Origin of the sequence: Bradyrhizobium sp. CCBAU 051011 (assembly GCF_009930815.1) — a bacterium.
GTDB lineage: Bacteria > Pseudomonadota > Alphaproteobacteria > Rhizobiales > Xanthobacteraceae > Bradyrhizobium.
On sequence record NZ_CP022222.1, the window covers coordinates 7,489,237 to 7,544,514 of the forward strand.

58 protein-coding genes and 2 pseudogenes (2 of these 60 cut by a window edge) are annotated in these 55,278 nt (G+C 62.9%); 26 read left to right on the top strand and 34 right to left on the bottom strand.

Translation table 11 applies throughout. The features are described 5' to 3' along the window. The 3 genes from ACH79_RS35385 to ACH79_RS35395 form a co-directional block, all read left to right on the top strand. Window positions 1-321, top strand: partial view of a tripartite tricarboxylate transporter substrate binding protein gene (locus ACH79_RS35385; protein ID WP_161855070.1) — the 3' portion only. The gene continues 651 nt to the left of window position 1, outside the view; 321 of the gene's 972 nt are visible here — the last part of the coding sequence; its start codon lies beyond the left edge, outside the window; the stop codon is at window positions 319-321. Between the two features lie 221 nt (window positions 322-542). Next, window positions 543-995, top strand: a complete 453-nt coding sequence (locus ACH79_RS35390) for an SgcJ/EcaC family oxidoreductase (RefSeq protein WP_161855071.1) — start codon at window positions 543-545, stop codon at window positions 993-995. 171 nt (window positions 996-1,166) lie between these two features. Next, window positions 1,167-1,688: an AAA family ATPase gene (locus ACH79_RS35395; RefSeq protein WP_161856727.1), complete on the top strand. Its 522-nt coding sequence runs from the start codon at window positions 1,167-1,169 to the stop codon at window positions 1,686-1,688. 130 nt (window positions 1,689-1,818) lie between these two features. Here the strand turns inward: ACH79_RS35395 and ACH79_RS35400 are convergent, their stop codons facing one another. Continuing rightward, window positions 1,819-2,220 (bottom strand): helix-turn-helix domain-containing protein, encoded by a 402-nt coding sequence (locus tag ACH79_RS35400; RefSeq protein ID WP_161855072.1) that lies wholly within the window; start codon window positions 2,218-2,220, stop codon window positions 1,819-1,821. A 100-nt stretch (window positions 2,221-2,320) separates the two neighbouring features. On the opposite strand from ACH79_RS35400, the gene ACH79_RS35405 reads away from it, so the two are divergent. Beyond that, window positions 2,321-2,929: an FMN-dependent NADH-azoreductase gene (locus tag ACH79_RS35405; RefSeq protein WP_161855073.1), complete on the top strand. Its 609-nt coding sequence runs from the start codon at window positions 2,321-2,323 to the stop codon at window positions 2,927-2,929. 61 nt (window positions 2,930-2,990) lie between these two features. Here ACH79_RS35405 and ACH79_RS43355 read toward each other — a convergent pair whose 3' ends face one another. Continuing rightward, window positions 2,991-3,131 (bottom strand): hypothetical protein, encoded by a 141-nt coding sequence (locus ACH79_RS43355; RefSeq protein WP_202639102.1) that lies wholly within the window; start codon window positions 3,129-3,131, stop codon window positions 2,991-2,993. Between the two features lie 139 nt (window positions 3,132-3,270). Further along, window positions 3,271-4,044 (bottom strand): SDR family oxidoreductase, encoded by a 774-nt coding sequence (locus ACH79_RS35410; RefSeq protein ID WP_161855074.1) that lies wholly within the window; start codon window positions 4,042-4,044, stop codon window positions 3,271-3,273. 169 nt (window positions 4,045-4,213) lie between these two features. On the opposite strand from ACH79_RS35410, the gene ACH79_RS35415 reads away from it, so the two are divergent. After that, window positions 4,214-4,690: a helix-turn-helix domain-containing protein gene (locus tag ACH79_RS35415; protein WP_161855075.1), complete on the top strand. Its 477-nt coding sequence runs from the start codon at window positions 4,214-4,216 to the stop codon at window positions 4,688-4,690. 25 nt (window positions 4,691-4,715) lie between these two features. Here the strand turns inward: ACH79_RS35415 and ACH79_RS43360 are convergent, their stop codons facing one another. Beyond that, a complete protein-coding gene (locus ACH79_RS43360) occupies window positions 4,716-4,964 on the bottom strand; it encodes a hypothetical protein (protein WP_057856780.1) in 249 nt (82 codons plus the stop codon). 230 nt (window positions 4,965-5,194) lie between these two features. On the opposite strand from ACH79_RS43360, the gene topA reads away from it, so the two are divergent. The 6 genes from topA to rpmG all read left to right on the top strand — a co-directional run bounded on the left by topA (window position 5,195) and on the right by rpmG (window position 13,339). Next, the gene (topA, locus tag ACH79_RS35420) at window positions 5,195-7,957 is read left to right on the top strand and encodes a type I DNA topoisomerase (protein ID WP_161855076.1); all 2,763 of its coding nucleotides are present in this window, start codon (window positions 5,195-5,197) and stop codon (window positions 7,955-7,957) included. Next, a complete protein-coding gene (gene rnr, locus ACH79_RS35425; RefSeq protein WP_161855077.1) occupies window positions 7,958-10,300 on the top strand; it encodes a ribonuclease R in 2,343 nt (780 codons plus the stop codon). Beyond that, on the top strand, window positions 10,288-10,722 hold the full coding sequence (locus tag ACH79_RS35430; RefSeq protein WP_161855078.1) for a DUF983 domain-containing protein: 435 nt from the start codon (window positions 10,288-10,290) through the stop codon (window positions 10,720-10,722). The genes rnr and ACH79_RS35430 overlap by 13 nt, the downstream gene beginning before the upstream one ends. Before the next feature lie 40 nt (window positions 10,723-10,762). Next, window positions 10,763-11,500, top strand: coding sequence for an NUDIX domain-containing protein (locus ACH79_RS35435; RefSeq protein WP_161855079.1), 738 nt, complete (start codon window positions 10,763-10,765; stop codon window positions 11,498-11,500). A 221-nt stretch (window positions 11,501-11,721) separates the two neighbouring features. After that, window positions 11,722-13,047 (top strand): LLM class flavin-dependent oxidoreductase, encoded by a 1,326-nt coding sequence (locus ACH79_RS35440; RefSeq protein ID WP_161855080.1) that lies wholly within the window; start codon window positions 11,722-11,724, stop codon window positions 13,045-13,047. Window positions 13,048-13,171: 124 nt separating this feature from the next. Further along, window positions 13,172-13,339, top strand: coding sequence for a 50S ribosomal protein L33 (rpmG, locus tag ACH79_RS35445; RefSeq protein ID WP_027537094.1), 168 nt, complete (start codon window positions 13,172-13,174; stop codon window positions 13,337-13,339). A 69-nt stretch (window positions 13,340-13,408) separates the two neighbouring features. Here the strand turns inward: rpmG and ACH79_RS35450 are convergent, their stop codons facing one another. Then, window positions 13,409-14,641 carry an MFS transporter gene (locus tag ACH79_RS35450; RefSeq protein ID WP_161855081.1) on the bottom strand — a complete coding sequence of 411 codons (1,233 nt, stop codon included), beginning with the start codon at window positions 14,639-14,641 and terminating at the stop codon, window positions 13,409-13,411. A gap of 133 nt (window positions 14,642-14,774) precedes the next feature. On the opposite strand from ACH79_RS35450, the gene ACH79_RS35455 reads away from it, so the two are divergent. Then, the gene (locus ACH79_RS35455; RefSeq protein ID WP_161855082.1) at window positions 14,775-15,392 is read left to right on the top strand and encodes a TetR/AcrR family transcriptional regulator; all 618 of its coding nucleotides are present in this window, start codon (window positions 14,775-14,777) and stop codon (window positions 15,390-15,392) included. 136 nt (window positions 15,393-15,528) lie between these two features. Then, window positions 15,529-16,755 carry a serine hydrolase gene (locus tag ACH79_RS35460; protein WP_246738254.1) on the top strand — a complete coding sequence of 409 codons (1,227 nt, stop codon included), beginning with the start codon at window positions 15,529-15,531 and terminating at the stop codon, window positions 16,753-16,755. Between the two features lie 193 nt (window positions 16,756-16,948). Here ACH79_RS35460 and ACH79_RS35465 read toward each other — a convergent pair whose 3' ends face one another. Both ACH79_RS35465 and ACH79_RS35470 read right to left on the bottom strand, forming a co-directional pair. Further along, complete coding sequence (locus tag ACH79_RS35465; RefSeq protein WP_161855083.1) at window positions 16,949-18,322, bottom strand: PleD family two-component system response regulator; 1,374 nt, start codon at window positions 18,320-18,322, stop codon at window positions 16,949-16,951. Between the two features lie 12 nt (window positions 18,323-18,334). Next, on the bottom strand, window positions 18,335-18,700 hold the full coding sequence (locus tag ACH79_RS35470; protein ID WP_027538546.1) for a response regulator: 366 nt from the start codon (window positions 18,698-18,700) through the stop codon (window positions 18,335-18,337). Window positions 18,701-18,930: 230 nt separating this feature from the next. On the opposite strand from ACH79_RS35470, the gene ACH79_RS35475 reads away from it, so the two are divergent. Both ACH79_RS35475 and ACH79_RS35480 read left to right on the top strand, forming a co-directional pair. Continuing rightward, window positions 18,931-19,230 (top strand): DUF3572 domain-containing protein, encoded by a 300-nt coding sequence (locus ACH79_RS35475; RefSeq protein WP_161855084.1) that lies wholly within the window; start codon window positions 18,931-18,933, stop codon window positions 19,228-19,230. Next, on the top strand, window positions 19,227-20,531 hold the full coding sequence (locus tag ACH79_RS35480) for a DNA polymerase IV (RefSeq protein ID WP_161855085.1): 1,305 nt from the start codon (window positions 19,227-19,229) through the stop codon (window positions 20,529-20,531). The genes ACH79_RS35475 and ACH79_RS35480 overlap by 4 nt, the downstream gene beginning before the upstream one ends. Window positions 20,532-20,701: 170 nt before the next feature. Here ACH79_RS35480 and ACH79_RS35485 read toward each other — a convergent pair whose 3' ends face one another. Then, entirely contained in the window at window positions 20,702-21,103 is a 402-nt protein-coding gene (locus ACH79_RS35485) for a RidA family protein (RefSeq protein ID WP_161855086.1), read from the bottom strand. A gap of 196 nt (window positions 21,104-21,299) precedes the next feature. Here ACH79_RS35485 and ACH79_RS35490 point away from each other — a divergent pair, with 196 nt between their 5' ends. Further along, window positions 21,300-21,650: a hypothetical protein gene (locus tag ACH79_RS35490; RefSeq protein ID WP_161855087.1), complete on the top strand. Its 351-nt coding sequence runs from the start codon at window positions 21,300-21,302 to the stop codon at window positions 21,648-21,650. A 10-nt stretch (window positions 21,651-21,660) separates the two neighbouring features. Here the strand turns inward: ACH79_RS35490 and ACH79_RS35495 are convergent, their stop codons facing one another. The 7 genes from ACH79_RS35495 to ACH79_RS35525 all read right to left on the bottom strand — a co-directional run bounded on the left by ACH79_RS35495 (window position 21,661) and on the right by ACH79_RS35525 (window position 28,837). Next, the gene (locus ACH79_RS35495; RefSeq protein ID WP_161855088.1) at window positions 21,661-21,954 is read right to left on the bottom strand and encodes a GYD domain-containing protein; all 294 of its coding nucleotides are present in this window, start codon (window positions 21,952-21,954) and stop codon (window positions 21,661-21,663) included. Between the two features lie 118 nt (window positions 21,955-22,072). Continuing rightward, window positions 22,073-22,837 carry a slipin family protein gene (locus ACH79_RS35500; protein ID WP_161855089.1) on the bottom strand — a complete coding sequence of 255 codons (765 nt, stop codon included), beginning with the start codon at window positions 22,835-22,837 and terminating at the stop codon, window positions 22,073-22,075. Continuing rightward, a complete protein-coding gene (locus tag ACH79_RS35505; RefSeq protein WP_161855090.1) occupies window positions 22,837-24,240 on the bottom strand; it encodes a nodulation protein NfeD in 1,404 nt (467 codons plus the stop codon). Before ACH79_RS35505 ends, ACH79_RS35500 begins: the two co-directional genes overlap by 1 nt. 85 nt (window positions 24,241-24,325) lie before the next feature. Beyond that, window positions 24,326-25,426 carry a dihydrolipoamide acetyltransferase family protein gene (locus tag ACH79_RS35510; protein WP_161855091.1) on the bottom strand — a complete coding sequence of 367 codons (1,101 nt, stop codon included), beginning with the start codon at window positions 25,424-25,426 and terminating at the stop codon, window positions 24,326-24,328. Window positions 25,427-25,445: 19 nt separating this feature from the next. After that, complete coding sequence (locus ACH79_RS35515; RefSeq protein ID WP_161855092.1) at window positions 25,446-26,426, bottom strand: alpha-ketoacid dehydrogenase subunit beta; 981 nt, start codon at window positions 26,424-26,426, stop codon at window positions 25,446-25,448. Then, a complete protein-coding gene (pdhA, locus tag ACH79_RS35520) occupies window positions 26,419-27,504 on the bottom strand; it encodes a pyruvate dehydrogenase (acetyl-transferring) E1 component subunit alpha (RefSeq protein ID WP_161856729.1) in 1,086 nt (361 codons plus the stop codon). The genes ACH79_RS35515 and pdhA overlap by 8 nt, the downstream gene beginning before the upstream one ends. Before the next feature lie 472 nt (window positions 27,505-27,976). After that, on the bottom strand, window positions 27,977-28,837 hold the full coding sequence (locus tag ACH79_RS35525; protein ID WP_161855093.1) for a cell envelope integrity EipB family protein: 861 nt from the start codon (window positions 28,835-28,837) through the stop codon (window positions 27,977-27,979). A gap of 250 nt (window positions 28,838-29,087) precedes the next feature. On the opposite strand from ACH79_RS35525, the gene ACH79_RS35530 reads away from it, so the two are divergent. The 4 genes from ACH79_RS35530 to ACH79_RS35545 all read left to right on the top strand — a co-directional run bounded on the left by ACH79_RS35530 (window position 29,088) and on the right by ACH79_RS35545 (window position 32,144). Continuing rightward, window positions 29,088-29,555, top strand: a complete 468-nt coding sequence (locus ACH79_RS35530; protein ID WP_057845844.1) for a RidA family protein — start codon at window positions 29,088-29,090, stop codon at window positions 29,553-29,555. Window positions 29,556-29,569: 14 nt separating this feature from the next. Beyond that, window positions 29,570-30,322 (top strand): glycerophosphodiester phosphodiesterase, encoded by a 753-nt coding sequence (locus tag ACH79_RS35535; protein ID WP_161855094.1) that lies wholly within the window; start codon window positions 29,570-29,572, stop codon window positions 30,320-30,322. Window positions 30,323-30,425: 103 nt separating this feature from the next. Beyond that, a complete protein-coding gene (locus tag ACH79_RS35540) occupies window positions 30,426-31,664 on the top strand; it encodes a GNAT family N-acetyltransferase (protein ID WP_161855095.1) in 1,239 nt (412 codons plus the stop codon). A gap of 51 nt (window positions 31,665-31,715) precedes the next feature. After that, entirely contained in the window at window positions 31,716-32,144 is a 429-nt protein-coding gene (locus ACH79_RS35545; RefSeq protein ID WP_161855096.1) for an HIT domain-containing protein, read from the top strand. A 13-nt stretch (window positions 32,145-32,157) separates the two neighbouring features. Here ACH79_RS35545 and ACH79_RS35550 read toward each other — a convergent pair whose 3' ends face one another. The 7 genes from ACH79_RS35550 to ACH79_RS35580 form a co-directional block, all read right to left on the bottom strand. Then, the gene (locus ACH79_RS35550) at window positions 32,158-32,568 is read right to left on the bottom strand and encodes a hypothetical protein (protein ID WP_161855097.1); all 411 of its coding nucleotides are present in this window, start codon (window positions 32,566-32,568) and stop codon (window positions 32,158-32,160) included. Beyond that, window positions 32,568-33,059, bottom strand: a complete 492-nt coding sequence (tsaA, locus tag ACH79_RS35555) for a tRNA (N6-threonylcarbamoyladenosine(37)-N6)-methyltransferase TrmO (RefSeq protein ID WP_161855098.1) — start codon at window positions 33,057-33,059, stop codon at window positions 32,568-32,570. The genes ACH79_RS35550 and tsaA overlap by 1 nt, the downstream gene beginning before the upstream one ends. A gap of 3 nt (window positions 33,060-33,062) precedes the next feature. Then, window positions 33,063-34,034, bottom strand: a complete 972-nt coding sequence (locus ACH79_RS35560) for a tripartite tricarboxylate transporter substrate binding protein (protein ID WP_161855099.1) — start codon at window positions 34,032-34,034, stop codon at window positions 33,063-33,065. Window positions 34,035-34,093: 59 nt separating this feature from the next. Beyond that, a complete protein-coding gene (locus tag ACH79_RS35565; protein ID WP_161855100.1) occupies window positions 34,094-34,438 on the bottom strand; it encodes an AzlD domain-containing protein in 345 nt (114 codons plus the stop codon). After that, on the bottom strand, window positions 34,435-35,178 hold the full coding sequence (locus tag ACH79_RS35570) for an AzlC family ABC transporter permease (protein ID WP_202639103.1): 744 nt from the start codon (window positions 35,176-35,178) through the stop codon (window positions 34,435-34,437). The genes ACH79_RS35565 and ACH79_RS35570 overlap by 4 nt, the downstream gene beginning before the upstream one ends. Window positions 35,179-35,341: 163 nt before the next feature. Continuing rightward, window positions 35,342-35,947 carry a hypothetical protein gene (locus ACH79_RS35575; RefSeq protein ID WP_161855102.1) on the bottom strand — a complete coding sequence of 202 codons (606 nt, stop codon included), beginning with the start codon at window positions 35,945-35,947 and terminating at the stop codon, window positions 35,342-35,344. A 54-nt stretch (window positions 35,948-36,001) separates the two neighbouring features. Further along, a complete protein-coding gene (locus ACH79_RS35580) occupies window positions 36,002-36,967 on the bottom strand; it encodes a transglycosylase SLT domain-containing protein (protein WP_161855103.1) in 966 nt (321 codons plus the stop codon). 235 nt (window positions 36,968-37,202) lie between these two features. Here ACH79_RS35580 and ACH79_RS35585 point away from each other — a divergent pair, with 235 nt between their 5' ends. Together ACH79_RS35585 and ACH79_RS45260 are read left to right on the top strand one after the other, a co-directional pair. Next, window positions 37,203-37,559 (top strand): PilZ domain-containing protein, encoded by a 357-nt coding sequence (locus ACH79_RS35585; protein WP_065752886.1) that lies wholly within the window; start codon window positions 37,203-37,205, stop codon window positions 37,557-37,559. Between the two features lie 131 nt (window positions 37,560-37,690). After that, window positions 37,691-37,777, top strand: coding sequence for a hypothetical protein (locus ACH79_RS45260; protein ID WP_371419485.1), 87 nt, complete (start codon window positions 37,691-37,693; stop codon window positions 37,775-37,777). A gap of 129 nt (window positions 37,778-37,906) precedes the next feature. Here ACH79_RS45260 and clpA read toward each other — a convergent pair whose 3' ends face one another. Further along, window positions 37,907-40,309, bottom strand: a complete 2,403-nt coding sequence (gene clpA / locus ACH79_RS35595) for an ATP-dependent Clp protease ATP-binding subunit ClpA (RefSeq protein ID WP_161855104.1) — start codon at window positions 40,307-40,309, stop codon at window positions 37,907-37,909. A 244-nt stretch (window positions 40,310-40,553) separates the two neighbouring features. Then, window positions 40,554-40,886, bottom strand: coding sequence for an ATP-dependent Clp protease adapter ClpS (gene clpS, locus ACH79_RS35600; protein ID WP_057856747.1), 333 nt, complete (start codon window positions 40,884-40,886; stop codon window positions 40,554-40,556). A gap of 445 nt (window positions 40,887-41,331) precedes the next feature. Between clpS and ACH79_RS35605 the strand changes: the two genes are divergently transcribed. Further along, window positions 41,332-42,693, top strand: a complete 1,362-nt coding sequence (locus ACH79_RS35605) for a pilus assembly protein (protein ID WP_161855105.1) — start codon at window positions 41,332-41,334, stop codon at window positions 42,691-42,693. Window positions 42,694-42,774: 81 nt separating this feature from the next. Here the strand turns inward: ACH79_RS35605 and ACH79_RS35610 are convergent, their stop codons facing one another. Next, window positions 42,775-43,113 carry a phasin family protein gene (locus ACH79_RS35610; RefSeq protein WP_161856730.1) on the bottom strand — a complete coding sequence of 113 codons (339 nt, stop codon included), beginning with the start codon at window positions 43,111-43,113 and terminating at the stop codon, window positions 42,775-42,777. 400 nt (window positions 43,114-43,513) lie between these two features. On the opposite strand from ACH79_RS35610, the gene ACH79_RS35615 reads away from it, so the two are divergent. Further along, a complete protein-coding gene (locus ACH79_RS35615) occupies window positions 43,514-45,358 on the top strand; it encodes a serine hydrolase (protein WP_161855106.1) in 1,845 nt (614 codons plus the stop codon). 258 nt (window positions 45,359-45,616) lie between these two features. Here ACH79_RS35615 and ACH79_RS35620 read toward each other — a convergent pair whose 3' ends face one another. The 4 genes and pseudogenes from ACH79_RS35620 to ACH79_RS35635 form a co-directional block, all read right to left on the bottom strand. Continuing rightward, window positions 45,617-46,342 carry a DnaJ domain-containing protein gene (locus tag ACH79_RS35620; RefSeq protein ID WP_161855107.1) on the bottom strand — a complete coding sequence of 242 codons (726 nt, stop codon included), beginning with the start codon at window positions 46,340-46,342 and terminating at the stop codon, window positions 45,617-45,619. Window positions 46,343-46,408: 66 nt separating this feature from the next. Next, complete coding sequence (locus tag ACH79_RS35625) at window positions 46,409-47,170, bottom strand: VWA domain-containing protein (protein ID WP_161855108.1); 762 nt, start codon at window positions 47,168-47,170, stop codon at window positions 46,409-46,411. 104 nt (window positions 47,171-47,274) lie between these two features. After that, the gene (locus ACH79_RS35630; protein ID WP_161855109.1) at window positions 47,275-48,174 is read right to left on the bottom strand and encodes an alpha/beta fold hydrolase; all 900 of its coding nucleotides are present in this window, start codon (window positions 48,172-48,174) and stop codon (window positions 47,275-47,277) included. 315 nt (window positions 48,175-48,489) lie between these two features. Next, window positions 48,490-49,274: pseudogene (locus tag ACH79_RS35635) on the bottom strand (helix-turn-helix transcriptional regulator). A gap of 105 nt (window positions 49,275-49,379) precedes the next feature. On the opposite strand from ACH79_RS35635, the pseudogene ACH79_RS35640 reads away from it, so the two are divergent. Beyond that, window positions 49,380-50,455 (top strand): annotated as a pseudogene (locus ACH79_RS35640) (alcohol dehydrogenase catalytic domain-containing protein). A 22-nt stretch (window positions 50,456-50,477) separates the two neighbouring features. Here the strand turns inward: ACH79_RS35640 and ACH79_RS35645 are convergent. Next, entirely contained in the window at window positions 50,478-51,413 is a 936-nt protein-coding gene (locus ACH79_RS35645; RefSeq protein WP_161855110.1) for a division plane positioning ATPase MipZ, read from the bottom strand. Between the two features lie 322 nt (window positions 51,414-51,735). Here ACH79_RS35645 and panC point away from each other — a divergent pair, with 322 nt between their 5' ends. Then, the gene (gene panC / locus ACH79_RS35650; protein WP_161855111.1) at window positions 51,736-52,587 is read left to right on the top strand and encodes a pantoate--beta-alanine ligase; all 852 of its coding nucleotides are present in this window, start codon (window positions 51,736-51,738) and stop codon (window positions 52,585-52,587) included. 19 nt (window positions 52,588-52,606) lie between these two features. Here panC and ACH79_RS35655 read toward each other — a convergent pair whose 3' ends face one another. The 4 genes from ACH79_RS35655 to ACH79_RS35670 form a co-directional block, all read right to left on the bottom strand. Next, on the bottom strand, window positions 52,607-53,047 hold the full coding sequence (locus ACH79_RS35655; RefSeq protein ID WP_057856784.1) for a DUF1489 family protein: 441 nt from the start codon (window positions 53,045-53,047) through the stop codon (window positions 52,607-52,609). Between the two features lie 56 nt (window positions 53,048-53,103). Beyond that, on the bottom strand, window positions 53,104-54,087 hold the full coding sequence (locus ACH79_RS35660; protein ID WP_161855112.1) for a hypothetical protein: 984 nt from the start codon (window positions 54,085-54,087) through the stop codon (window positions 53,104-53,106). Between the two features lie 151 nt (window positions 54,088-54,238). After that, complete coding sequence (locus tag ACH79_RS35665; RefSeq protein WP_108517906.1) at window positions 54,239-54,442, bottom strand: hypothetical protein; 204 nt, start codon at window positions 54,440-54,442, stop codon at window positions 54,239-54,241. Window positions 54,443-54,724: 282 nt separating this feature from the next. Further along, window positions 54,725-55,278, bottom strand: partial view of a glutathione S-transferase family protein gene (locus ACH79_RS35670; RefSeq protein WP_161855113.1) — the 3' portion only. 103 nt of this gene lie beyond the right edge of the window; only the last 554 of its 657 coding nucleotides appear in the window; the start codon falls outside the window, past its right edge; its stop codon occupies window positions 54,725-54,727.

The window sequence follows — 55,278 nt, forward strand, 5'->3', positions numbered from 1 at the left end:
AAGCTCATAGCACTAGCAGTCACTGCCCCAACGAGGTCAGAAGCCTTGCCTGATGTCCCAATAGTCGCTGATTCTGTGGCTGGCTACGAGGCAGGATCGTGGTTCGGCATTGGCGCACCGAAAGGAACACCGGCTAATGTCATTGAGAAGCTAAACATGGAGGTCCAGGCCGCGTTCGGCAATGCAAGCATCAAAGCCCATCTCTCGGGGCTTGGCGCGTTCGTGATTCCGGGTTCACCGGATCAGTTCGGAAAATTCATCCGCGAGGAAACCGAGAAGTACGCAGGCGTCATCCGTACGGCGAAGATTGCGGTCAAGTAGCCCTCAGACATGATCTCAAGGTCCGCTTCTGGACCCTAAGCCGACCAACTTCGTCACTTCCGGCTGGTCTGGTATTGAGGGCAGTCCGGACATCGCATCAGCGATCCTTCGACCGCCGCTTGTGACCCAACTCGGAAGTCGCCGGGCGTGAAGTCTTGCTTACGACGCGGCGTAATGACACAATCGGAAGCCAACCGTTCTGATGACATCAGGAGGAAGCCATGCTCGGATTCGGACGAGTCTTGTTGGTGGCGCTGTTGGCGATGGCTCCAGCTCAGGTGTTCGCAGGTCCCGAGGAGGAGGCGGATGCTTTGTTTGCCCGATGGAAAGCTGCTTACGACGCCAACGACAACGTCGCCGTCGCTAAGCTGTATGCGACCGACGCGATCCTACATGGCACCAGGAGCAGAGATCTAACATTGGGGCGTGAGGCAATTACGCAATACTTTACTGTGGTAATCGGCACCGGCAACAAGGTCGAATTCGTGGAGAAGCAGCTGAAGGTGATCAATCCCACAACCATACTGGCAGTCGGCTTCAACGATTTCATGCGTAACCGCGAGGGCAAACTCGTGCCAGAGCCAGCACGTTTCATGATGGTTCTTGTCAAAGAGAGCAACGATTGGGTCATAGCCCATCATCACTCGTCATTGCGTCCACCGCCCAAGCAGTGAAGTTCCGCTCTTGGCCCGAAAGCGATGTCCGGTCTGGCTCTGCAATCGTAGGCTTACCGAGGCAAACCGGAAGTAGCCGAACAATCGACCGAATCGCGCCTTATGACCCTTTCCGGAAGTCCCGCAACTAAATATTCTTTCGCCGTGTATTCCTATGAAGCGCTTCGCACCATGCGCAGGGTCATCGTCATTGGTTGCCAAGGCAGCGGCAAAACACGCCTCGCCCTGAACCTGGGGCAAAAGCTGGGGCTGCCGGTGGTGCATCTTGATGTGCTCTACTGGCTGCCCGGTTGGAAGGCATCGGACAAAGCGAGCTTTCGGGCGCGCGTCGCCGATGCAATCGCGAGCGAGGGCTGGGTCGTCGACGGCAGTTTCTCGGGGCTGGCCTTCGATCTTACGCTGGCGCGGGCCGATACCTTGGTTGTTATCGAGCGCCCGCGTTGGCTCTGCCAGTGGCGTATCGCCTGGCGTTCAGCCTTTGCTCGCGACGGGATACGACCGGACTTGCCCAAGGGATGCCCAGAACAGTTCGACTGGAATTTGATGCGAGAGGCGTGGCGCTACAACGCCGACCGCAAGCCAGTTATCGAGGCTGAGCGCCTGAAGTATGGTGCAGAAGTGCCGGTCGTTCGCCTAAGCCGCGACCGGGAGATCAAGGATTTTGCTGCCTCGCCAGCACATTCATCGCGCTAAGAACATTGGCGCAATGTCTCTTCTTGGCACTTCAGCGACCTCCAGCGATGTCCGCTTTTGTGCTGCTGTTGAGCGATGAGCCGACATCAGGCACGACGAAGACTACGCCCCTGATTTATGAGTACACGCCCTAATCTTTTTCGTTGCGCGCATCGAAACTAACCCGCGCGCCCTCGATCTCCGGCAGGTGCTCGAACGCCCATTTGCCGAGCGCCTGCACCGGCTGCGCCAGCCCACGGCCCAGATCGGTCAGTTCGTAGTCGACCCGCGGCGGGATGGTCGGAAAGATCGTGCGCGTCACGAGGCCGTCGCGCTCCAGTCCGCGCAAGGTGAGCGTCAGCATCCGCTGCGAGATGCCGCCGATCTTGCGCTTGAGCTCATTGAAACGCATCGGCCCGTCGATCAGCATCATGATCACGAGCACACTCCATTTGTCGCCGACGCGGGCCAACACGGAAGCCACCGCGCGGCAACTGCCCTCGGCATGCGGGCCCGGAGGCATGGCAGGCACAATCTTGTGCTCGGGTCTCATGGATGTGCTCGGGTGAGAAAAATGTGCGTTCTTGCGGGGTTTTGCCACGGTCACTCATATAGCGCCAGTTACAAACCTATACCAAAGGGTGACCCCTACCATGAAACTTCTGCATCTCGACTCCAGTGTTCTCGGCCCCCACTCCGTCAGCCGCCAGGTGTCCGCCGCCGTGGTCGACCGCCTGCGCCAGTCCACCCCGGGCCTCGAAGTCAGCTATCGCGATCTGACGCTGACGCCGCTGGCGCATCTGTCCGGTTTGCACCTCGCCGCCAGTCAGGGAGCGCCCCCGGACGCCTCATTGCGCGACGACATCGCCGCCGGCCAGGCGGTGCTGGACGAGTTTCTGGCCGCCGACATCGTCGTGATCGGCGCGCCCATGTATAACTTCACCGTCCCGAGCCAGCTCAAGGCCTGGATCGACCGCATCCTGGTCGCGGGCAAGACCTTCAAATACGGCGCGCAAGGCGTCGAAGGTCTGGCCGGCAACAAGCGCGTCGTCATCGCGATCTCGCGCGGCGGCTATTACGGCGCGGACACACCGGTCGCGCCTGGCGAACACGTCGAAACCTATTTGCGCTGGGTATTCGGCTTCATCGGAATCCGGAATCCGGAATTCATTTCAGCCGATGGCATTCAGGTCGGTCCCGAGCACCGCGAAAAAGCTGTCGCCGGCGCGCTGAAAGCCGCAGGCGATCTGCACGCCGCTTAGGGTGAAGGACTGGCTGCCGTCTCATCCGACGGCAGCCGCCCTGCATGGTTGGGGAAACAATTTAGAAAATGCCGTTCATGCGGCAGAGAACGATCACGAGGGAGATCAAAAGACCGACGCCGGAAAACAGCGCAACTGAAACGAATTGCCCGCTGTCCGACTTCTGCGACGCGGATGAAGAGACGCCAGCCTTTTTCGGCATGACTGCTTCCAGTTCTCTTGCGTCAAAAAACTCCCATGCTTCGAATGTCCGGCAATGACGACTAACGTTCAATGCGCCCTTCCGGCTCAGCGCCAATCCGTCGCAGGTCGGCGGACTGACCGAGGCCACGGAAGCAGGCTTACCCCCGATAGATCGGCGCACCGCTCGGCGAGGCCGTGGCGCCGCCGTCAACGAACAGTTCCTGGCCCTGCACATGGGCGGAATCGTCCGAAGCGAGGAACAACACCGTCTTCGAGATATGGTCGGGTTCGCCGATGCGGCCGAGTGGCGTCGACAGCGCGATGCGCTTTTCAAAGGCCTTTTCGGCTTCCGGCGTGGCGATTGCCGCGCCCCAGATCGGGGTGCGAATCGCGCCCGGGGCCACCACGTTGACGCGGATGCCGCGCGGCGACAATTCCGACGCCATGATCCGCGCCATCGCCCGCACGCCGGCCTTGGCCGCGCCATAGGCCGAATAGCCGGGAATGCCGAGCACGGAGATCACCGAGCCGTTGAGGATGATCGAGCCGTTGTCGTTGAGATGCGGCAGCGCCGACTGCACGGTGAAGAACACGCCGGTGAGGTTGGTGCTGATGACCTTCTGGAACGCTTCGATATCGGTGGCGCCCAGCGGCGTGCCGCCGGCGATGCCGGCATTGGCGAAGAGGATGTCGTACTTGCCGAACTTTTCAGCCCCCTTCCCGATCGCAGCTTCGGTGGCGGCAATGTCAGTCGCGTCGGCGGCGATCGCGAGCGCGTTCGGCCCCAATTCCCTGGCGGCGGCATCGAGCGTCGCCTGATTTCGTCCGGTGATGACGACCCGGGCGCCTTCGGCCACGAACAATCTTGCGGTCGCAAGACCGATGCCGCTGTTGCCCCCTGTGATCAACGCCGTCTTGTTCGCAAGCCTCATGGCTCTTCTCCGATGGTTGCATCATTAAACCAGATTGCTTACGTAGGGCACGTGGTTTAATATTGCAACCACACAAGGCCGTGATCGGCACGCAGAGCGTTTTCAAGCGAAGTGGCACCGGTTCGCGTGAAGAGAACGCGTCAAACTAGGACTCAACGGGAGCCCCGCCATGGTGAAACGCACCAGCTTTGAGCACGACGACTGCCCGATCGCGCGCTCGCTGGATGCGATCGGCGACTGGTGGTCGATACTCATCATTCGCGAGGCGCTGTTCGGTATCAGCCGCTTCGGCGAATTCCAGAAGAGGCTCGGCCTCGCCAAGAACATCCTCACAGTGCGGCTGCGCGCGCTGGTCGATCAGGGTATTCTCAAGATCGCCCCCGCCTCCGACGGCAGCGTCTATCAGGAATATCTGCTGACGCCGAAGGGCCGCGGCGTGTTTCCGATCCTGGTCGCCTTGCGGCAATGGAGCGAGGAATTCGACGAGCGGCCCGAGGAGATCGCCACCATCCTCGTCGATAAGGAAAAGGGTAGGCCGGTCCGCAAGCTCGAACTCTATTCGCAGGATGGGCGGCTATTGGGTGCCGGAGACACCGCCCTGAAGGCGCGTCCGGCGGGAAAGATTGGCAAGCGGGTTAGAGCGTAGCTGCCGATCCATCATCACTCCAAGTTCACGACAGCTTGTGCTTGCTCCGGGTCCGCAGCCGCTCTTCCGCCTCGAGCTGCGCCATGCCGAGCAGATGACTGAGCACCTCGAGCCGATGGCGCTCCGCGAGCTTGACCAGTTCGGCAACGGTCTCCGCAATGAAGGCTACGGCCTCGTCAGGGCCGCCCTCTTCACCTCGTTCTGGTACTTCGGTTGGCGAGTCCGGTTTCTTGCCCGAAGCTTTCCGCTTCCGGCCGCCAGCAGCTTTGCTCAAAAAACTTGCATCCCAATGACACAAAGTATTGCGCAGAAATAACCCCTTTGATGGCGCAACTCTAGGGCGCATTTCGCAACTCCTCAGATATAAGTGGACATCAAAAGGTTCCCTGACGGCATTTGCTGATTTGACAGGGGCCGCCTCACCACCCATGTTCGGGTCCAATCGGTGGGCCGCGAGTCTCGCGGAACCCGCCTTTATCTTTTCCCGTAAGCCATTGGAATGACATGAATATCGTCATTGTGGAGTCGCCGGCGAAAGCCAAGACGATCAATAAGTATTTGGGCGCCTCCTACGAGGTTCTGGCCTCGTTCGGCCATGTCCGTGACCTCCCCGCCAAGAACGGTTCCGTCGACCCGGAAGCCAACTTTCAGATGATCTGGGAGGTGGACCCCAAGGCGGCGAGCCGACTCAACGACATCGCGAAAGCGCTGAAGGGTGCCGACCGCCTGATTCTCGCAACCGACCCTGATCGCGAGGGTGAAGCGATCTCCTGGCACGTGCTGGAGGTCATGAAAGAGAAGCGCGCGCTGAAAGATCAGAAGATCGAGCGCGTGGTGTTCAACGCCATTACCAAGCAGGCCGTGACTGACGCCATGAAGGCGCCGCGCCAGATCGACGGCGCGCTGGTCGACGCCTATATGGCGCGCCGCGCGCTGGACTATCTGGTCGGCTTCACGCTCTCGCCGGTGCTGTGGCGCAAGCTGCCGGGCGCGCGCTCGGCCGGCCGCGTGCAGTCGGTGGCGTTGCGATTGGTCTGCGACCGCGAACTCGAGATCGAAAAATTCGTCCCCCGCGAATACTGGTCGCTGGTCGCGACGCTGACCACGCCGCGCGGCGATAGCTTCGAAGCGCGCCTTGTCGGCGCCGACGGCAAGAAGATCCAACGGCTCGACATCGGCTCCGGCGCCGAAGCCGAAGACCTCAAGAAGGCGATCGAAGCCGCAAACTTCACGGTTTCGACGGTTGAGGCAAAGCCGGCCCGCCGCAATCCGCAAGCGCCCTTCACCACCTCGACGCTGCAGCAGGAAGCGAGCCGCAAGCTCGGCTTTGCGCCGGCGCACACCATGCGGATCGCGCAGCGGCTGTATGAAGGCATCGACATCGGCGGCGAGACCACCGGTCTCATCACCTATATGCGAACCGACGGCGTGCAGATCGACGGCTCCGCGATCACGCAGGCCCGCAAGGTGATCGGCGAGGATTACGGCAAGGCCTATGTGCCGGATGCGCCGCGCCAGTACCAGACCAAGGCCAAGAACGCGCAGGAAGCGCACGAAGCGATCCGCCCGACCGATCTGGCGCGCCGTCCCGCCGAGATGCGCCGCCGCCTCGATCCCGATCAGGCCAAGCTTTATGAGCTGATCTGGATCCGCACCATTGCGAGCCAGATGGAATCGGCCGAACTCGAACGCACCACCGTCGATATCGCGGCGAAAGCCGGCTCCCGCGTGCTGGAGCTGCGCGCTTCCGGCCAGGTCATCAAGTTCGACGGCTTCCTCGCGCTCTACCAGGAAGGCCGCGACGACGAGGAAGACGAGGATTCCCGCCGCCTCCCCGCCATGAGCGAAGGCGAGCCGTTGAAGCGGCAGGATCTTGCCGTCACGCAACACTTCACCGAGCCGCCGCCGCGCTTCTCCGAAGCGTCGCTGGTCAAGCGGATGGAAGAGCTCGGCATCGGCCGTCCCTCGACCTACGCCTCGATCCTGCAGGTGCTGAAAGATCGCGGCTACGTCAAGCTGGAGAAGAAGCGGCTGCACGGCGAGGACAAGGGCCGCGTCGTGGTCGCGTTTCTTGAAAACTTCTTCTCGCGCTACGTGGAGTATGACTTCACCGCGGCGCTGGAAGAACAGCTCGACCGCATCTCCAACAACGAGATTTCCTGGCAGCAGGTGTTGCAGGATTTCTGGGCCGGCTTCATCGGCGCGGTCAACGACATCAAGGATCTGCGCGTCGCCGAGGTGCTGGACGTGCTCGACGACATGCTGGGGCCGCACATCTATCCGCCACGCGCGGATGGCGGCGATGTCAGGCAGTGCCCGACCTGCGGCACCGGCAAGCTCAACCTGAAGGCCGGCAAGTTCGGCGCTTTTGTCGGCTGCTCGAACTATCCGGAATGCCGCTACACCCGCCCGCTGGCCGCCGATAGCGAAGCCAGCGCCGACCGCGTTCTGGGCAAGGATCCCGAAACTGACCTCGACGTGACGGTGAAGGCCGGACGTTTCGGCCCCTACATCCAGCTCGGCGAGCAGAAGGATTACGAAGAGGGCGAAAAGCCCAAGCGCGCCGGCATCCCGAAGAACATGTCGCCGAGCGACATGGAGCTCGAACTGGCTCTAAAACTGCTGTCGCTTCCGCGCGAAGTTGGAAAACATCCGGAAACCGGCGAGCCGATCACCGCAGGCATCGGCCGCTTCGGGCCGTTCGTGCGGCACGAAAAGACCTATGCCAGTCTCGAGGCCGGCGATGAGGTGTTCGACATCGGCCTCAATCGCGCGGTGACGCTGATCGCGGAAAAGATCGCAAAAGGCCCGAGCGGCCGCCGCTTCGGCGCCGATCCCGGCAAGCCGCTGGGCGAGCATCCGAGCCTGGGCGGCGTCGCCGTGAAGAACGGCCGCTACGGCGCCTATGTCACCGCCGGCGGCGTCAACGCCACGATCCCGAGCGACAAGACGCCCGACACGATCACGCTCGCCGAAGCCATTGCGCTGATCGACGAGCGCGCGGCCAAGGGCGGCGGCAAGCCGAAGCGCGGTACCAAGAAGGCCGCGCCGAAGAAGGCAGCCAAGACTGCTACCAAGGCTGCCGATCCCGACGCGCCAAAGCCTGCGAAGAAAGCGGCAGCGAAGAAAGCTGCGGCAAAGCCGAAATCGGAAGCCGTCAGCAAGGCGCGCGCACCAGTCGCATCCGCTGCCAAGACATCGGCGGCCAAGCCCGCCACTGCACCCAAAACGCCCGCGAAGAAAAGCGCGGGCAAGGCCCGGGGATAAGTGAAACGAAAACACGACCATGGCTTTCCGAGCCGGGACGCCATCGTTGCCTTTATTCGCGCCCATCCGGGCAAGATCGGCACGCGGGAAATTGCCCGCGAGTTCGGCCTGAAGAATGCCGATCGCGCCGAGCTGAAACGCATCCTGCGCGAGCTCGCCGACGACGGCACGATTGCGAAGCGCGGCCGGAAAATCCACGAGACGGCTCTCCTGCCCCCAACCGTGATCGCCGACATCACCGGCCGCGACACCGACGGCGAATTGCTCGCCGTTCCCACCGAATGGGATACCGAGGAAAACGGTCCCGCGCCGAAGATCCGCATCCACGTCCCGCGCCGCCTGCAACCGGGCACCGCTGCCGGTGTCGGCGACCGCGCCCTGTTGCGGATCGAAAAGGCTGATGATGGCGAAATCGCCCCCTATCGCGGCCGAATCATCAAGATCATCGATCAAGCCCGCACGCGCCTGCTCGGCATCTTCCGCAAGCTGCCTGGTGGCGGCGGCCTGCTCGTTCCCGTCGACAAGAAACAGGCCGGACGTGAATTGAACATCGCGCCAGCGGATACCGGCGGCGCCGAGGACGGCGACCTCGTCAGCGTCGATCTGGTTCGCTCGCGCGGCTATGGCCTTGCTTCCGGCAAGGTGAAGGAGCGGCTAGGCTCGCTGTCGAGCGAGAAGGCGATCAGCCTGATCGCGATCCATGCCCACGAGATTCCGCAAGCGTTCTCGCCGAGCGCGGCGCGCGAAGCCGAGGATGCGCAGCCTGCGACACTGAAGGGCCGCGAGGATTGGCGCGAGCTTCCGCTTGTCACCATCGATCCGCCCGACGCCAAAGACCACGACGACGCAGTGCATGCCGCGCCCGATCCCGATCCGAACAACAAGGGCGGCTACATCGTCCATGTCGCGATTGCCGACGTCGCCTTCTATGTGCGGCCGGGCTCGGCGCTGGATCGTGATGGGCTGACGCGCGGCAACTCGGTCTATTTCCCCGACCGCGTTGTGCCGATGCTACCCGAGCGCATCTCCAACAATCTCTGCTCGCTGGTGCCGGGCGAGCCGCGCGGCGCGCTTGCGGTGCGGCTGGTGATCGGCCCCGACGGCCGCAAGCGCTCGCACAGCTTTCATCGCGTGCTGATGCGTTCGGCCGCCAAGCTGCATTACGCGCAGGCGCAGGCCGCCATCGATGGCCGCCCCGACGATACCACCGGCCCGCTGCTGGAACCGATCCTGAAGCCGCTCTACGCAGCCTACGCGCTGGTGAAACTCGCGCGCGACGAGCGCGATCCGCTGGATCTCGATCTGCCCGAGCGAAAAATCCTGCTCAAGCCCGACGGCACCGTCGATCGCGTCATCGTGCCCGAGCGTCTCGACGCGCACCGGCTGATCGAGGAATTCATGATCCTCGCCAATGTCGCCGCCGCCGAAATGCTTGAAAAGAAGGCGTTGCCGCTTATCTATCGGGTGCACGACGAGCCGACCCAGGAGAAGGTTCATAACCTTCAGGAGTTCCTGAAGACACTCGACCTCCCGTTCGCGAAGACCGGTGCGTTGCGCCCTGCCCTGTTCAATCGCGTGCTGGGACAGGTCCGCGGCGAAGACTACGAACCGCTCGTCAACGAGGTGGTGCTGCGCTCGCAGGCGCAGGCGGAATATTCGGCGGAGAATTACGGCCATTTCGGCCTCAACCTGCGCCGTTACGCCCATTTCACTTCGCCGATCAGGCGATATGCGGATCTGATCGTGCATCGCGCGCTGATCCGCGCGCTTGGTCTCGGCGAAGGCGCGTTGCCGGAGAGCGAGACGCTGGAGACACTGAGCGAAGTCGCGGCGCAGATTTCGCTGACCGAACGCCGCGCGATGAAGGCGGAACGCGAGACCGCAGACCGGCTGATCGCGCATTTCCTCGCCGACCGCATCGGCGCAACGTTTCAGGGTCGTATTTCCGGCGTCACCCGCGCCGGCTTGTTCGTGAAGTTATCTGATACCGGCGCCGACGGGCTGATCCCGATCCGCACGCTCGGCACGGAGTATTTCAATTATGACGAGACGCGCCACGCGCTCGTCGGCTCACGCAGCGGTGCCATGCATCGGTTGGGTGACGTTGTCGACGTGCGTCTGGTAGAAGCTGCACCAGTGGCCGGCGCGTTGCGGTTCGAGCTGTTGTCGGAAGGCCAGGTCATTCCGCGCGGCAGAAAACGCGAGGGCTCTAAAGCACAGGCAAAGCCGTCGAAATCGCATCCGGGCCGCAGCCCGCGCGACAAGGTTCGAAAGCTCCACAAGGGCAAGTCCGGGAAATTCAAGCCCGGCAAATCGAAGAAAGGCAAGTCATGGAAACGGTGAGTCCCACGACATGGACCCGGGATCCCGCACACGCCGAAAAGCGCGATCTCTGGACCGCGATGAAGCGCGGTTTCCGTTGCCGTTGTCCGCGCTGCGGCGAAGGCAAGATGTTTCGCGCCTTCCTGAAGACTGCCAACAATTGCTCGGTATGCGGGCTCGACTTCTCGCCGCACCGGGCTGACGATCTGCCGGCCTATCTCGTAATCGTCATCGTCGGCCACATCGTGGTACCGGCGGCGCTGTGGATCGAAACCAATTACTCACCCGCGGTGTGGCTGCAACTGGCAATCTATTTGCCGATCACTTTCATTTCGTCGCTGCTGCTGTTGCAGCCGGTCAAGGGCGCGGTGGTCGGTTTCCAATGGGCGCTGCGCATGCACGGCTTTGACGAGAATGCGCCCAGCGACATTCCCCCGGTCTAGCTAAACCGGGGCCAACAAGAAGCATCACGATGGGGATGGAATGAGCGACGCTGCGACTACCGTACAGGAAGGAAAAGAAGCCGATCACCATCCTTACTTCCGGCCCAAGGATGCAGCGACCCTGATCCTGATCGACCGCTCCGGCGAGAAGCCCAAGGTGCTGGTCGGCAAGCGCCACGACAAGGTGGTGTTCATGCCGGGCAAGTATGTTTTCCCCGGTGGCCGTGTCGACAAGTCGGACAACCGGGTGCCGGTCGCCGCTCCGATTTCCGCGGAGCTTGAAGCCAATCTTCTCAAGGGCAGCCCGAAGATCGCGCCTTCCCGGGCGCGCGCGCTCGCGGTTGCCGCGATCCGCGAAGCCTGCGAGGAAACCGGCCTCTGTCTGGGATGCAAGGTCGACAAGCCCGTGAAGCTGGACGGCGCCTGGAAGCCGTTCGCGGAAGCCGGCCTGCTGCCCGATCCGTCAGGACTGTTCCTGATCGCGCGCGCGATCACCCCGCCCGGCCGCGTCCGCCGCTTCGATACGCGCTTCTTCACGGCGGATGCGTCAGCCATCGCGCACCGGGTCGAGGGCGTGATCCACGCCGATGCCGAATTGGTGGAGCTGGTCTGGGTCGAGATCGGCTCGCAGCCGCTCGCCGACGCGCATGCCATGACCAAGAACGTGCTCGCCGAACTCGACCGCCGCCTTGCCACCGGCCCCTTGCGCCACGACGCGCCGGTGCCGTTCTTCCATTTCTACGGCGGCAAGATGCAAAAGGATGTGCTGGGGGTGTAGCCCCCGCTCTCTCCGCGTCATTGCGAGCGAAGCGAAGCAATCCATCTTTCTCCGCGCTGAGGCATGGATTGCTTCGCTTCGCTCGCAATGACGGTTTTTGCGCCGTTGAATTGTTCTCCCCCAGTCCCTTAAATTGCAAAATTCTTCTCGGCGCCGCCTGCTGGCGCCGCTCTCGCCCATGCCTATCTCTTCCCCAACAATAACAGCGACGGAACGGGGCAATGGCACAGCGGCAACTCAAGCTCGGCGCTTTCATGCGGCCGGTCTCCATCCATACCGGCGCGTGGCGCTATCCAGGCGCATGGCCCGACGCCAACTTCAATTTTCCGCGCATCAAGCAACTGATCCAGAAACTGGAAGCCGGCAAATTCGACGCCTTCTTCATGGCCGATCATCTCGCCGTGCTGAACATGCCGATCAATGCGCTCAAGCGCAGCCACACGGTCACCTCGTTCGAGCCGTTCACGCTGCTGTCGGCGCTGGCCGGCGCCACCGAACATATCGGCCTGATCGCGACGGGATCGACGACGTTCGACGAGCCCTATCATGTTGCCCGCCGCTTCGCCTCGCTCGATCACATCTCGGGCGGACGCGCGGGGTGGAATATCGTCACCACCTCCAATCCGGACGCGGCGCTGAATTTCGGGCTCGACGACCACATGGAGCACGCCGAACGCTACAAGCGGGCGCGCGAGTTCTATGACGTGGTTACCGGTCTCTGGGATTCCTTTGCCGACGACGCCTTCGTGCGCGACGTCGAGAGCGGGCTCTATTTCGATCCCGAAAAGATGCACGTGCTCAATCACAAGGGAAAATATCTCTCCGTGCGTGGGCCGCTCAACATCGCCCGGCCCGTGCAGGGCTGGCCGCTGATCGTGCAGGCCGGCGCGTCCGAAGACGGCAAGCAGCTCGCAGCGGAAACGGCCGAAGCCGTGTTCACCGGCGGCGGCAGCCTCGCCGACGGGCAAAAGCTTTACGCCGACATCAAGGGCCGCATGGAGAAGATCGGCCGCGACCCCGAGCACCTGAAGATCCTGCCCGGCGCCTTCGTCGTCGGCGGCGACAGCGTCGAGGAAGCCAAGGAGAAGAGAGCAAAGCTCGACAGCATGGTGCATTACGACAGCGCCATCGCCTCGCTCTCGGTGCAGCTCGGGACGGATGCGTCCGGATTCGATCCCGACGGGCAGTTGCCGGAAATCCCCGAGACCAATGCCAGCAAGAGCGGCCGCCAACGCCTCGTCGATGCCGCCGCGCGCGACAAGCTCACCGTGCGCCAGCTCGCCCAGCGGGTCGGCGGCTATGGCGGGCTGTCGTTCGTCGGCACGCCCAAGACCATCGCCGACCAGATGGAAGACTGGCTGGTGAGCCGCGGCAGCGACGGCTTCAACATCATGTTCCCGTTCCTTCCGGCAGGGCTCGACGATTTCGTCGACAAGGTGGTGCCGGAACTGCAGCGGCGCGGGATTTTCCGGAAAGAGTATGAGGGCAAGACGTTGCGGGAGAATTTGGGGCTCCCAAGGCCGAAAAACCGGTTCTTTGAGGGTTAATCCCGCCGAATCCGGCCGGTTTTTGCCCCGAAAACCTTGACTTTGGGCGATCAGAAGCTAGGTTGCGCGCAAATGCAGGCCGGTTTGGCCGGCGCCAGATTTCCAGACATTTGAGGTCTCAACCATGGCCAAAGCGGTCACCATCAAGGTCAAGCTCGTTTCCACGGCGGATACCGGCTTCTACTACGTCGCCAAGAAGAATTCGCGCACCATGACCGACAAGCTGGTCAAGAAGAAGTACGACCCGGTCGCGCGCAAGCACGTCGAGTTCAAGGAATCGAAGATCAAGTAACGTCGCAGCCTATCGCTGACGGTTTGAACGGGGCCCTTCGGCCCCGTTTTTGATTCCGCCCTATGACGGTTAAGCCGTCTGCATCTGCGGCGGCCCGCTCGGCCGGATCAGCGCGAACGCGACCTGGATGATGCCGCCGGCCAGCCCCAGCGCGACGCCGATCCGCCACGCCATGGTGTAGGAGCCGAGCGCGTCGTAGAGCACCCCGCCGCCAAAGGCGCCGAGGAAGCTGCCGACCTGGTGGCTCATGAAGGCGAGCCCCTGGATCATCGCCTGCCACTTCAGGCCGAACATTTCCGCCACTGCGCCCGCGACCAGCGGGCCAACGCCCATCCACAGAAAGCCCATGATGGCGCCGAACAGCAGCGTGGTCGCCTGCGTCGGCGCCAGCGTGAAGTACCAGGCGAGCGCGATGGAGCGGAAGATGTAGATGCCGCCGAGCAGCGCCAGCTTGTTCCAGCGCTGGCCGGCCCAGCCGAAGAAGATGCTGCCGAGCACGTTGAAGCCGCCGATCATGCCGAGCGTCTGCGCGCTCAGCATCGGGTCCATGCCGCAGATCGCCAGATAAGACGGCAGATGCGTGGTAAGAAAGACGAGCTGCATGCCGCAGACGAAGTAGGCGCCGGTCATCACCACGAACGAAGCGTTGGAGAATGCCATCTTCGTCGCCATGGCAGCCGAAGCGTCGTCGATCTCGTCATCGGCGGGCTTGGGCAGCGGGACCTTGTCCACCCGCCCCGCGTACCACGCGGCCGGAATCATCAGCAGCGACAGCACGACGAAGCCGACAAGGCCAATCCGCCAGCCATAGCCCTCGTTGAGAATCTGTCCGATCGGCGCCGACAACAGCGCGCCGAGCGATCCTGCACCCGAGACCAGGCCAAGCACCGTCGAGCGCACCGACGCCGGCACCGCGCGGGCTGCGACCGACATCGCGATCGCCGCCGCAGTGCAGGCCAGCGAGATGCCGATCAGCACGCCGCCGCCGATCATGACGCTGAGAATGCCGTTGGCGCCCGCCATCAGCGCGAGGCCCGCGACATAGAGCAGCGCACCGACAATCATAATGGGCCGAAAGCCGTAGCGCACCGTCAGCGCCCCGGCGAGCGGCTGCAGGAAACCCCAGGCGAGGTTTTGCACCGCGAGAGCCAGCGTGAAATCGGACACCGAAATCCGGATGTCCTGCGTCAGCGGCTGCATGAACAGGCCGAGCGATTGCCGCAGGCCCATGCTGAGCGTGAGCATGACGGATGCGCCGATCAGGATGGGCAGTGTGGGGCGCAGAATCTGCAGCAGGGCCATTGTTTTTATTCTCCCTAAGGGGTGCGATTCGAACGCCGCGTTCTGCAATCGATATCTGAAATAGGTACACAGACCTGTGTAACTAGGCTATAAGGGGGCTTCACTGTCAAGCTAACGGCTATCGCGCATTCGCATGGCACCCCTGCCTGCCAAACTTGATATGAAGGACCGGATTCTCGAAACCGCAGATAGGCTGTTCTATCTGCAGGGAATTCGCGCGGTTGGCGTTGACACCATCGCCGCCGAAATCGGCATCAGCAAGCGCACGCTCTACAATCATTTTCCGTCCAAGGATGCGCTGATCTCGGCCTATCTGGCACGGCGCTTCGTGGCGCCGCGCGCTTCCGACAAGTCGCCGGTCGAACAGATTCTCGGCACCTTCGATTCGCTGGAACGGCGCTTTTCGGCCAAGGATTTTCGCGGCTGTCCGTTCGTCAATGCGGTGGCCGAACTCGGCGAAGACCGGTCGGTTCGAAAGGTGGCGGTCGCGTTCAAGGAAAGCCGCCGCCTCTGGTTTCGCGACTTGCTGCTGCAACTCGGCGTCCCGGATGCAGAAGCCCTGGCGACGCAACTCGCACTGCTCGTCGACGGCTCGATCGCGCAAGATCTCGTCCGCAACGACCCCGCGATGGCACGCGCGGCGAAGGAAGCGGCGACGGTGTTGCTACGGAATGCGGGCGTGAAGGTGGGCAAAACCAGTACAGCGGCAAAACAGGCATCGAAGAAGCCCCGGACCTCCTCACCAGCTTGAGGCGACTACCTCCACATCGTCGTCCGTGCCTAGTGCGCAATTGCGCACGGGCGCAGTACCCATGCGCCGTGGCTTTGCAATAGGCCGATGTGGTAGTTACCTTGGCCACAAGCAAGCGGCGATAGAGGGAGCGAAAATGGAAGACCTGAAAGTGACCGCCAAGGGGTACGACTTCAAACCGGCACGCACGGCCATGCAACGCTATATCGACAACAACCTGCTGTCGGGCATTTCCTGGGCGGTCATGAGCGGGCGCGACCTCATCGATGTGAATTGCGTCGGCTGGGCCGACAAGGAGGCGCAGACGCCGCTGCGCACCGACCACATCTTCCGCGTCTTCTCCAACACCAAGCTGATCACCTCCTGCGCCGTTCTGTTGCTGTTCGAGGAAGGCAAACTTGGGCTCGACGACGCAATCGAGAAATTTATTCCGCAGCTCGGAAATCGCAGGGTGTTGCGACCCGGCGCCGCCTCGCTTGACGATACCGAGCCCGCGAGGAGCTCGATCACCATCCGTCAGTTGCTCAGCCACAGCTCCGGCCTGAGCTACGGCTTTTTCGATCCCGGCACCGCTATCTACAAGGCGCTGAACGAGCGCGGCGTTCACAATCCTATGACGACGCTGGCCGACATGGTGGACGTGCTGGCCGGCCTGCCGCTGATCTATCAGCCGGGCACCTCGTGGGAATATTCGCTTGCCACCGACGTGCTGGGGCGGCTGGTCGAAGTCATCAGCGGCCAGAGTTTTGACAAGTTCATCAAGCTGCGGATTCTCGATCCGCTCGGCATGGTCGATACCGGCTTCGTCGTGCCGGAAAAGGATCAGGGCCGGCTGGTCGCCTATTACGCCGGTGCAGACCTGATGGAGCCGATGAAGCCGGGGTTGACCCGAACCGACAACTCGCCTTTCCCAGGCGCTTATCTGCGCCCGATCGCGCGGCTCAGCGGCGGTGGCGGCCTGGTTTCGACGCTGCATGACATGGTGGCGCTGATCCGAAGTCTGCTGCCCGGCGGGCCGACGCTGCTCAAGCCGGAAACGATTGCGCAGATGATGACCAACCAGTTGCCCGAGAGCCAGTGGATCCGCTTTGCCACGATGGGAGAGCAGCCCGGCAAGGCCTATACCCTGGCCGGCGGCTTGATCGTGAAGCCGACGCCGTTCGATCATTCCGACGCGGCGGGTGAGCTCTATTGGGGCGGCGTCGCCGGCACCCAATGGTGGATCTCGCCGAGGTATAACATCGCGGGCGTCATGATGGCGCAGCGCCAGATGGCGTTCGTGCATCCGTTCTCGTTCGAGTTCAAGCGGCTGGCGTATGAGGCGGTGAAGCAAGGCGCCGAAGGAATGCGCGTCTCCGCGTAAGCATCCGCACAAAGGCTTAAGCATCCGCACAAAGGCTGTCGTCACCCGCGAAAGCGGGTGACCCAGTATTCCAGAGACGTTGAAGATTGAGTCGAGAGGCCGCGGCGTACTGGATGCCCCGCCCCAGTGCGCAATTGCGCACAAGGCGGGGCACGACGATCTAGCAAGATCAACGCAATTGCGCGACGACAACTTACGCCGCCGTCGAAACCACCCTGTTCCGGCCGTCGTTCTTCGCCCGATACAGCGCCATGTCGGCGCGCTTGAGCACGTCGGCGACCGGTTCGTCCTTGTGGTCCAGCGTGGCGAGGCCGATCGAGATGGTGACGTCGATCCGCTTGGTGCCCTTGTTGACGGCAAAGGTTTCGCCGGCGATCGAGCGGCGCAGGCGCTCGGCAACCATGCCGGCGACATTGAGGTCGGTTTCCGGCATCACGATCACGAACTCCTCGCCGCCGTAGCGGCAGGCGAGATCGATGCCGCGGATCGACTTGCGGATACGCACCGCGAATTCCCGCAGCACGTCGTCGCCGGCATCGTGGCCGTAGGTGTCGTTGATCGATTTGAAGTAGTCGATGTCGAGGATCATCAGCGCTAGCGGCTTGCCGCGGCTCGAGGCCTGCTCGACGAGCGTCGAGAGATGGCTTTCCATGTAGCGGCGGTTGTTCAGGCCGGTCAGTGCGTCGGTGATCGCCATCTCAATCGAGTTCTGCACGTTGTCGCGCAGATGGTCGGTGTAACGCCGCTTGCGGATCTGGGTGCGCGCCCGCGCCAGCAGTTCGTTCTTGTCGACGGGACGGAGCAGATAGTCGTTGACGCCGATTTCGAGCCCGCGCAACAGCCGCGCATTGTTGTCGGCGTCGGAGATGGCGAGGATCGGCAACTGGCGGGTGCGCTCCAGCGAGCGCGCCTGGCTGCACAGCCGCAGGCCGTCGTAATTTTCCAGGCTGAGCGAAACGATCAGCAAATCGTAATTGCCCTCGGCGGCATGAAACAGCGCCTCCGCCGGGTTGATCTCGACGTCAACCGTGTGCTCGGCGGAAAGGATCGGTGCCAGCCGCTCGTAGGATGACGGCCGGTCGTCGACCAGCAGGATCCGCCCACCAACGCCCTTGTCGGCGATCGCGCTGCGCTCGGGCGCCTCCATGCCGATCTCAAGCGAGGTGATGGCGCGCATGCGCAGCTCATCGGTCATCATCTTCAGCCGCGTCAGCGAGCGAACGCGCGCGATCAAAACGACGTCGGACACCGGCTTGGTGAGAAAATCGTCGGCGCCGGCTTCCAGCCCGCGCACGCGATCAGACGGGCTGTCCAGCGCTGTGACGATCACGACGGGAATGAAGTGTGTGGCCGGATTGGACTTCAGGCGGCGGCAGACTTCGAACCCGTCCATGTCAGGCATCATGACGTCGAGCAGGATGATGTCGCATTCCGAGCGGGAGCAGATGTCGAGTGCCTCGGCGCCGTTCGAGGCGGTCAGCACGTCGAAATATTCGGCCGACAGGCGGGCTTCCAGGAGCTTGACGTTCGCCGGAACGTCATCGACGACAAGAATACGTGCAGACATCGAAACTCACTCCTACCCGATAAAACGCCGCACGGTTTCGATAAACTTGCCGACGGAAATAGGTTTGGACAGATACGCCTCGCAGCCGCCCTCGCGGATGCGCTCTTCGTCGCCTTTCATCGCAAAGGCGGTAACGGCAACCACCGGAATCGCGCGCAGCTCCGGATCGTCCTTGATCCAGCGCGTCACTTCGAGGCCGGATACTTGCGGAAGCTGGATGTCCATCAGGATCAGATCAGGACGCAGCTTGCGAACGAGATCGAGTGCCTCGAAACCGTTGCTGGTACCGGAAGTCTGATAGCCATGCGCTTCCAACAGATCGCGAAAGAGCTTCATGTTGAGCTCGTTGTCCTCCACGATCAGGACGGTTTTTGCCATCCCGTCCCTCCCTCATCCCAGGAAACACGTCCGGCTTTTCGACACGCCCCGCACCGCAGCCGCCCCTTGTCGAAAAGTGAATTCAAACTAGCGCCAGATTTCGCTCTAAGCCGTTAAATCGATGCGCCAAGTTTTACGAAGCGGTTTGCAAATGTTGAACGCACTCCGCAGACTCGGGCATGATGGTTCCAAAGTAGAGCCTATAAGTTAACGGAAAGGCAAATCGTCTGTTGAAAAAGCCTGTTCACAACCCCCGCGAAGTGGCTGAAATCGTTGCAGTTCAGGCGCTGAGTTTCATTGCCGGCGATCCCGAGCGGCTGGGCCTGTTCCTGGCCGAAACCGGTATCGGTCCGGAGACGCTGCGCACCGCCGCGGCCGACCCGCAATTTCTAGCATCGGTTTTGGATTTTGTGATGCGGGATGACGCCACCGTGCAGGCATTTGCGAGCGCCTCGCAACTGCATCCGACCAACATCGCCGCCGCCCGTCAGGTGCTGGGGGACCCGCACTGGGAGCGCGACGTGCCGTGAGCGCACCAGCGGCCTCGTTTGACGGTCCGCGCGCCTTTTGCCGGGACTGCCTCGGCGACCTCGATATCAAGGTGAGGCGGTGCGGCGAATGCGGTTCCCCGCGCCTCGTTCGCCACCATGCCCTGCCCTCGCTGACGCTGGCCCATATCGATTGCGACGCGTTCTATGCAACCGTCGAGAAGCGCGACAATCCGGAGCTTGCCGACAGGCCCGTGATCATCGGCGGCGGCAAGCGCGGCGTGGTGTCGGCCGCCTGCTACGTCTCGCGAACCTACGGCGTGCGCTCGGCCATGCCGATGTTCAAGGCGCTTGAGCTTTGCCCGCAGGCGGCCGTGATTCCGCCTGACATGGCGAAATATGTCCGCGTTGGCCGCGAGGTGCGCCACGCCATGCAGACGCTGACGCCGCTGGTGGAACCGCTGTCGATCGACGAGGCGTTTCTGGACCTTGCCGGCACCCAGCGCGTCCATGGCATGATTCCGGCAAAAGTGCTGGCGCGCTTTGCCCGCGACGTCGAGCGCGACATCGGCATCACGGTGTCCGTCGGCCTGTCCTGCAACAAGTTTTTGGCCAAGATCGCCTCCGATCTCGACAAGCCCCGCGGCTTTGCCGCCCTCGACCAGGTCGAGGCCCGCGAGATGCTGGCGGACAAGCCGGTCGGCTTCATATATGGCGTCGGCCCGGCAACCCAGGAAAAGCTGCTGCAGCGGGGTTTTCGCACCATCGCAGACCTGCAGCGTGCCGACGAGGTCGAGCTGATGAAGCAGTTCGGCGGCGAAGGCCGCCGGCTGTGGCGGCTGGCGCGCGGCATCGACGATCGCAGCGTGGTGCCCGACCGCGGCGCCAAGACGATATCGAGCGAAACCACGTTCGAGAACGACATCCGCGATTTCGCCACGCTGGAACGGCTGTTGTGGCGGCTGTCGGAGAAAGTGTCGTCGCGGCTGAAGAACAGCAATCTGGCCGGCTGCACTATCACGCTGAAGCTGAAAACCGCCGATTTCCGCCAGCGGACCCGCTCGCAATCGATCCAGGCGCCGACCCAGCTCGCCGCGAAGATTTTTGCGGTGTCACGCGAGATGCTGGCGAGGGAGATCGACGGCACCGCCTTCCGCCTGATGGGCACCGGCGTCAGCGCGCTGCGCGAGGGATCGCGCGGCGACGACAGCGACATGCTCGACCGCCGCTCCGCCCATGCCGAGCGCGCGATGGATGATTTGCGCAAGAAGTTCGGCAATGCCGCGGTGATCCGGGGCATCGCCTACAAGGGGCCGGTGAAGGAAGAGGATGAGGAGGAGTAACCGCTCTCACCCCGTCATTGCCTGCGACAAACGCGAAGCGTTTGCGCAAGGGAGCAAAGCGATGAAGCAATCCATCTGGCCGTTATGCCGCGCCATGGATTGCTTCGCGGAGCCTGTCATCGGGCGCGCATTCGCGCGACCCGTTGGCTCGCAATGACGAAGGAGAGACCTCAATCGACGACGGCCACGGCCTCAATCTCGATCAGCCATTCCGGGGCCGCGAGCGCCGTGACACCGACGAGCGTGCTCGCCGGCGGCTCCATGCCTTCAAAGAAGGCCGAGCGCGCCTTGCCGATGATCGGACGGAGCTCCGGCTTGTAGCCCACGACGAAGGTGGTGATCTTCACGATATCGGAATAACCCGCCCCGGCTGATTTCAGCGCCAGCCCGATATTGTGCATCACCTGTGTCGTCTGCGCGGCGAGATCGCCCTCGCCGACCACCCGCCCCTCCTCGTCGGTGGACACCTGTCCCGCGATATAGATCGTACGCGCGCCTGACGCGACGACGACGTGGGAGTAAGCCGGGTTGTGGTGAAGACCGCTTGGCCGAAGTTGTTCGAGCTTGCTCATTGTCTGCGCCTCCCTGACGTGCCTGATTGGGCCGAAGCGTATCCGGGTCCGACGCTCTCGACCATCCCTCAAGGAAAATACTCAACCATGCGGTCTTGAACCGGCAAGGAATGATCAGATTTCTATCAAGTCTCCAATTTGCAGGGGGCCCATGGGTCCGGATGCGTTTCACGATCCGACGCAAAAGGAGCGAAAGATGGCGTTTTTGAAACGGGAGTTGCATCGGCAGGTCAAAGGCCCCGAAGTCACGGAACTGGATTTCTGGAACCTGGTCTTCGACACCGACACCAAGCGCTTGTACATCGAGCACGAGTGGACCTACCTGGATTCGCGGATCCGTGGGGCTGCGGATTATCGAACCGACGTCATGGATATCGCGGCGTATCTGACGCAAGGCGGTCAAACGGCCGGCCACCGTGAACTCTGGCGGTTGCTGCGAGGCATCTTCAAGGAACAGTTCGAGCCGGAGGAGTACGAGCACGAGGTACCGTTCTCGGGACAGGCCCCGGTTCGGGACATCGAGCAGCAGGCGCCAAATCGTCCTTGACGAGTGGCTGTCAGAGCATCTTCTCGACAACCTTCGTCATGTCCGCCGCGGAGAAGGCTCGCAACGATTCGGTGCGAACATTGCCCAGGGCGCCAAGACTCAAGCTGAGCGACATGGCGGAAAATTCGTCCGGCGCATCGAGGATTGTCACAACATCATACCGCCCCTGCGTCCAGAACAGCTCCTTTACGGTCACTCCGAAGGTCTCGGCCGTCTTCCTGAAAGCCTCGGCCCGCTTCGGCGACTCCTTGGCATTGCGGATTCCCTGGTCGGTGAAGTTGCCAAGCACAACATAAGTTACCATCGTGGCTCTCCCTGGTTGTCGGATGCAGCCGAACCTTCCAGCTGAATGTTCGGCGGCATCGTCCGCGCTTCCCATCCTTCGGTCGCGGCATGCGGATGTTTGCCGGCAACGACCACAGTCACGTCGCTTCCCTCCGCCCTCCTGTCATATGGCCGAGCAAGTCCATCGGCAGCGGAAACACCACGGTCGAGGATCGCTCGCCGGCAATGTCGTGCAGCGCCGCGAAATAGCGTAACTGCATCGCCTGCGGCTCCCGCGCCAGCGTTCGGCCGGCCTCGACGAGCTTCTCGGCGGCTTGTTGCTCGCCCATTGCATTGATCACTTTGGCGCGCCGCAGCCGTTCCGCCTCGGCCTGCTTGGCAATCGCGCGCACCATGGTTTCATTGAGATCGATATCCTTGATCTCGACGGTGGTGACCTTGATGCCCCAGACATCGGTCTGCTGGTCGAGAATTTCCTGGACGTCGGCATTAAGCCGGTCCCGTTCGGCAAGCATCTCGTCCAGCTCGTGTTTGCCGAGCACCGAGCGCAGCGTGGTCTGCGCGAGCTGGCTGGTCGCGGACATGTAATCGCCGACCTTGATGATGGCGCGCTCGGGATCGATGATGCGGAAGTAGAGAACGGCATTGACCTTGACCGAAACGTTGTCGCGCGAAATCACATCCTGGGGCGGTACGACCTGCACCATTACCCGGAGATCGACCTTCACCATCTGCTGCACGACCGGAATCAGGATGATGAATCCCGGACCCTTCACTCCGGTGAAGCGGCCGAGCGTGAACACGACGCCTCGCTCGTATTCTCGCAGGATGCGAATGGCCGAGGACAGAAACAGCACCACGAGCACTGCGAGCGTCGCATAAGTCAAATAATCAAGCATCATCACGTACCTCCTTCGCGGGCGGTCAGCACCGGCCGGCGCCGTACCACGAGCGTCAAATCCACGACGTTGGCCACCTCGACCACCTCACCGGGCTTGAAGGCTTCAGTGCCGCGCGCCTGCCAGCGTTCACCCTGGGTAAAGACGTGGCCCTCGCGCTCGGACCAGTCGAGGATTTCGGCTGATAGCCCGCGCATGGCTTGCGCGCCGAGACGTACGGGGCCTTTTCGGGCTCGTTGAAGCGAGCCGAGGACAACCAGAATCAGGCCGATGAAGATCGCCGCCGCGATGCCGATCACCGGCCATGACAGCCGGAATCCGGGCTCCTCGATCTCGAACAACATCACCGCTCCGAGCACGAATGCGATGATGCCGCCGAGACCGATCACGACGGTCGGGTTGAAGACTTCGATGACCAGGAGCGTGATCCCCAGCAGGATCAGGCCAAGGCCCGCATAGTTGATGGGCAGCATATTGAGCGCATAGAGGCCGAGCAGCAGACAGATCGTGCCGATCACCCCGGGCGCGACCGCGCCGGGCGAGGAAAGCTCGAAAATCAGGCCGTAGATGCCGACCAGCATCAGAATGAAGGCGATGTTGGGATCGGTGATCACCCTCAGAAATCGCAAGATCCATCCAGGGTCGAGCGCTTCACGCGCGGCTTCGCTGGTCGCCAGATGCCGCGTATCGCCGCCCGCAATCTCGACCGCACGACCATTGATTTGCCTGAGCAGTTCGGCCTGGTCGCGTGCGACGAGATCGATGACCTTTGCCTGCAAGGCGGCATTCGCGGAAAGGCTTTCGGCCTCCCGCACCGCCTTTTCCGCCCAATCGGCATTGCGGCCGCGCAACTCGGCAAGACTGCGGATCAAGGCGACGGCGTCGTTGGTCGCCTTCGCCGTCATGGCATCCTTTGTCTTCGGCTTCTGGTCGCTGCCGTTCTTCTTGTCCTTGTCGCCCTTGTCAGGGGTAGCGTCCGGCAGGCCCGGCAGCGGGCCGCCAATCTGCACCGGCGTCGCCGCTCCGAGATTGGTGCCCGGCGCCATGGCCGCGATATGCGTGGCGTAGAGGATATAGGTTCCGGCGCTGGCCGCATGAGCTCCGGAGGGCGCAACGTAACCGACGACGGGCACGCGCGACGCCAGCACGTCTGCGATGATCTCGCGCATGCTGGTCGAGAGACCGCCCGGCGTATTCATGCGGAGAATGACAACCTCGGCACGTCGTTCGGTTGCCTTGGTCAGCGCGTCCTTCACGTAACGGGCCGTCGCCGGCCCGATCGCTCCGTCGACCGAGACGGTCAGCGCAAGCTTGCCGCTGTTCTCCCCCGCCGGGGCGGCAAGGGGAGAGACCAAAAGGGCAGCGGCTGCAGCGGCCGCCACAAGAGTCGCCTGTACGTTCTGCACAGCAAGGACTCCCTTATCGAAACGATATGGGGGTCTCCTCGTCGCATCTCAATATACCCATACGGGGCCCCGCGCACGGCAGTCTTCACGAGATCTGCTCAAGATCCGCTTTGAGTGCCACCAGGAAGCGAGCGGCTTCACCGCCCGTCACCACGCGATGGTCAAAGGTGAGCGACAATGGCAGTACGCGCCTCACCGCCGGCTGGCCCCGATACGCGACCACCCCCTGGGTAATCCGGCCGGCGCCGATGATCGCCACTTGTGGCGGTACGACGATCAGGCTGGCGAAACGGCCTCCGATCATTCCGAAATTCGACAGCGTAATCGTCGCTCCGCGCAGTTCTCCCGGAGGTATCGCGCGTGCGACGGCGTCAGCCCGCATCCGGTCAAGCCCGGTTCGCAGGTCCGACACGTCTCGTGCCGCAACATTGCGCAACACGGGAACGATAAGCCCGCCCCCGGTATCGACGGCGATGCCGAGATCGATGCGGTCGATCAGACGCCGTTCACCCGCGCCGGAATTGTACCAGCAATTGAGCGCAGGCTCGGCCTTGCAGGCGACAGCGATCGCTCGCACCAGTCGGATTGTCACGTCCTCACCGGTTGGCCAATCGTCGATATCGGCCTCATCGGTGACACCCGCGGGGACGATTTCGGCATGAGCCGCCGTCATGCGCTGAGCCATCGCGCGCCGCAAGCCGCGCAGGAGTTCGGCAGGTCCGCTTTGGGACAAACTCTTGGCCGCCCTTTCCACGTCCGCACGGGTGATGGTGCCGTCAGGTCCTGTGGCTTCGACGAGATCGAGATCGACGTCGAGCTTGCGGGCAAGCGCACGTACCGCCGGAAAAACCTGTGCCTTCTCTCCGGCCGTTCGTCTGGAAACTGTTGCTGCTGCAGCCGGTGACTCACTGGGGCCGAGTTCGCCGACAATGGTGCCGCTGTCCTGCTCGGGACCTTCAGCAAACTCGACGAGCGGCGCGCCGACCTTCACCACGTCGCCCTTGGCGCCGAACAAATGCAGGATGCGTCCGCTCGATGGCGATGGCACCTCGACGACGGCCTTGTCTGTCTCGACGGATACCAGCGGCTGATCGGTGACGACATGATCGCCTTCGTTGACATACCAGTTCACGATCTCCGCCTCTTCGAGACCCTCTCCCAGATCCGGCAATACGAACTGGCGCATGGGACAAGTCCGCTAGCAATCAACTGAACTGACATACTTGGCGCGCGGCCGTGACGATACGATCGACCGATGGCATCATATGCTGCTCGAGCCGCGCCATCGGAATGATCGCGTCGTAGCCGGTGACGCGGGCCACGGGCGCGAGCAGCGAAGTCAGGCCGCGCTCGGCGATCAGTGCGGCGATCTCGGCTCCGAATCCGCCGGTGCGCGTCGCCTCGTGCACGATGACGCAACGCCCGGTTTTTGCGACCGAGCCGAGCACCGTCGCTTCATCGTAGGGTTTGAGCGTGGCGAGATCGATCACTTCGGCGGCGACACCCTCGGCAGCCAGCGCGTCGGCCGCCGCCATGGTTTCCTTCAGCATCGCGCCCCAGCTGATCAGCGTGACGTCGCGGCCCTGGCGCAGGACAAAGGCGACATCCAGCGGCAAGGCTTCGCCGTTGTCTTCCACCTCGCCTTTCGCCGCGCGGTAGATGCGCGTCGGCTCGAGAAACACCACCGGATCGGGATCGCGGATCGCGGCAAGCAGCAGCCCGTACGCGCGTTCCGGCGACGAGGGAATGACAACGCGCAAGCCGGGGATATGGGCGAGCATCGCCTCGGTGCTTTCGGAATGATGCTCGGGCGCGCGAATGCCGGCGCCATGCGGCGTGCGCAGAACCATTGGACAGGTGAGCCGTCCCTGCGTGCGGTTGCGGATTCGGGAGGCGTGGTTCACCAGTTGATCGATGCAGGGATACAGAAATCCCATGAACTGGATTTCGCCTACGGGTTTCAAGCCCTGCGCCGCCATGCCGACGCAGAGTCCGCTGATCAGGAGTTCGGCAAGCGGCGTATCGAGGACGCGCTCGGGGCCGAAACGGGTTTGCAGCCCGACGGTCGCGCGGAAGACGCCGCCATTGATGCCGACATCTTCGCCAAGCACGACGACGTCAGGATCATCCTCCATCGCGCGGGCGAGCGCCAGATTGACGGCTTCGACCAACGTCATTTCAGGCATCGCCCTCTCCCGCGAGTTTGCGGCGCTGCGCGGCATAGACCCGGGGCAGATCGGCATAGAGATGCTCGAACATGGATTCAGGCCGGCGTGGCTCCGTTGCCAGGTAGCGCTCGACCGCTGCCTCGACGTGGTCATGGCACTCCGCGGCAAGCCGTTCTTCCTGCGCCTTGCTCCACATCTTTTGACCGACGAGGTAGCTCCTCAGGCGCGCAATCGGCTCTTCCTTCCAGCGCGCCTGAACTTCCTCGGCCGAACGATAGCGTAACGCGTCATCGGAGGTCGTATGATCGCCGAGCCGGTAGGTGACCGCTTCGATGAAGCGCGGGCCCTGGCCGTCACGGGCGGCGGCGATGGCGTCTTCGGCCGCGGCGCGCATCGCCACGACATCGCTGCCGTCCACCTGTTCGCCGATGAAGCCGGCGGCGATGGCTTTCTGCGCCAATGTTTCGCAACCGGTCTGCAGCCGTAACGGGACGGAAATAGCCCATTGATTGTTGGTGGCGACGAACACGACCGGCAATTTGTGTACGCCGGCAAAATTCATCGCCTCGTAGACATCCCCCTTCGAGGTGGCGCCATCACCGAACATGCATACGGCGACGCGCGGCTGCTTGCGCAGCTTGAAGGCATAGGCAACGCCTGCGGCATGCGGCGCCTGCGATCCCACGGGAACGCAGAACGGGAAATCCTCGACCGGTCCGGAGAAGTGATTGCCCCGCTCGTCCCCTCCCCAGAACAGAAGAATTTCCTCCAGCTTGACCCCACGCCAGATCAGCGCGCCATTGTCGCGATAGGAGGGCAACAGGACGTCCTCTGCGCGCATCGCGCTGGCTATCCCGACCGACACCGCCTCCTGCCCTAGCGAAACGGCGTAGGTCCCGAGCCGGCCGGTGCGCTGCAATGCGACAGCCTTTCGGTCAAAGTTGCGCAGCAGCATCATCGCTCGATAGAGCGCGGTGAGGAGGTCGGCATCGGAGGCGAATGCAGGGAGCGGCCGGTTAATCGAGCCGTCTGGCGCGAGGTAGTTGCGGTGGCGCACCTCAAAGCGCGCGACGACCGGAAGCCCTCCGTCTGCCATTTTCTTGCTGGCCACGTCCTCGCTCCCAGAGCGATTCTGCATCCCACCATTCGTAATTGGTGCTGCGCCTGAACAATACAAGATGGGTACGCCCATCCCGCATGGCCGTTGCTGCACCGCGGGCTCGCAGGGGCCCTCACCATCGTGGAAACGGCACCGTGCCAGTGCTATATCAAGGCATGGCAAATGGTCAGGTTGTCCTCGTAACAACTGAACCGTTGGGAGGCGGTGCGCCCGTTCGCTCGGTCTACTATGTGGCTGAACAGGATCCGGCAAAGGCCGAAGCGATTATCGCAGCAATGATGGCTCCGAACGAAAGGGTCGAAGCCTTAGGGCCGCTTCCGGAGCCAGCCGTCAAAGCGCTCGGATTGAAGCCCGGCGACTTCACGCACGGATGAAATCAAGCAACGATTGTGATACCCGCGCGCAGTCTCCGGCTGCGGACCGGCGCGACGGTGCCGTCACTTGACCGTCACTTGCACGGCTTGGAATCCCTGACGTCGAACCGGCCCATCGCACCCGCAATCACGAAGTCATTGTAGTCGAGCACCAGCGCGCGGGAGACGCCGTTTTCGAACAGCTCGAACGACATCGCGTAAACCGGCGTCTGCTCGCCTTCCTTGGCCTTGGCGTCATGGTCGTAATAGCTGACGGTCACCGGCCAGCGGGTCAGCGCCTTCATCTGGTCGTTGGCAGTCGCGGGATCGGGCGTCGCGATGCTGCGGGTGCCCGGGATCGGCTGCCCGATCACCGACAGCGTATTGTAGACCTTCTCGCCATTGTCGGAGCCGTCATAGACCATCAGTTCCAGTACCGATTTGCCCGCGCGGGCGGCAGCGATGATGTGCTGGATCTGCTCGGTCGGAAACACCACCTTGCCATCGAGCTCGAACGTCTTCGCAACAGGCTGCTTCAACCTGACCGTGATGCGGTCGCCGACCCGCTCCGCCATACCATCGATCGGAGCGGAATTGGCATCGTTCATCCGGCTATCGATCTTGAAGCGATAGCTCTTGCCGGCGCCGTCCTCCCAGGAATGCGACCGCAGATCGCTCAGCGTCACCTTGCCCTCACCGCTGTCGAGTTCCGACACCTGGCGGAATTCGGAGGTGTAGCCCTCGCAGGCGCTGCCCGAGAAATTGTACAGGATGCGCCCGCGCGCGCCCGATATCGCATTGGTTCCGCGCGACTTGACCAGCTTCAATTCATACAGCGCCTGATGGGAAAGAAACGGCCCGCTGGCGCCCGCCAGCGCCGGTCCGCTTGCGAAGCCGCAGACCAGGGTCGTTGCAGCCGAGAACACCAACGCACGAACCGGAATCGAGCTAGCCATATCCAGTTTTTCCTCGAGGGGAGATTCGATTACATTAGTGATGGCTCCATTGCGTCGCAACTAGGGCGGGGTTACGAAAACGTAAGAATTCGATGCCGAAGCCCCTGTTTTTCGGCGGTTTCGGACAGGATCGCTCGATCGCGGCGCGGGACGCGGCTCCGCCGTCGCTTGCAAGACAAAGCGCGATGCGCGAAACAATGCGCGCCTGATAGAAGTCAGGCGGGGTCACATCAAGCGGGGACACAAAAACATGGCGGGTACGGTCGAACAGAAGCTGGCGGCACAGGGGATCGTCCTGAACGAGCCCCGCACCCCCATGGCGAACTATGTCGGCTTCGTGCGTAGCGGCAATCTGCTGTTCGTCTCCGGCCAGGTCTGCGCCAATGCGGAAGGCAAGCTGATTGCCAAGGGCAAGCTCGGGGCCGGCGTCACCATCGAACAGGGCTACGCCGCGGCGCAGGGCTGTGGCGTCAATTTGCTGGCCCAGGTCAAGGCTGCGCTCGGCGATCTCGACAAGGTGGTCCGCGTCGTCAGGCTCGGCGGCTTCATCAATTCTGCGCCTGATTTCCTCGACGGGCCCAAGGTGCTCAACGGTGCCTCCGACCTGATGGTCACGGCTTTCGGCGACAAGGGCCGGCATGCCCGCACCACCGTCGGCGTCGCCTCGCTGCCCTCGGACGCCGCCGTCGAGGTCGACGCTATCTTCGAAGTGTCCTGAGCTGAGCGCTCCGCGTGCGTGCCCCGGAGTGGCTGACGGCGCGGCCGGTCGCTCATCGCGGCCTGCATAATATTGCGCGCGGCATCGTCGAAAACATGCCGGCGGCCGCGCAGGCCGCCGTTGACGGCAATTTTTCCATCGAATGCGACATCCAGCTTTCGTCCGATGGCGAAGCGATGGTGCATCATGATAACGCGCTTGGCCGCCTCACCGAGGGTTCCGGCGCGTTGCTGGGCAAGACCGCGGCCGAACTCAAGGCCGTGAAGTTCAAGGATACGCCGGAGCGGATGATGACGCTCGGCGATCTCTGTGCGCTCGTCGCAGGCCGCGTGCCACTGGTGATCGAGGTGAAAAGCCATTTCGACGGCGACCGCCGGCTGGTGAAGCGAATGGCCGAGGTACTGGCCTCGTATGACGGCCCCGCGGTCGGCATGTCCTTCGATCCGGATCAGGTGGTGGCGCTGCGCGAACTGATCCCCGGCCGCGCCCGCGGCATCGTTGCCGAACGCGAATATACCGCCGAAGAGTGGCCGGAAGCATCAGTGGAACAGCGTCGCGGCATGACGCATCTGCGCCACGCGTTTTGGAGCCGCCCCGATTTCGTCGCCTATTGGGTCAACGAACTGCCCGCAACGGCCCCCTGGATCGCCCGCAACATCTTCGGCCTGCCCCTGCTCGCCTGGACCGTGCGCACGCCCGAGCAGCGCGAACGGGCCGCGCGTTACGCCGATCAGATGATTTTTGAAGGGTTTTACCCGGGAACCTGATCCGAGCCATGCGGCCTTGAAGTCGTCGTTGCAATGCACGATCTTTGGGGTGGTCACCATGGGCGATGGCTGATCGCATCATGGGACCGGTCCGATTTTCTAGATGGCATCATCCGAAATCACCCTCGAAGCCGTTCCCTCCGTCAGCGACATCAAGGCTGCGGAATGGGACGCCTGCGCCAATCCGGCAGGCGATCCGAATGGCCTGGAAAATCTGGATACGCTGGCCCCGCCGGAAGCTTCCTGCGCGATTTCAAAGCCAGTCTATAACCCCTTCGTTTCCCATGCATTTTTTGCGGCGGCCGAAGCCTCGGGCTCGGCCTGCGCCCGCACCGGCTGGGGTCCGCGGCATCTTTTGGCGCGGCTCGACGGCGAGATCGTCGGCATCGTGCCCTGCTATCTGAAAAATCACTCGCAAGGCGAATATGTCTTCGACCGCGGCTGGGCCGATGCTTATGAACGTGCGGGCGGACGTTATTACCCGAAACTGCAGGTCTCGGTGCCGTTCACGCCCGCAACCGGCCCGCGGCTATTGATCCGCGATGGCGTCGACCGCGCGCTGATCGGCTCGGCGCTGGCACGCGGACTGATGGCGCTGTGCAACGCCACCGGCGCCTCCTCTGTACACGTGACCTTTGCCCGCGAGGCGGAAGCAAAATTGCTGGGCGCGCACGGATTCCTGCAGCGGAACGACCAGCAATTTCACTGGCACAATGAGGGCTACGGTACCTTCGACGATTTCCTGAATTCGCTGAACTCACGCCACCGCAAGTCGATCAAGCGCGAGCGGCGCGAAGCGGTGACCGCGGGGATCACGATCCACCGCCTGACCGGTGCCGACATCACCGAGGATGCGTGGGATGCATTCTTCGCGTTCTACATGGAGACCGGCTCGCGCAAATGGGGCCGCCCCTATCTCACCCGAAAATTCTTCTCGCTGATCGGCGAGAGCATGAGCCGCGACGTGATGCTGGTGATGGCCAAACGCAACGGCCGCTGGATCGCAGGCGCGATCAATTTCGTCGGCTCCGATACGCTGTTCGGCCGCAACTGGGGCGCGGTCGAGCACCACCCGTTCCTGCATTTCGAAGTCTGCTACTATCAGGCGATCGATTTTGCGATCGAGCGCGGCCTGAAAATCGTCGAAGCCGGCGCGCAGGGCGAGCACAAGCTGGCGCGCGGTTACCTGCCGCAAACCACCTACTCCGCGCACTTCATCGCCGATCCCGATTTGCGCCGCGCGATCGCGGACTATCTGAAGCGCGAGCGCGCCTATGTGGCCGAGGTCGGCCGCGAGCTGACGGAAGCCGGCCCGTTCCGCAAGGCCGCCGACGAGGCTTGACCGCGCCTGCGGCCGATATGAGATTGAAGACCAAACTTGAGGGAAGCAGCCATGCCCGCCTATGACGCCAACAACCCCTTCGCAAAAATCCTGCGCGGCGAGTTTCCCTGCCACAAGGTCTACGAGGACGACCACGTGCTGGCCTTCCTCGACATCATGCCGAGGTCGCCGGGCCATACGCTGGTGATCCCAAAAGCCCCTGCCCGCAACATTCTCGACATCACCCCCGACGATTACGCCCACGTCGCACGCGCCGCCCACAAGATCGCCGCCGCCGCGATGAAAGCGTTCCAGGCCGACGGCATCACCGTGCAGCAATTCAACGAGCCCGCCGGCGGGCAAGTCGTATTCCATCTGCACATGCACGTGATGCCGCGCCATGACGGCGTGGCGCTATTGCCGCCCGCCAGCCGCAAGGAGGATGTGAAAGTGCTGGAGGATAACGCGACCAAGCTGGCCGCGGCGCTGGAGGGAGGTTAGGCTGTCGGATTGCTCAGCGGCTCGACCCGCATTGAGTTGAAATCGCGGCGTATCGCTTCGCAGAATACGAGGTCATGGTTGCACTAATTGCAACCATGCCGAAGAGTACTGAGTAAACGAGAAACATGCCCAACGTGACACGAAAGGCTGAAAGCTCAAACACGGTCACATCAAGATTTTTGAATTGTTGGAAAGTTCTTAGGTCTCTCCTCGACTTCTCAACGATTACTGCCACCAATGCACTGAACAGAGGCAATGCCCAGAAATCGGAAGCCGCGCTCCGATAACCCCCGATGGGATTGAGCTCTGCGCACACCGGAAGGCTTGCGCGGGTCCACGCCAAATAGCTGAACACCGACGTTCCACAGGCAAACGCGACGGCCATCACCGTCGCCATTGTCGATATGATGCGGAAACTGGACATCACTCCGTCTGAAAATCCCCGCTCTTCTGCGCCGCCAGTGGCGAGAACTCGCAGCGGTCGGGCTTCACGTCGAGCAGCGGCGTCTCGTCGAGGCAGTCGAGGCCGCGCACCAGGATCGTGTTGCCCTCGACGCCGACGAACTTCACGATCGAGGTGCCGATCGGGTTCGGTCGCACCGGCGAGCGCAGCGAAAACGTGCCGCGGGTTTTCTGGTTGTTCTTCGGGCTTTGCAGCACCAGGTCGCGGCGCGACTGGTGCAGCCAATAGATCACTTCGAGATTCTCATAGAATTCGACGCCCTTGATCGCGGGCACCCAGGGCTCGAAAATCTCGAGACGGCAGACCGGGCCGTCGTGACGGCCCTGCCGTGGCGTGTCCAGCCGCGACTTCCAGGGCGTGCGGATGCGGCCGATGAAGACGAGGCCGGCATCGCGGGCCGACGGCATGTCGACGGTGAGTTCGCCCTCGCGGATTTCAGTCTTCTGAGCCATCGCCTAGTCCAGTGAGATGTTGAGCGCCTTTATCACACCTGCCCACCGCGCGCGATCGGTCGCGACGAATTTATCGATCTCGGCCTGGCTTTTGGGCCGCAGCGGCAAATACCCGACCTTCTCGAGCGATGCGCGGAATGTATCATCGCCCAGAGCCTTGTGCAGACTGGCCGTGAGCTTTTGCGCGATATCGTCAGGCAGTTTCGACGGCCCGGCGATGCCGAACCAGACGCCGACGACGTAATCGGGATAGCCGCTCTCCGCCACGGTCGGCACATCGGGCAGGTCGGGAATGCGTTGCGCCGAGCTGACCGCAAGCGGCCGCAGCAGCCCACCCTTGACCGGCGGCAGCGCGGTGCCGAGCGTATCGAACATCACCTGGATATTACCCGACAGCAGGTCAGTCAGCGCAGGTCCTGCGCCTTTGTAAGCCACATGAACCATGTCGATACCGGCCATCTGCTTGAACATCTCGCCGGCCAGATGAATGGTGCCGCCGGTGCCGGCCGAGCCGAAATTGAGTTTTCCCGGGTTCTGCTTGGCGTAGGCCACGAACTCCGCGACCGTCTTGGCGGGTACGGACGGATGAACCTCCATGACGACAGGCAGGTCTGTGATCAACGCCAGCATCCGGAAATCCTTCACGGGGTCGTAAGGCAGCTTCTTGTAGAGCAACGGATTGAGCACGAAGATCGATGCCGCCGTGAAAAACAGCGTGTAGCCGTCGGGCTCGGAGCGCGCCGCCGCCTCGGCGCCGATCGCGCCCTGCGCGCCGGCCTTGTTCTCGACCACCACCGCCTGCTTGAGGTCGCGGGCCAGATATTCGCCGACCATGCGTCCCAGCACATCGGTCGGGCCGCCCGCGGCATAGGGCACGATCAGCTTGATCGGGCGCACCGGGTATTCCGCCGCATGCGCCGGCAGCGCGGTGCAGACGAGGCTGCAGGCCAGCGCCGACAATTTCAACCAGTTCATTTTGGTTTCCTCGGCGTTTCTTATATGCCGGACAGTACCCGATTATCGGCTGCCCGCAATCAACCGAGCCACCATTTCCCAGCCACGAGGACGATCTCGCCAGAGACCACGCCGGCAAAGATGGAGCGCCGCGTCAGCATGAACACGGCAAAGCCGGCGGCGACCGCGCCGTAGCGCAGCCAGTCCGGGACATCAGCCAGCACGCCCGGCGGCTGCACCAGGATTTGCGCGATGACGCCGGCGAGGATGGCGGTCGCCACCGCCCTCACCCACACCAGAATTTCGGAGCTCTCGTCGACGCCGGCCCCGAACCATAGCCCCGCCATCCGCCAGATCTCGTTGGGCAGGAAACCGGCGAGCACCAGGATCAACAGCGCGTTCGGACTGCCGAAGAACTCGCTCATGCGCGCTCCCTCTCCCACCACCAGTGAACACCGTAGGCGATGGTGCCGGCCGTGATGCCGCTGATCAGAATATCGACACCAGTTTGAAGCATCGATACCAGCGGGAACAGCGCCAGTCCCAGCACCAGCGCCAACACGTCCGATATCTGCCGGCAATTGCGCGCGGTCGATAGCAGGAACGCGAGCGGCGTCAGCAGCAGGATCGCCGCGCCGAACAGCGGCGGCAGCTTGGCAGCCAGGCCATAGCCGAGCGTGGTCGCGACCATGCAAACGGTGACGAGGCCGCAGCCAAGCCCATGCGTGAACGCGATGCGCCGCTCGCGCGGCACTTTCGGCAACAGCCGGTAGCATTCGACCCACAGGGTGACGGCGATGAAATGCGTCGCCAGTACGAGGTGACGGCGCCTGGTCTTGGGCGTCTTCATCAGCGGCAAGACCGACACCACCATCGGAAACAGCCGGATCGCGCTCACCGTCACCGCAATCGCCGCCTGCACCGCGGTCGCGCCGGAGCCCAGCGTCGAGATCAGGATGATCTGTGCCGGGCCTGCCCAGACCAGCAGCGTCCTGCCGAGCACCCAGCCCAGGCTGAAACCGCTGTCATGTGCGAGCGCGCCGATGCCGAGATAGGTCGCAAACAGCACCAGCGTGAGCACGGTGGACGCGACCGAACTCATGCCCCATGCGAACGCGCGGAGCGGGCTTTTCCAACTGGGAGAGTCGAGTTGAGGTAGTGCCACGGGACCGGATGAGAATTTGAGTCGTTGCGCGCATAGGGCTGACGAAAGCAGCCTGCGTCAACCAAGTGCAGCTCAGGGCGGCTATGCAATCGGCGGTGCAATCGGGACATTCGAGCCTCGACCCATCCAGTAAGGAGTTTAAGCGCTGTCCAGACCGAACGCCTCAGCGCCAGCCGATCCCGGGATAGATCACATCGAACAGCCCGACCCATACCATCATCGCACAGGCGCCCAGCGTGATCGCGGAGGGAATTCTCACATGCGTCTGCAGAAATGCCCTCTTCGTCCACGTCACGTAGGCCAAAACCGCTGCTATGAGCAGCGGGGCGACGAGCCAGATGATTGCGAGAAGAACATATTTCACAACCAGATACACGTAGGGAATATCGGCCATATTGATCTTCAAGACAGCATCGACGCCTTGCACAAGAAGAACGCTTGCCAACAACGCTATGATCGCGCGTGCAGCCATACCATAGCGGCAGACATGGAGCAGGAATACCGAGAAGCTCCAGGCGAGGCACAGAGCGACCTTGTCCCATCTGACGGTGCCATCAATCCAGTAGCGAGGGCTCGGGGCCTTGACGGCCCACATGAGTGCATTCTGCCAATCGGAATTCAGCAGAAGCCACAGCACGAGGCTCCCTGCACACAAACCCCAATGAGCAAGGCGCTCCACAGATCCAAGCTGATTCACGGTTATGCCGTCAGTTTGATCGCGACGAATCCTGGAGAGATAGGCAAGCAGCCCCTGATTGGCAAAGGACAATCCGTGATTGCATTCCCGGATATCGCTTCGCTCATCCGGGCTACGATAATCCTCTCACCCCGGCACGCCCCTGTTGCGCAGTACGAAGCAGGCCCCGCCTGCCTTGCGGATGCTGTTGCAGAGGCCGTCGGCCTCGCCGCGTGTGTCCGCGCCGAAGCGCACCTGGTAGAACGTCGCCGGGCCGCGGCTGCGCAGGCGCGAGGTCAGGATAGAGGGGTCGCGATTGCCGATCACGCTCGAAAGGCGTGAGACCGCGCGCCCATACATCGCGAGCGCCTTGTCGCGGGAAAAGCCGGCGGCGAGCTGCACGCCCCATTGCTTCGCGGCGGCGAGCTTCACGCGCTCCTCCAGCCCGGCGATGAAGGGATTGGGCGCCTGTTTCAGGAGCGCCATCAATTCGCGGCAGCTCGATGCCGGGATTCGTTCGGGCTGCTTGCCGCCCTTTCCCGCCTTCGCCCAATCCTCCACCGTGGAGCCGGTGATGGCGAGCACGTAGTTGCGCGTCTCCTGCGGCATCGGCCCGGTGCCGGCAAGCCACTCCTGCACCCGGCGCGGACCGGCATTGTAGGCGGCGGCCGCGAGCCCCAGATTGCCGAACTGCTCGCGCAGCTCGGCGAGGAACTCCGCCGACTTCGGCAGCGCCTGCACCGGGTTGAAGGGATCGAGCAGGCCGCGCTCGTTCGCGGTGCCCGGCATGAATTGCGCAATGCCCTGCGCGCGCTCGCCGCTGCGCGTCACCGGCCCGATCGCGCCCGGCTGAAAGCGGCTCTCCTGCCAGATCACGCGCGCGAAAAACTCCAGCGGCAGGTTCGACTCCCGCGCCGCCGATTCAATCATCAGGCACATCGCCTCACGCGCCTCACTTTCGCGCGCCGGCGCGTCCGCCTTGCGGATCGCGATCGCGCTCGACCGGGTGGCCTCACCCGCATCCTCGGCGATGGCGCTCGCAAACGAGGCCAGGAGCGACACCGTAAGCGACACCGTGCACCATAGGGCGCGAAGAAACCGACCTCTTGGCATGGCAGTTCGCAATCCGGGAAGCGCATTTGCGGGAAAACGTTACGTCAAACGATCATGGCTTGCAGCTGGATCCACCATTCCAACGCCGTTCACGGTCTTTTTGCACTGCAATTGCTCCGAATTCGCTGCCTTCGGAACCGACGTTAATTTACGTTAATGCCGCATTTTGCGCCGGGCGGACTTCTACGGGGAGCAAAGCGGGGTAAAAGTCTCCCTGTTTGTTGGGAGACTTTCAATGCAGGACCGACGCGAGAGCGTGCGCGATAAAGTGATGTATGGCGGCGTCGCCGAGATCGGCGAGCGCGGCGCGACGCGCGAATGCATCGTCCGCAACATCTCCGATCGCGGTGCGACCATCGAGTTCAGCAATGACGTCCAGTTGCCGAAGGAACAGCTCTCGCTGCGCATCGCGCGCAAGGGCCGCTCCTTCCTCGCCAAAGTGATCTGGTGGCGTGACAATTTCGTCGGCGTCGCGTTCAGGGCGGAAAGCCCGGCCGAGCCGGTCTCCGATATCGAAGAGCGGCTGCGCAAAAGCGAGATCAAGAAGCGGCAGCTGCAGCGCCAGATCGACGAGCTGCTCGGCGAGCGTTGAGCGCTCGCGAAGGCACGGTAGGTAACACAGCATCCCACGGTGCCCGCAGCCTATTCATTCAACCACCGTATGGTTGAAGCTGAAGCCAGCATGTCTCCAGAACCGCCAGATGGCTTCCCATCTATCGCCTCCTGACCGGCAAGGACGATGCTGCGTTCTGCCGACGCGTTTCGGAGGCAATTGAGCTCGGTCACGGCTGTATGGCTCGCCTTCCCTGACATTCAACGGTGAATACGTCGTGGCCGGCCAGGCGCTGGTTTGGCCGGGCAGTTAGGTATCAAGCAATCGGGCATTCAAAAAGCCGGCGGTCTTGCGACACGCCGGCTCTTCGTTTGGATTGAGGCCGCTTAGGCCTTGACCAGCGGGCCCTTGGAAGCCGGCCCCTTGGAACCGCCACCCCCGTTGGGACCGCCCGGCTTCGGCTTGCGCTTGCGGGCGCCCGGCAGCTTTTCCGGCTTCGGCGTGACCGGTCCCTCGACGAACTCGAAGCCGATCTTGTCCTTGTCCTCGGCGTCCTTGACCAGCACGACGCGGACATGGCCGCCGCCCTTGAGCTGACCGAACAGCACCTCATCCGCCAAGGGCTTCTTGATGTGCTCCTGGATCACACGGGCCATCGGCCGCGCGCCCATCTGCTCGTCATAGCCATGCTCGATCAGCCAGGCCTTGGCAGGCTCCGACAGCTCGATGGTGACGTCGCGGTCAGCGAGCTGCGCTTCGAGCTGCAGCACGAACTTCTCCACCACCATACCGATGACATCGGCATTGAGATGGGCGAACGAGACGATCGCATCCAGCCGGTTGCGGAATTCCGGCGCGAACTGGCGGTTGATCGCTTCGTGGTCGTCGCCTTCCCGCTTGTTGCGCGTGAAGCCGAAGGCCTGGCGCGCCAGATCGGCGGCGCCCGCATTCGTGGTCATGATCAGGATCACGTTGCGGAAGTTGACCTGCTTGCCGTTGTGATCGGTCAAGCGGCCATGATCCATGATCTGCAGCAGCACGTTGTACAGATCCGGATGCGCCTTCTCGATTTCGTCGAGCAGCACAACGCAATGCGGATGCTGGTCCACGCCGTCGGTCAAGAGGCCACCCTGATCGAAGCCGACATAGCCGGGAGGCGCGCCAATCAGGCGCGACACGGTATGCCGCTCCATGTATTCGGACATGTCGAAGCGCAGCAGCTCGACGCCGAGCGAGGCCGCGAGCTGTTTTGCGACTTCGGTCTTGCCGACGCCGGTCGGGCCGGAGAACAGGTAGGAACCGATCGGCTTCTCCGGCTCGCGCAAGCCGGCGCGCGCCAGCTTGATCGAGGCCGACAGCGACTCGATCGCCTTGTCCTGGCCGAACACCACGCGCTTCAAGGTCTGCTCGAGATGCTTGAGCACCTCGGCATCGTCCTTCGACACGCTCTTGGGCGGAATCCGCGCCATGGTCGCGATCGTGGTCTCGATTTCCTTGATGCCGATGGTCTTCTTGCGACGGTTCTCGGCGACGAGCATCTGCGCCGCGCCCGACTCGTCGATCACGTCGATCGCCTTGTCCGGCAGCTTGCGGTCGTGGATGTAGCGCGACGACAATTGCACCGCCGCCTCGATCGCCTCGTTGGTGTATTTCAGGCGATGATAGTCCTCGAAATAGGGCTTGAGGCCCTTGAGGATCGCAATCGCGTCTTCCACCGTCGGCTCGTTGACGTCGATCTTCTGGAAGCGCCGCACCAGCGCGCGGTCCTTCTCGAAATGCTGACGGTATTCCTTGTAGGTCGTCGAACCCATGCAGCGGATCGTGCCGGAGGCGAGCGCCGGCTTGAGCAGATTGGACGCATCCATCGCGCCGCCGGAGGTGGCGCCTGCCCCGATCACGGTGTGAATTTCGTCGATGAACAGGATGGCGTTCGGATGCGCCTCCAGTTCCTTGAGCACCTGCTTCAAGCGCTCCTCGAAATCGCCGCGGTAGCGCGTGCCGGCCAGCAGCGTACCCATGTCGAGCGAGAAGACGGTGGCGGCCGCCAGCACTTCCGGCACTTCGGAATCGACGATGCGCTTGGCGAGCCCTTCCGCGATCGCGGTCTTGCCGACGCCGGCTTCGCCGACGAACAGCGGATTGTTCTTCTGACGGCGGCACAGCACCTGGATCGCACGGTTGATCTCGGAATTGCGTCCGATCACCGGATCGATCTTGCCGTCGCGCGCCTTCTTGTTGAGGTTGACGCAATAGGTTTCGAGCGCCTCGCCCTTCTTCTTGGCGTCCTCGTTGCCCTTGGTCTCGGTCTCCTCGTCGACGCCACGAACGGGGCGCGCTTCGGAAACGCCCGGCCGCTTGGCGATGCCGTGGCTGATGTAGTTGACCGCGTCGTAGCGCGTCATGTCCTGCTCCTGCAGGAAATAAGCGGCGTGACTTTCGCGCTCCGCGAAGATCGCGATCAGCACGTTGGCGCCGGTCACTTCTTCGCGACCGGAGGACTGGACGTGAATCACCGCGCGCTGAATCACGCGCTGGAATCCGGCGGTCGGCTTGGCGTCGTCGGCGCCGTCAGTAACCAGATTTTCGAATTCGGTTTCGAGATAGTTGACAAGGCTGGTGCGCAGCTTGTCGAGATCGACGCTGCAGGCACGCATCACCGCGGCCGCATCCGAGTCATCGATCAGCGACAGCAGAAGATGTTCGAGCGTCGCGTATTGATGATGACGCTCGTTCGCAATCGCCAGCGCACGATGCAGGGATTGTTCAAGGCTTTGGGAAAAAGTTGGCATTCTCGTCCTCTATGGCCCCCGGTCATCATGATCGCCATTACCCGGTCAGGCAACAACAACCTTCGTCTTCCCCTGTCATATAGTTACGTACGATCGTGGCGAAAGACCGGTTCCGCAAGCGTGGTTTTCCTCTAAATTTACGCGCCACGGCTGCACCCTCCCCGAAAAACTAGCGGGAAAACGACCAGCACCGAACAATGCAAGACCCGTTCCTTTGTTCAACCGGGTCGAGAGCCGCGCGCGGCTATTTCTTTTCCATCACGCATTGCAGGGGATGCTGGTGCTTGCGCGCAAAATCCATGACCTGCGTCACTTTGGTCTCGGCAATCTCGTAAGTGAACACGCCGCACTCACCGATCCCGTGGTGATGGACATGAAGCATGATCTTGGTGGCCGCCTCGGCGTCCTTCTGGAAGAACTTCTCCAGCACGTGAACGACGAATTCCATCGGCGTGTAGTCGTCGTTCAGAATGAGAACGCGATAGAGGTTCGGACGCTTGGTCTTCGGCTTGACCTTGGTGATGACCGAGGTCGACGGCCCGTTGGTTCCAGCGTTGCGGTTCTCGTCATTGCCCATTCGGGGAGCAGAAGCAGACGACGTTACCGGCACGGACGAACAAGCTTTGAAGGTTGGCTGCAACATGGCTCAGGCGTTCGAAATTCCAAAAGGGGTGACTGGAAAGCGCGTCCAGACCGACTGGCGGTCGGCTCTGGCGTGAGCCAGGATCGGCATCTGGAATATGGGTCCACCGCCGGATCGCCGCAAGCGCATAGATGCTGCCCTGGTGCGACCCGCGGCCGGCCCGATTCCCGGCTCGGCTATCCGGACCAAGGTTAATCGTTTCTGCCGAATTTGACAAAGGATCGTGCTGGCCGTTTAGCCGCCGTTGACGATACCGGGCTGTTTTGGAGGCCGCTCCGGCAGTGCGCGGGCTTTGACCCGTTTTTTGCGGAACCGGTTTACCGCCTGTTCAGCGGCTCGGGCGGAAATGCCCGGTAGAAACCACATTTGCGGTGAGGCCATGCTCAATACAGTCGTAATCCGTCGCATTCGCACGGCTGCACGCCGGTTCGCCGGCGCCAACGACGGCAACATCGCGATCCTGTTCGGGATCGCGGTCATCCCGATCATCAGTTTCGTCGGCGCGGCGGTCGACTACACCCGCGCCAACAGTGCCCGCTCCTCGATGCAGGCCGCGCTCGATTCGACCGCCCTGATGCTGGGCAAGGACCTGACTGAGGGCACGATCACCGCTTCCCAGATCGCGACGAAAGCAGACGCATATTTCAAGGCGCTTTACACCAACAATGAAGCCAAATCGATCTCGATCAACGCGACCTATACGCAGAACACCGGCAACGGCTCGACCATCCTGATCAACGGCTCCGGCTCCATAGACACCGGTTTCATGCGGGTGGTGGGCTTCCCGACCATGGATTTCAAAACCAGTTCGACCTCGGTCTGGGGCAACGTCAGGATGCGGGTCGCGCTGGCGCTCGACGTGACGGGATCCATGCAGTACGACGGCAAGATGACCGCGATGAAGCCGGCCGCCAAGGCGCTGATCGACCAGATCGCCGCGCTCGCCAAAAACCCCGGCGACATCTACATTTCGCTCATTCCATTCGCCAAGGACGTCAACGTCGGCGCCAGCAATTACAACGCGAGCTGGATCAACTGGACCGACTGGGAGGCGGTAAACGGTACCTGTAGCAATAACGACTACACGACAAAAAGCTCCTGTCTGGCCAGCAACTGGAGGACCTGGACGCCCAGGAACCACAACACCTGGAATGGTTGCGTGACGGACCGCGACGAGAACTACGACAAGACGAACACCACGCCGACCTCCAACACGTCGCTTCCGTCCACGCAGTTTTACGCCGAGCAGTACAACGCATGCCCGGCGCAACTGATGCCCCTTACCTATGATTTCACCGCCCTGAAGGCGAAAATCGACACGCTTGTTCCGAACGGCGGTACCAACCAGACGATCGGGATCGCCTGGGGATGGCAATCGCTCACTCAGAACGCGCCGCTCTTCGCACCGGCGGAAGATTCCAACTATACCTATAAAAAGGTGCTGATCGTGATGTCCGACGGTCTGAACACCCAGGATCGCTGGCCGTCACATGGCAATGGCCAACAGCAGTTCAACGGCGCGATCGACGCCCGTCAGCGCACCCAGTGCGACAACATCAAGGCTCAGGGCATCGTCATTTACACAATGCACGTCAACACCGATAACGATCCGACTTCGGCAGTTCTGAAGTATTGCGCCAGCGGTGACGATAAGTTCTCCACCGTGACGTCCTCGAGCCAGATCGCGACGGCTTTCACCGCGATCGGAACCTCGCTCTCGAAGCTGCGCGTCTATCGATAGGTCTCGAGAAGCGCCGCCAAGAAAAAGCCCGGCCGAAACGGCCGGGCTTTTTTGTTGTCGAAGCGCGAAGTCGCGAACGGATTAGTGCGAAGCCGGGTTGAACTTCGCGACCAGGCCTTCGTAGGGCTTGAAGGTCTGCTTGGCGAGATCGGTGTAGAGGCCCGCGATCTTCTGCGATTCCGCGACGAAGGTCTCGTAGGACGAGCGCGCGTATTCGGTCTGCGCTTCGATCGCCTTGTCCAGCGACTTCACGCCGGAAAGCTTTTCGACGAACGACTTGGTGTCTTCGAACGACTTCTTGGCGTAGTCGCCATAGGCGGTCGCGATCGCCTGAACGCCGCTCTGCAGGTTGCTCGCGGAAGCGGCAACCGATTCGAGATGCTCTTTGCCGTAATTCTGAATGTCTTCAACCTTAACCATCATGGAGTCCTTTCCCAGACTGCAGGTGCAAACCGATTGCCGGGAGGCCCGGCTCCCTGACCCCTCTCTACATATGTGCACTGCACAATAAAGTCAAGGAATATTGTGCGACGCACAAATATGGCGAATTAGCGCAAAAACTCAGGGTCTTACGCAACGGTTAATTAATCTTTTGGAAACCCGCCCGGCCTAACCTGATTCCTGGACTTGTTCGTCTTCCGACACACAGCCTGAAAGCTGTTTGTGAACAGCATCTTAGCTAGAACAGCGACCTGATCGGCCGCTCCAGCCGCGCGTCATGGCCGGATCGGTACTTCGAACGGGAGAGCGTCAGCGGTTGGTGGGCACAATTTCGCCTCACGAGCCGGTGATCAAGACAGAAATTGGGACGGGGAAGTAAATGCTTCGTACAACCTTGGCTTCCTCGCGCGCTTTGCGGGTGTGCGCCCTCGGACTCATTACCTTCACGACAGCAATACTGATCTCGAGCGAGAGCGCCGAAGCGCGCCGCTACAAGCACCGCCGCCACCACGTCGTGCGGGAAAGCTACAGCCCGCAATTCTCCTCGATCATCGTCGACGGCAATTCCGGTGCGGTGCTCAGTTCCAACAATCCCGACGGTATCCGCCGCCCGGCGTCACTGACCAAGATCATGACACTCTATCTGCTGTTCGAGCGGCTGGAGTCCGGCAAAATGAAGCTCGACACCGAAATGGACGTGTCCGAGCACGCCTCCGAGCAGGCTCCCACCAAGCTCGGCCTAAAGCCAGGCCAGACGCTGAGGGTCGAGGATGCCATCAAGGGCCTGGTGACACGTTCTGCCAACGACGCTGCCGTCGTCGTCGCCGAAGCCATAGCCGGCGATGAAGCCGAATTCGCCAGGCTGATGACGCGCAAGGCGCGCGCGCTCGGCATGAGCAAGACCACCTATCGCAACGCGTCCGGCCTGCCCAATGACGAGCAACTGACCACCGCGCGCGATCAGGCCACCCTCGGCCGCGCCATCCAGGACCGCTTCCCGCGCTACTACCGCTACTTCGCGACCTCGGTATTCAATTATCGGGGACAGTCGATCCGCAATCACAATCGCCTGCTCGGCAACGTCGAGGGCGTCGACGGCATCAAGACCGGCTACACCCGCGCTTCCGGCTTCAACCTCGTCAGCTCGATGCGCCGGGGCAACCGCCACCTGATCGGCGTGGTGCTGGGCGGCCGCAGCGGCGGCTCGCGCGACGCCACCATGCGCAATCTGCTGGCCGAGAACCTGGAGAAAGGCGCGACCAAGCGTACCGTCGCCGCGATCAGCGAACGCAACCCGGCTGACGTCGACGTAGCCGAAGCCGACACCGCCTCGCGTCCGACCGAAGCGGCGCAGCCCGCCTTCGCCGCCGCCGAGCCGGGGCTCGCAGCCATGCAAACGACCCGCTCGATCGCGCCGGCCAAGCCGTCGCTGATGGCGGCCGCCGCTGCGGCCCTGCCCTCGCCGGCCGCCAAGGTCGAAGCGAACAAATTCGAGCAGCAAGCCAGGCCCGAACCCGCACCGTTGACCAGCGGTGTGATCCAGACCCAGCAGATATCGGCGATCCCCGGCTCGGCCGAGCCGATGAAGCCGGTCAAGGTCAAGACCGTTCAGGTCAAGGCCGGGCCGATGAAGCTGGCCTCCGCCGGCCCCTCGCAGCCCGCCGCGCCGCCGGTCACCAACGCCATCCCGGCCCACCCCGAAGTCGCCGAGACCTCCAGCGCCGTCGTCGCCAAGGCCGCGGAGAGCAAGGTCGAAGCTGCCAAGGAAGCTCTCAGGGCAGCCATGCCGCAGCAGCCGGCCGGCCACGGCACCGGCAACGGCGTGCTCGGCGTATTGCCCGCCTCCAGCCTGACACAGCCCCCGTCGCAGGGCTCCCATGCGCAGACGATGGCCTATGCCGATCCCGCGCCCCGTGTCCAGCAGCAGACCGTGCAACAGAACGACGCCGTCAAGCCGGCCGCGCCCGCGGTGGTTCGCACCGGCTGGATCGTCCAGGTCGGCGCGCTCGAAAGCGAAAGCGAAGCCAAGCAGCGGATCGATCTCGCCCGCACCAAGGCCAGCGCCCTGCTCAGCAAGGCCGATCCCTTTACGGAAACGGTCGTGGCCAAGGACAACCGCACGCTCTACCGCGCCCGCTTCGCCGGCCTCGATCGCGATCAGGCCGAAGCGGTGTGCAAGACCCTCAAGCGCGCCGACATTTCCTGCATGACCGTTCGCAACTGAACGGTGCGCTTCATTGAAGTCGCAAAGCCGGCGCCGCAAGCGCCGGCTTTGTTGTTTTCGCAGCACAGTCGCACGGGCTCTTGCACGATCAGGCCCAATGCTTTCCGCGAAAACCTCTCGTCAAGAATTTACGGTTAAGTTTCCCTGCAAGGAATGATCGACCACGCCGGACAACGGCGGGCGATGCGGGGCGTCAGTCAGAGAATGGCAGGCAGGCAACTCTCGGTTTGTAGCGTCGGTGGCGTGAGCCGGAGTTAACTAGAGATGCGTGCGAAGAAGAGTATCCTTGGCCTCGTTTACGCGGGCAGCGAGGTACGTCGAGCCCCCCTGATCGGGATGCAGTTTCTTCATCAGGGCGCGATGCGCCCGGCTGATGTCGTCGCGCCCCGCCCCCGGCTGCAGGCCAAGGATCTGATAGGCTTCCTCGTCCGTCATTTTTCCGCTCGCCGCCGCGCGACGCTGCCCCCCTGCCGTATCGCCTTGCGCGTTCTGACGCCAAGCGGGAAACCGGCGGTCAAGATAGCTTTCAAGTAAGGCAACGCTCTCGGCGTCGAAGGCCGCCATCATCGCGATCAACTGCGGCAGGTCGAATTCGTGAAGCGAGCGGCCGGCGTTCGGCCCGTCCACGATCCGTCCTGACAATTCGCCGCTGTCGTGATCGAGAGTCATCTCGATAAACTGCGAACGGACGCGCGAGGCCTGGCCTGACGACCGCTGTCCGCCACCGCCGAAAATCCCGCCGATATTGCTGAAGCCGCCCGGTCCGAACGGCGACCAGCCGAGCAGGCCGGCGCCGAAGATGCCGAGCGGAATGGCAACGGCAAGCTCGCCACGCAGGCCGGTGTAGGCCGCGACCGCCAGCGCAACCACGCCGCCCGCGATTTTGATGACGCGCGCAAGCACGACCGGGTTGGCCGCGCGAAACATCTGCAGCAGCAAATATAGAACGACAACGGCGACGACGCCGGCAATCAGGGTTGGCATGGCTCTAATATAGCGGCACCGGCGCCGAAAAGCATGCGCTCGGCCCGCAGGCAACCAAAGTCGTAATTACTTGATCTGGCCGATCAGCGCGGCGGCGCCACCGGTGGTCTTCGATAGCCGCAGCAGCGCTTCGCGACCGCCGGCGGCGTAGGCCGCGGCGGCGCGCAAGAGCTCGCGCAACTGCGCCGCGGCGCCGGGATCGAACTTGCACCATGCCCCGCCGGTGAGCCGCGCAATCTCGCGGAACGCCTGTTCGGCGGTGGCGTCGTGGCCTTCCTGGAACATGAACACGGGGACCTTGAGCAGGCCGAGCTCGCCGGCCTTGGCGCAGAGATCGTCGACCGACTCTTCCATGGCGTCACCGACGAACACGACCGCGCGCACGGCGGACGCCACCGCCTCACGCCGCGCCTCCGACAGCACCTTGCCGATCTGGGTATTGCCCCCCTGGCAATCGATCTTGCTCATCAAGCGCGCCAAATGCGCGGAGTCGGAGATCCATCCCGTGGCGCGGCATTCGTTGAACCCGCGGTAATAGACCAGCCTGATATCGAGGCTGCCGAGCGAAGCCGCCTCGCGAAACATGTCGGCCTGCAGCGCGCAGGCCATGTCCCAGGTCGGCTGCCGGCTCATTGTGGCGTCGAGCGCAAATACCAGCCTTCCCTTGGCGCCCGGACGGTGCGGCGACATCGCGCGCGCCTTTGCCACGAAGGCGGCAATGTCTTCCGATGCCGATGGCTTCTCCGGTAACGGGCCGCCCTTGCGCGCCTCGGCCTTTGCCGAGTCAACTTCGCCTGCCGATTTCGGTTTGATGGGTTCGCCGGCCATAAGCGCTCGCGGATAAGCAGCAAGCTCTATGTGGGATGGCGCCTATAGCCGGTCAATGCGCCGGCTCGTGACGCAGCCGCAAATGCACAGTGGCGGTCGGTCGTCTAGTTCGTAACCGGCTTGTTCCTCGGCGGCGAATTGCTGGCCAACGGGGTTGAGAGCGGCACCGGTCCCGGGCTGCTGCTGAGGACGTCCGGTACATTGGTCGGCACCGGCTTCAACGCGGCACTCTTGTCCGACTCGTCCAGGAACTTGTCGAGCATTTTCTCGATCGAAGACTTGGCTGCGTCAGGCCCGGTATCGCGCATGTCGTTATGCTGGAAGCCGGTGTTCACCACCGTGATACCGGCCTGCTCGCACTGTTCGTCGTCAGGCACGACGCCGGGGTCCGGCTTGAACTGCGTATCCTTGGAGCGGAACGACAGGATCTTGAACTTGCCTTCGGTCAGGAACGGGACGCGCAGATTGTCCAGCGTCACCACCTTCTTGATCTCGTCGGGATACTGCTTGGCGAAATACATCGAGATGTCGCCGCCCATCGAATGCCCGACCATCGTCACCTTTTCATAGTCGGCGTTGGGCTGGACCTTCTTCATTTCGTGGATGGCGAAATGGATGTTGGCCACGCCGCGCTGAATCTGCGGCAGACGGCCGACATAGAGCTCGCCGACCTTGGTTACCATCGGCGGATCGGTCGGCAGATCGTGCTGCGGACTGATCGAAAGGTAGCCGCGCCAGGCGAACACGTTCGACAGGAATGAATACTCGGTATGCTTGACGGTATTGCCGTGATTGAGGATCGCAACCGGCAGCTTGATCAAGCCGGCATTGGCCTGCATTTCCTTGTCGCGGCGGACGGCGATGTTGACCGCCACCAGGCGATTGTCACGGTCGGGATCGTGGAACGCGATCGTCTCATGCCGGATCGCCCACTTGCTCGCGGTAAAATACGCGACAGCGACCAGCACCGAGAGTGAAAGCAGAACGAGAATTCCACGTTTCATATTCGTCCTCGCGCCCCGCTAAGGGCCAACCCTGTTTGAGACTCTTTCGGTCCCTTGTTGATGATATATGTCACGATGGCGTGACATAAAGGCCAAATGTTGTGTACTGACCGCCTGATCATTGTGCGATGCACCTATCCATTGTGCAGCCGCCCAGTTCCCAAAAATTTGACCGCTTTTCCTTACGTTGCCTCCCGTCAACCTTTGGTTCGAGGGTTGGATAAAAGTCTAGTGAAAACGTGGTAATGGTCGGTTTGTTCCTTGGCGGGAACCAGTTACCTCCGAAGGTGTAAAAGTACCGGCAAGGGCAGCGACTTAGACCGTTGTGTAAATAACGAGCTTCAGGGCCGGATCGTCATTGGCCTGGAAGCTTGCATACTCCAGTTTGAGCCGGCCCTTCTTGGGATGGGTCAAGGATTTCCGTCCTGCCGCGACGCCGCTGACATCATGGGCTTCCCACCAGCCGGCAAATTCCGAACAGCCCTCCCGCAGACGCGCCAGCAGGTCGCGAAAGGCGGGATCGCCGGCCCAGAGGTCATGCGTCGCCCGGAATTGGGCGACCATGCGCTGGGCCTCGTCCGCCCATGACGCGCCGAACAAGCGCCGCGTCGCGGGGTTGGTCAGCACGGACAACAGGCTGTTGCGATCGGCCTCTGCGAGCCGGCTGAACGCAAAGATCTCGTCCGCCGCCACATTCCAGAAGAGAACGTCCCATCGCCTCCCGGTAACATAGGCCGGAAGGTTGAGCTGCTCGACCGTGCGGCGGATCGCCGGGGCACCGTTTCGCGGCTGAAGGCGCGCCGGTCGGTAGTTTGCGTGAGCTCCTTCAGATGCCGATGCTCGGCCTTCGTCAGCCGCAGCGCGCGCGCCAGTGCGTCGATCGTCGCAGCCGAAGGGCTGACGGATCTTCCCTGTTCGAGGCGGATGTACCAGTCGACGCCGATGCCAGCGAGTTCGGCCACCTCCTCGCGCCGTAGGCCGGGTGTGCGCCGCCGCCGGCCGTCCGAGAGGCCCACGGCCTTTGGCGTCAGCTTCTGCCGTCGCGAGCGCAGGAAGTCGCCGAGTTCGCTCTGTCTGGAATTTGCACCTGCTTCCGCCATGCGCCGCGCCTTTGAGGAGGGTTCAATAATCCTAGGATAATACCAGGTCTTGTTGAGACTTTGGGGCCTGCGAGAATGCTGCGTCAAACGATATCAAGAGGTTCCATGAAGGCTGCCGTCCTCAATGCGCTCGGATCGCCGCTTGCGATCGAAACCCTCGCCGACCCGCCGCTCGGCACCGGCGAGGTCATCGTCGACGTCATGGCGAGCCGCGTGCTGGCCTATGCCAACGAAGTCCTCAGCGGCGAACGAAAGTACCTGATGGAACTGCCCATGGTGCCCGGCCCCGGTGCGATCGGCCGCATCCGCGCCATCGGCCCCGATGCGACCCGTCTTCGTCCCGGCGATTGGGTCTACTGCGATCCGACCGTGCGTTCTCGCGACAATGCGATGTCGCCCGACATTGCCCTGCAGGGGCTCACAGCCGGCAGCGAGGGCGGGCTACACCTGCAACGGTATTTCCATGACGGCGCCTGGGCCGAACAGATGCGCGTGCCGACGGAAAACGCGGTTCCGATCGGCGACATCGATGAAAAGGATGCGGCGCGCTGGTGCGCGCTCGGCACCCTGCTCGTGCCCTACGGCGGTTTCCTCGCTGCGCAATTCCAGGCCGGAGAGATCGCGTTGGTCAACGGCGCGACCGGCAGCTTCGGCAGCGCAGCCGTCGCCGTGGCGTTGGGGATGGGCGCAAGCTGCGTGGTGGCGACCGGTCGCAACGAGCAGGCGCTGGCCGATCTGACGCGACGGTTCGGCAGCCGAGTCCGGACCGTGCCTATGCGCGGCCACGAAGCCGACGATCGCGCGCGCATCCTGCAGGCGGCGCCCGGTCCGATCGACTGCGTGCTCGACATCCTCCCGCCCGCGGCCAATGCCGTGCAAGTACGGACCGCGGTCATGGCGGTGCGGCCTTATGGGCGTGTGGTATTGATGGGCGGCGTCGGCATGCTCGCCGGCGGCGGCCTCGACCTGCCGTACCCCTGCGAAACTGCATCACCCTGCGGGGGCAATGGATGTACCCGCCGCATGCGGCGATCCTGATAGCCGGCCTGATCCGCTCAGGCCTCGTCAGCCTCGATCATTTCGAGGTCACCGCGTTCGGCCTCGACCGCGCCAACGAGGCGGTCGCGCATGCCGCCGCCCACAGCGGCCAGTTCAGGATGACGGTCATCCAGCTGCGATAGGCCAAGCCGGCCCCGATGGCGGTCAGGCGCTCAGGATGTCGCCAATGATGTCGTGGACTTCGAGCGGCTTGTCGACCTGGGTGAACCATTCAGCGCGGTTGGCCGCTCGGCGGCGGCCTCGCTCGTCGAGCGGCAGCTTGAGCTGGCGCAACAGGCTGGTCACCTCCTCGCGCGCCGTGACATGGCCCATGCTGGGTCGAGTTCCGAGCGTGGCCTCGTCGATGTCGTCGAGGGCCGTCAGTCCGCGCGGAAAGAATTCGCGGTAGACCACCCGTTCGGCAAACCCGTCGATCGAACGGAAACCGAGCCGCAGCGAGAGGTCCTTCAGGCTGTCGGCGACGAGCTGCTTGTTGCGGGAGCCGATCATCGACAGGCGATTTCGCACCACGATCCAGTCGGTGCTGGCGCCGTCGAGTTGCCGGCGCTTGCGCCTGGTGTCGCGGACCATTTCCGCATAGTGGCTCTCGCCGGTCACCGAATAGGTGGCGGGATCGACGGTGCCGAGCACGTCGAAATCGAGGAAGCTGTCGTTGATCGGGGTAACCAGCGTGTCGGCCATCGAATGCGCCAACCGCATCAGATAGGAGTCCGAACCCGGCGTATCGATGACGATGAAATCGAAGGCCCGCTCGACCGTGCCGACCGCCTCGGCGAACTGCTGGAACTCGGAGTTTTCATTGTCGGCGATCTGCATCGTCTCGCCGAGCTTGATGCAGTAATGCACCGGGATTTCGAGATCGAGACCGGTGCGGCGCGCCCACGCGCTCCGGTTGGCGATGTAGCGGGTGAAACTCTTCTGGCGGCAGTCGAGGTCGATGGTGGCGACGCGCTGCCCGGCCTTCATCAGGGCAACGGCAATGTGCAGGGCGGTGGTGGATTTTCCGGAACCGCCCTTCTCGTTGCCGAGCACGACGACATGCGCCGACCCGAACTGACCTTGGCTCGCCTGAAGCAACATGACTCAACCCCCGCACGATATCTTCAAATCACGCGCGACTGCCCGTCAAGTGAAATGCGCGACGTCGCATTCAAATCACTCGCGGTGTGTCTTAATCATGAATCCCGATGGTGCGGATTTCGTTCCGGTGCCGCGATCAGTCCAGAGACTTTTCAACCGGCGGGCGCGTGCGTCCGACTTTGGCGTTGAGCTGCCGTAGCCTTGCCATTCCCGAGTAACCTTGGCGGCAAAGCTCTGGCCTTATAAGGTCGGCGCGCCCGCCAAACGGCGTGGCGCCGCCTGCTCCCTCACCCCGTCACAAGCAGCAAGAGATCGAGGCCCGATGTCGCGAAGTCCCATGGTCGTCCGTACCGTTCCTGCATTGCGCCGCGCCGTCGAGGCGTTGCGCGCCCGCAAGGCCGCCGTCGCGCTGGTGCCGACCATGGGTGCGCTCCATGACGGGCATGTGTCGCTGGTGCGGCTCGCCAAGCAACGCGCCCAGAAAGTCGTCGTCTCGATCTTCGTCAACCCGACGCAATTCGCACCTTCAGAAGATTTCGGTTCGTATCCGCGCACCTGGAAGGCCGACCTCGCCAGGCTGACCGCCGAGAAGGTCGACCTGATCTGGAATCCGGACGTCAAGGTGATGTACCCGGAAGGCTTCGCCACCAGGATCGTGCCGGAAGGTCCGGCTACCGCGGGCCTTGAGGATCGTTTCCGGCCGCATTTCTTCGGCGGCGTCGCTACCGTGGTCGGCAAGCTGTTCACCCAATGCCGGCCGGACGTCGCGATCTTCGGCGAGAAGGATTTTCAGCAATTGCGGGTGGTGACCCAGATGGCCGCCGATCTCGACCTCGGCGTCAAGGTGATCGGCTCGCGCACCGTGCGCGAGCGCGACGGGCTCGCGATGTCCTCGCGCAACGTCTACCTGTCGGCGGAGGAACGGCAGACCGCGCCGACGCTCCATCGCGCCATGAAGGAAAGCGCCAGGCGGCTGAAGGCCGGCGAGGATTTCGAGGCCGCGATGGCAGCCGGCCGCGACCTGATCACCGCCGCCGGCTTCGCGCTGGACTATTTCGAGGCCCGGCACGCCGCAACGCTGGCGCGGATTGCGTCGGTCAAGGAAGGACCAGTGCGGATTCTCGTTGCCGCAAAACTCGGCACGACGCGCCTGATCGATAACATCGGGGTGTAAGCCGAGAGAAACCGACTGCTCAGAGCAGCCCGAGATCGCGTAATTCGCGACGCATCGGTTCCGGCATTGCGGCCACGCTGGCGGCGGAGGATTTGGTGAGGTCCGGGGGCGCTGCGTCCTCGGTCAAATAGCGCCAGCCCTGGAACGGGCGCATCGGCCGCGGCGAGACCGCAAACACCTTGGGCTGCATCACCAGGCGGCACCGCCCGATACCGTCCTTGTCGCGGAACGGCTCTATGGCGATGATCTTTTCGCGCGCGGCGATTTCGCCCTTGATCACCCAGTAGAGCGAGCCGCCGGCGAGGATCTCGCCGTCGCGCTTCGGCGTCATCCGCGTGACGTGGACGTGACGAAGCGGCAGGCCCTTTTTCTTGGCAGTCGCCATGCGTTCGGCAACCCACCCTTTGAGTTCTTTGACCGACTCGCAGCCAACGGCAAGCTTGATGAGATGAAGCGGCATGATCCCGCCGATGTAGCGGCCCGTGTGCGCTTTGAAAAGATCACTCCCTGTGGAGATCACTGCTCATTGTCGGCAGTCCCCGAACCCGACGGCGCGAGCTGGACCGGAGCCGCAGTCGACGGCCGTTTCGGCGGCGCTGCTGGCGGCTTCTTGGCAGCGGCCAGCGCTGGTGAGGGTGACGCCGATGGTGCCGGCGGCGGTGCCGCGGCTGGGCGCGGCGCGGCCGGCGATGCCGGCGCGGCAGTAGCCGGCGGCGACGGCTTCGCCGGCGGCTCGGGATTCATGATGCTGACCGGCGGAGTGGAGGCTGAGGTCGGGAATTCGGCATTGGTGGGCTTCCCTGTCGGCACGGACGGCGGTAGCGCCGCCATCATGCCGGCCGCCGTCTGCGTGGGCGCGTTCCACGATGCCGCGTAGCGCATGATCAGGTTTTCGTAGAGGCGCTCCTCCATGTTGGCCGCAATCTGGCGCGTGTCGGTCAGCGAGCGGAACGCGCGGCAGGCCGCGGGCGTACAGCGGTCGCGAACCGTCAGCACATAGGCCGTCAGCCCGTAGCGGTCGCGCTCGACGGCCCGGCGCAGCGCCTGCAAGTCCGAGCCGGCGCCCTTGTTGGCAGTTGCGACATCGCCGAGCGAGGTCAATAGCGTGATCTGCGAGGCCGCATAGCCCACCGCCGCGGCCACTGACTCGGCCGAACCGAACAACGCCTTCTCGCATGCGGCGAGGACGGCATCACCGGCCAGCTCGTCGATGCAGGAAAGTTGCGGCAATGCCGCGGTCGCGGTCAGGACCGGACGAGGCGCTTCCGCCGACTGAACTGGGCCGGCCGCGCCCACGCCGCGGAAGGTCACGACTCCCGCAACGCCGATCGCGAGCAGCGTGATCAACGCCAGCACGCCGTTGGCCACGGATCTCTCCGAGCGCAGCAGCGTGATCAGAACGATGATCCCGACAAATCCGGCGGTGGCCAGCGTCAGGTACAATGGAAGGTTCGGCGAGTGCCAGATCTGATCCAGCGACGCAGCCCATGCCCAGTTCATGTGCGATGTCCCTCAACGCAGCATCAAACGCGATCGAAAGACGAATGCGTCTTTATCGCATTCGCTTTTCGGCAGAATGGTTCTGCGAACGGGGCCTTTTGACGGCGCTTCGAATGGAACCCCGTCAAACGGCTGCTTGCACACAACTGTTTCAGGAAATCGCGAGCTGGCTTTCCTTGGCTACCCGTTCGAAAGCTTCGGTCGAGCTTTTGATGCGATACTGACAGTCGTCGCCATCGGTCGGCAGCAGCCTGATCACCTCATAGGTGCCGCTGGCGGCCGGACGGGCAACGTTGCTGGCAGTAAAATAGACAGTCTCTCCAACGGAGTACTTATGCTTCAACGCCCTCTCCATTACGCAAGAACGCCGGCCGCGCTCACGGTCCCGCTAGCTTTCGGCCGACTTGAGAACCCTGCGGCAACCTAGCACAGCCGCCTGCCCAAAAGCCAGCGGCATCGAGGCATGGCCAATACGCAATTCGGCATGTTTTTCAGGGCGATAACCTGCAATCCCGCGGGTTCCTCGAGGAAACCCGCCTCGCGGCGTCAAGGCCGGCTTTCCCATTATCGGACAGTTGGCGGCAGATTGATCGAATTTCGCGGAGCGCCGGGCGCCCTGCCCCCGGCCCGACCGAAATCAGACCGTCTCGAACCGTTCGATGACGAGCGTTTCGGCAAGGCCGGCGCGGGTCCATTCCTGAAACGCCGGCAGCGACATCATGGCATCGAAATAATGCCGCGCATCGCCTTTCACCTCGATCGCATAGGTACGAAAGCGATGCACCACAGGAGCGAACATCGCGTCCGCGCCGCTGAACGCGCCGAAGAGAAACGGTCCTTCCTTGCCGTAACGGCTGTTGCAATCGGCCCAGATCTCCTGGACGCGCGCAACATTGGCGCGCGCATCGTCCGACAGATCGACGGCGCCGACCGGACGATGCAGGTTCATGCCGCATTCATTGCGCAACGGCATGAAGCCGGAATGCATCTCCGCCGAAATCGAACGCGCATGCGCCCGGCGGGCGCGATCCTCGGGCCACAGCTTCGCCTGCGGATATTTCTCGGCGAGATATTCGATGATCGAAAGCGAATCCCATACCGTGAGGTCGCCGTCGATCAGCGCCGGCACCTTGCCCGCCTTCGAAAAGCTCAGGATCCGGTCCTTGTCCGCCTTGTCGTCGGTATAGAGCG

Bases quoted from the DNA above. Each gene is read 5' to 3' on its own strand.
- ACH79_RS35395 (WP_161856727.1), top strand. From the start codon at position 1,167: ATGCGCAGGGTCATCGTCATTGGTTGCCAAGGCAGCGGCAAAACACGC.
- clpS (WP_057856747.1), bottom strand. From the start codon at position 40,886: ATGGGCAATGACGAGAACCGCAACGCTGGAACCAACGGGCCGTCGACC.
- ACH79_RS35660 (WP_161855112.1), bottom strand. From the start codon at position 54,087: ATGAACTGGGCATGGGCTGCGTCGCTGGATCAGATCTGGCACTCGCCG.
- ACH79_RS35485 (WP_161855086.1), bottom strand. From the start codon at position 21,103: ATGAGCAAGCTCGAACAACTTCGGCCAAGCGGTCTTCACCACAACCCG.
- clpA (WP_161855104.1), bottom strand. From the start codon at position 40,309: ATGCCAACTTTTTCCCAAAGCCTTGAACAATCCCTGCATCGTGCGCTG.
- ACH79_RS35390 (WP_161855071.1), top strand. From the start codon at position 543: ATGCTCGGATTCGGACGAGTCTTGTTGGTGGCGCTGTTGGCGATGGCT.
- ACH79_RS35585 (WP_065752886.1), top strand. From the start codon at position 37,203: ATGCAGGACCGACGCGAGAGCGTGCGCGATAAAGTGATGTATGGCGGC.
- ACH79_RS35495 (WP_161855088.1), bottom strand. From the start codon at position 21,954: ATGGTAACTTATGTTGTGCTTGGCAACTTCACCGACCAGGGAATCCGC.
- ACH79_RS35440 (WP_161855080.1), top strand. From the start codon at position 11,722: ATGGCACAGCGGCAACTCAAGCTCGGCGCTTTCATGCGGCCGGTCTCC.
- ACH79_RS35525 (WP_161855093.1), bottom strand. From the start codon at position 28,837: ATGGCTAGCTCGATTCCGGTTCGTGCGTTGGTGTTCTCGGCTGCAACG.
- ACH79_RS35620 (WP_161855107.1), bottom strand. From the start codon at position 46,342: ATGCCAACCCTGATTGCCGGCGTCGTCGCCGTTGTCGTTCTATATTTG.
- tsaA (WP_161855098.1), bottom strand. From the start codon at position 33,059: ATGGCTCAGAAGACTGAAATCCGCGAGGGCGAACTCACCGTCGACATG.
- ACH79_RS35605 (WP_161855105.1), top strand. From the start codon at position 41,332: ATGCTCAATACAGTCGTAATCCGTCGCATTCGCACGGCTGCACGCCGG.
- ACH79_RS35465 (WP_161855083.1), bottom strand. From the start codon at position 18,322: ATGTCTGCACGTATTCTTGTCGTCGATGACGTTCCGGCGAACGTCAAG.
- ACH79_RS35580 (WP_161855103.1), bottom strand. From the start codon at position 36,967: ATGCCAAGAGGTCGGTTTCTTCGCGCCCTATGGTGCACGGTGTCGCTT.
- ACH79_RS35405 (WP_161855073.1), top strand. From the start codon at position 2,321: ATGAAACTTCTGCATCTCGACTCCAGTGTTCTCGGCCCCCACTCCGTC.
- ACH79_RS35530 (WP_057845844.1), top strand. From the start codon at position 29,088: ATGGCGGGTACGGTCGAACAGAAGCTGGCGGCACAGGGGATCGTCCTG.
- ACH79_RS43355 (WP_202639102.1), bottom strand. From the start codon at position 3,131: ATGCCGAAAAAGGCTGGCGTCTCTTCATCCGCGTCGCAGAAGTCGGAC.
- ACH79_RS35470 (WP_027538546.1), bottom strand. From the start codon at position 18,700: ATGGCAAAAACCGTCCTGATCGTGGAGGACAACGAGCTCAACATGAAG.
- topA (WP_161855076.1), top strand. From the start codon at position 5,195: ATGAATATCGTCATTGTGGAGTCGCCGGCGAAAGCCAAGACGATCAAT.
- ACH79_RS35630 (WP_161855109.1), bottom strand. From the start codon at position 48,174: ATGAAACGTGGAATTCTCGTTCTGCTTTCACTCTCGGTGCTGGTCGCT.
- ACH79_RS35460 (WP_246738254.1), top strand. From the start codon at position 15,529: ATGGAAGACCTGAAAGTGACCGCCAAGGGGTACGACTTCAAACCGGCA.
- ACH79_RS35665 (WP_108517906.1), bottom strand. From the start codon at position 54,442: ATGGAGAGGGCGTTGAAGCATAAGTACTCCGTTGGAGAGACTGTCTAT.
- pdhA (WP_161856729.1), bottom strand. From the start codon at position 27,504: ATGGCAGACGGAGGGCTTCCGGTCGTCGCGCGCTTTGAGGTGCGCCAC.
- ACH79_RS35435 (WP_161855079.1), top strand. From the start codon at position 10,763: ATGAGCGACGCTGCGACTACCGTACAGGAAGGAAAAGAAGCCGATCAC.
- rpmG (WP_027537094.1), top strand. From the start codon at position 13,172: ATGGCCAAAGCGGTCACCATCAAGGTCAAGCTCGTTTCCACGGCGGAT.
- ACH79_RS35515 (WP_161855092.1), bottom strand. From the start codon at position 26,426: ATGCCTGAAATGACGTTGGTCGAAGCCGTCAATCTGGCGCTCGCCCGC.
- ACH79_RS35550 (WP_161855097.1), bottom strand. From the start codon at position 32,568: ATGTCCAGTTTCCGCATCATATCGACAATGGCGACGGTGATGGCCGTC.
- ACH79_RS35400 (WP_161855072.1), bottom strand. From the start codon at position 2,220: ATGAGACCCGAGCACAAGATTGTGCCTGCCATGCCTCCGGGCCCGCAT.
- ACH79_RS35410 (WP_161855074.1), bottom strand. From the start codon at position 4,044: ATGAGGCTTGCGAACAAGACGGCGTTGATCACAGGGGGCAACAGCGGC.
- panC (WP_161855111.1), top strand. From the start codon at position 51,736: ATGTCGCGAAGTCCCATGGTCGTCCGTACCGTTCCTGCATTGCGCCGC.
- ACH79_RS35610 (WP_161856730.1), bottom strand. From the start codon at position 43,113: ATGGTTAAGGTTGAAGACATTCAGAATTACGGCAAAGAGCATCTCGAA.
- ACH79_RS35560 (WP_161855099.1), bottom strand. From the start codon at position 34,034: ATGAACTGGTTGAAATTGTCGGCGCTGGCCTGCAGCCTCGTCTGCACC.
- ACH79_RS35615 (WP_161855106.1), top strand. From the start codon at position 43,514: ATGCTTCGTACAACCTTGGCTTCCTCGCGCGCTTTGCGGGTGTGCGCC.
- ACH79_RS35455 (WP_161855082.1), top strand. From the start codon at position 14,775: ATGGCACCCCTGCCTGCCAAACTTGATATGAAGGACCGGATTCTCGAA.
- ACH79_RS35545 (WP_161855096.1), top strand. From the start codon at position 31,716: ATGCCCGCCTATGACGCCAACAACCCCTTCGCAAAAATCCTGCGCGGC.
- ACH79_RS35645 (WP_161855110.1), bottom strand. From the start codon at position 51,413: ATGTTGCTTCAGGCGAGCCAAGGTCAGTTCGGGTCGGCGCATGTCGTC.
- ACH79_RS35415 (WP_161855075.1), top strand. From the start codon at position 4,214: ATGGTGAAACGCACCAGCTTTGAGCACGACGACTGCCCGATCGCGCGC.
- ACH79_RS35450 (WP_161855081.1), bottom strand. From the start codon at position 14,641: ATGGCCCTGCTGCAGATTCTGCGCCCCACACTGCCCATCCTGATCGGC.
- ACH79_RS35500 (WP_161855089.1), bottom strand. From the start codon at position 22,837: ATGATGCTTGATTATTTGACTTATGCGACGCTCGCAGTGCTCGTGGTG.
- ACH79_RS35490 (WP_161855087.1), top strand. From the start codon at position 21,300: ATGGCGTTTTTGAAACGGGAGTTGCATCGGCAGGTCAAAGGCCCCGAA.
- ACH79_RS35540 (WP_161855095.1), top strand. From the start codon at position 30,426: ATGGCATCATCCGAAATCACCCTCGAAGCCGTTCCCTCCGTCAGCGAC.
- ACH79_RS35565 (WP_161855100.1), bottom strand. From the start codon at position 34,438: ATGAGCGAGTTCTTCGGCAGTCCGAACGCGCTGTTGATCCTGGTGCTC.
- ACH79_RS35510 (WP_161855091.1), bottom strand. From the start codon at position 25,426: ATGCGCCAGTTCGTATTGCCGGATCTGGGAGAGGGTCTCGAAGAGGCG.
- ACH79_RS35430 (WP_161855078.1), top strand. From the start codon at position 10,288: ATGGAAACGGTGAGTCCCACGACATGGACCCGGGATCCCGCACACGCC.
- ACH79_RS35655 (WP_057856784.1), bottom strand. From the start codon at position 53,047: ATGCCGCTTCATCTCATCAAGCTTGCCGTTGGCTGCGAGTCGGTCAAA.
- ACH79_RS35625 (WP_161855108.1), bottom strand. From the start codon at position 47,170: ATGGCCGGCGAACCCATCAAACCGAAATCGGCAGGCGAAGTTGACTCG.